We start from the raw sequence: 53,989 nt of genomic DNA on the forward strand, positions 1-53,989 counted from the left end.
GGCGCGTTCGCGCAGCACGCGCACGCGCTGATGCTCCTCGGCGAGGTTCACCAGGTGGAAGTAGCACGTGAATGCACGGGCGACCTCGTCGGCGCGGGCGATGCTGAAGGACTCGGCGATCGCGGCGGCACGCTCGAAGGCGTCCGAGGTCTCTTCGTCGTAGGCCTGGATGGTGGCGAGACGGAGCCGTTCGACGTCCTCGAAGAGGCCGTCGCTTCCCGACTCCTTGAGGACCTGGCCGAGGAGGGCGCCGAGCATTCGGACGTCGGAGCGCATCGCATCCGGAATGCCGCGGCCGGCCTCGAAGCGGCCGATGATGCGGATGGCTGAGGTGTCGGTGGGCTCGGGGAAGGCGTGTTCGGGGGTCACGGTTCGAGAGTATCCCGGGTCGGGGCCGTGCTCTGAACTCATGACGATGCGAGACGCCGGGGGCGGCCACAACTACCATGGGGGCGATGCGCATCTCCGCGAACCCCCTCCGAGGGCAGCAGTTCCCCGCTGTCCTGTTGCTCGTCGCGGCAGGACTCGGGCTGCTCCTGGCGAACCTGCCCTCGCACGATGCGATCGCCGGCGTCCTCGACTTCCACATCGCGGTCCCCGGCACGAACCTCGACCTCTCGATCGAGCACTGGGTGTCAGACGGACTCCTCGCGGTGTTCTTCCTCGTCGTCGCGATCGAGCTGCGGCACGAGCTCACCCATGGCGAACTCGATTCCCCGAGCAAGGCCGTGCAGCCGGCGATCGCCGCCACGGGCGGCGTGCTGGTGCCGATCGCCGTCTACCTGCTCATCGCCGGCGACTCGGCGACCGCCACCGGCTGGCCCATCCCGACGGCGACCGACATCGCCTTCGCGCTGGGTGTGCTCGCGATGTTCGGACGTGGGCTCCCGTCGAACGTTCGCGTCTTCCTCCTCGCTCTGGCGATCCTCGACGACATCATCGGCATCATCTTCATCGCCGTGCTGTTCGCCCACGACGTGCAGTGGCTCTTCCTCGCGCTCGCCGTCGTCGGCGTGGTCGCCTTCTGGCTGCTCAGCCGACTGCTCCATGCCACGGGGCATGCTGCGATCGCCGTCGCGATGATCGTGGTCGGCATCGTGACCTGGGGTCTCGTGGCCTCGTCCGGCATCCACGCCACGATCGCCGGCGTGATGCTCGGGTTGGTGATGTCGCCGGTTCCCGCCGCGCGCACGCGGCACGCGCTCGAGCCGACGGTGAACGGCGCGATCCTGCCGATCTTCGCGTTCGTCGCCGCTTTCGTGGTGATCCCCGCTCTCGCGCCGTCACAGCTCTCGCCCGCGTTCTGGGGGATCGTCGTCGCACTGCCCGTCGGCAAGATCATCGGCATCTCGCTGTTCGGCTGGCTGGCGATGCGCATCCGTCCGCGAGGCTCTGCACCGGCCCTGCCGTTCGCAGACATCTTCGCGGCCGGCGCGCTCGGCGGCATCGGATTCACCGTCTCGCTGCTGCTTGCGAACCTCGCGTTCGCTGACGACGCGGGCACGCGCGATCAGGCGATCCTCGGCGTGCTGGTCGGATCGCTGTCGGCGCTCGTGCTCTCGGGGATCATCGTGTCGCTCCGCGCCCGCACCTATCGACGACTGAATGCCGTGGCGCTATGAGCACGCACGATCGCGATCCGCTGCGCGCGGCCGCCGACACGATGCGCGACGTGCGGGATCGCTGCGTCTGGTCGCAGCGGATCACCCACCGGGACCTCGTGCCCTACCTGATCGAGGAGTCGCACGAGGTGATCGACGCGGTCGAGAGCGGCACGCGGGCGGATCTGCGGGAAGAGCTCGGTGATCTGCTCTGGCAGGTGCTGTTCCACGCGGCGATCGCCGCGCAGGATCCCGACGACCCCTTCGACATCGACGATGTCGCCGAGACCCTCACCGAGAAGATGGTGCGGCGGCATCCGCACGTCTTCGCCGGCGAGACCGCGACGACACCCGAACAGGTGCTGATGCACTGGAACGCCGCGAAAGCCGCGGAGAAGCGCACGAGACGCAGCGTTCTCGAGGGCATTCCGCGCGGAATGCCGGCGCTCGCGCTCGCGCAGAAGATCGTCGGGCGAGCCGAGGGAGCGGGCGTCCGCATCGCCCAGTCGGAGGAGGGTGCGGCCGGCGCAGAGCCCGCTTCGAGACCGACCTCGGAGGCTGAACTCGGCGATGCTCTGCTCCGCCTCGTGTCTGTCGCGCGCGCCGAGGGGTGGGATGCCGAACGCGCGCTGCGGGAACGGCTCCGAGCGGCCGAGGCCGAGGTCCGTGAGGCGGAATCGGGGGCCTGAGGCCACGGCGTGCCTCGCCGACCTGGAAAGATGGAGGCGTGGCTACTGTGAACCCGCCGCGCGGAATGCGCGACATCCTCCCCGCCGACAAGGCCCGCCGCGAGCGCGTCCTCTCCGTGATCCGCGATCGCTACCGGTCGCACGGCTTCGACGAGATCGAGACGCCTGCGCTCGAGGAGTACTCGCGCTTGCACGCCGGCATCGGCGGCGACAACGAGAAGCTCGCCTACAACGTGCTCCGGCGCGGACTCGACGCCGAGGCGATCCGCGACGCGGCGGCCGATCAGAGTGCTCTCGCCGACCTGGGCCTGCGATACGACCTCACGGTGCCGCTCGCACGTTTCTACGCGAGCAATCGCGCTCAGCTGCCCGGCGTCTTCCGTTCGATCCAGATCGGCCCGGTCTGGCGTGCCGAGCGTCCGCAGAAGGGTCGCTACCGCCAGTTCGTGCAGTGCGACATCGACATCATCGGCGACGACTCGTCGCGCGCCGAGGCCGAGCTCATGGTCGCCTCGCTCGACGCGGTCGACGCGCTGGGTCTCGAGGGCGCGACCGTGCGCATCAATGACCGTCGAGCGCTGGACTGGATGCTCGACAGCTTCGGATTCACCGGCGACGAGCGCCCCGGCGTGTTGATCACGATCGACAAGCTCGACAAGATCGGCCCCGACGGCGTCGCCGCCGAGCTGCGCGAGCGCGGTTCGGCGCCATCGGCCGTCGATGCGTTCGAGGCGTTCCTCGTGCGCCCGCAGACCATGGAGTACAACCCCTTCGGCGAGCGTCAGATCCGCAAGGCGCTCCCCGAGAACGCCCCCGACGAGATCGTCGGACACCTCGTCGCGATCGGCGAGGCCGTCGCCGCCGGGCGAGACGCTTCCGACATCCCGCTCGTCTTCGATCCGTTCCTCGTGCGCGGCATGGGCTATTACACGGGCACGATCTTCGAGCTCGCGCACCCGTCGGTGTCGTACTCGCTCGGCGGTGGCGGCCGCTACGACGGGATGATCGGCCGCTTCCTCGGTCAGCAGGTCCCTGCCGTCGGGTTCTCGCTGGGCTTCGAGCGCCTCGTCGACCTCGTGACAGAGGATGCGGATGCCGGCGAGCGCGCGGTGGTGCTCATCCACGACGCCGATGTCCCGGTCGCCGAGCTCGTGCGACACAAGGCCGGTCTCGTGGCGTCCGGGGCGCGGGTGCGGCTGGAACGGCGCACGAAGAATGTGAAGGCCCTGCTGGAGCGTTCGGCTGCCGACGGGTACACGGAGTTCGCGACCGTCTCGGCGGGTGCCGCCGAACTGGAGCTCAAGCCCCTGTCCTGACGTCCCCGGACGCCGTTCACTCGGCGTTCACGCGATTCGGGTCGAATCGGAGCATGAGCCGACCGCCGTACGTCGCCGTCGCGGCGGTGGGCGTCGCCACCGCGGTGGCCGTCGTCGGAGTCCGGGCCGTCCTCACCCGACAGGCTGCGATCGCGCGTCGACGCATCGGCAAGCCGCTCGGCGAGCAGTCGATCGACGCCGACCGGGTCTGGCGTCGCTCGCTCGACGGCCGGCCGGTCGATCTGCTCGTGCTCGGAGACTCGCTGGCGGCCGGTCTCGGCGCCGAGCGGCGCAAGGAGACATTGGGCGGACGACTGGCCAAGGGTCTGGCGCGACGGATGCGGCGACCGGTGCATCTGCGCACCGCCGCCGTCGTCGGATCCGAGTCGCCCGACCTCGCCGCTCAGCTCGCCGGTCTGCCCGAGGACTACGTGCCGCACGTCGCTGTGATCGTGGTCGGGGGCAACGACGTGACGCACCGCATCCCCGTCGCTGTCTCGACTCAGCACCTTCGAGAGGCGATCCGGTGGCTGCGCGCGCGGAATGCGGAGGTCGTGGTCGGCACCTGCCCCGACCTCGGCGCGCTCCGCCCGGTGCCACAGCCTCTGCGGCGGCTGATGTCCGGCATGTCGCGTCGACTCGCCAGGGTTCAGACCGAGACCGCCCATGCCGAGGGCGCGCACGCCGTCGACCTCCGCCGCGCCGTCGGTCCGATGTTCTTCGACGATCCGGAAGCGATGTTCAGCCTCGACCGCTTTCACCCCAGCCCGCTCGGTTATCGGCGCACGGCCGAGGCACTGCTCCCCGCCGTGTGTCGCGCTGCCGAGACCGCTCTCAGCTCGCGTCGTCGGACGGCGCAGCGCTGAACGAGGCCGCCCACTCGGCGACCCGTCGCGCGCTCTCCTCGTCCGAGAGGTCCTCGACCCGTGTCATCACCGACCAGCGCACGCCGAACGGATCCCGGATGCTGGCGAATCGGTCTCCCGACACGAACGCGGACGGCGCCTCCCGTACGGTCGCTCCCGCGGCGACGGCGCGCTCGACGACGGCGTCGACATCCGAGACATAGAGCCCCATCGAGTAGCAGTCATCATCTCCCGACGGGGCGGGCACAAGGTGATAGTCCGGGCTCGGCTCGCCCAGCTGCAGGTGTCCGAGCCCGAAGTCGAGGTCCGCGTGGGCGACGACACCGCCGAACTCGGTGACGTCGATGACGCGCGCGCGGAAGACGCCCCGGTAGAAGTCGATCGCCTCTCGCGCCCGGGGAACGGCGAGGAAGGGAGTGAGGGCGGTCGCGCTGTTCGGTCGGCCCTCGGTCGTGTGCGCGCCGGTCACGCCGGTCCTGTTCTCTGTGGTCATGCAGCCACGGTAGGCAGCCGGCACCGGCGCGCGCTTGAACGTCCGCGACACGATCGCGCACGGGGTCGTAGGGTCGAGGCATGGACGTCGACTACCTCGGACCCACCGTGTCCGCCCTGTGGGTCACCGTGGCGATTCTCGCCGGCGGCTTCGCGCGCACCCGGAACAGATCTGCGCTGGCATGGTTCGTGCTGACGGTGTTCCTGGGGCCGATCGCCGCGTTCCTTCTCGTGGTCTGGCCGCCGGTCGGTTCCGCTCCGCACCGCGAGTCGCACGCCGTTCCTCCGCACGCCGCTCGCACCACCGACGACTAGCGCCGACGACCAGCGATGCGTCCGACCCGCGGTGTGCTGTACCCCGCCCGGCTGCCCGAGTTCCATCGCCTTCCACCGGCGCCGGCCGCGCAGGATCTCGCGGTGTGGTTCTGGATCCCCGAGTGGAGCATCGAACCGGGGCGATCGTCTCGCCAGGAGATCGTCGGCTACCCGGCGCTGAACCTCGTGGTCGAGAACGGTCACGTGAGTCTGTCGGGCGCGACGACCCGGGCGTCGCACCGCGAACTGACCGGCAGGGGCTGGGCGGTGGGCGCGCTCCTGCGACCCGCGGCTGTCGCCGCGCTGATCGACGAGCCTGCTGCCCTGGTCGATTCCGAACAGCCTTTCGACGCGCCAGAGCTCGCTGAGGGGGTGAGCGCCGCGATGGCCTCGGGGGAGGGACACCGCGAACGCGCGGTCGACGTGTTCTCGGAGTGGCTCGCGCGTCGGGTCGGACCCCTCGACGACGGCGCGAGGCACGCGAACGCGCTCGTCGATGTGCTGATGGAGGAGGGCGCGGCCGATTCGGGCGAGGAAGCCGCGACCCGACTCGCGGTCTCCCTGCGCACTCTGCAGCGCCTCACCCATCGCCACGTCGGCGTCTCGCCGGCAGCCATGATCCGGCGCCGCAGACTGCAGGAGGCGGCAGAGAAGCTGCGCACCGACTCGTCGGCCGACCTCGCTGCGCTCGCCGCCGACGTGGGATACGCGGATCATGCCCATCTCACGCGTGACTTCCGGAACGTGCTCGCACTCACGCCCCGAACGTATCGCGCGGCCTCCGCGAAGGACGGTCGAGCCACCGCCGACCCGTCGTGATCAGCGCGCGAGCCGTCGCGGACCGCGCGCGAGCCGCAGCCGCAGCATCCGGTACAGGACCCCGACGAGCACGACCACGGTCCCGACAACCGAGGCCAGCACGGGCAGTGTGTTCAGCAGCAGAAGGCAGCCGAACGCACCGACGACCTGCAGCGCCCGCGGATAGCGGCGGGCGGTGGCGCGCTGGCGGAATGCGGCCGCATTCGCGATCAGGTAGTACAGCAGCACGCCGAACGACGAGAAGCCGATCGCATCGCGCAGATCGGCGACGAGCACGATCGCCACGACGATCATCGCGACCGTGATCTCGGCGCGACGGGGCACCTGCCGACGGTCATCGACCTTCGCCAGGAAGCGGGGCAGATCCGCCCCACGAGCCATCGCCAGCGTCGTGCGACCGATGCCGGTGAGAAGCGCGAGCAGAGCTCCGAGCGCGGCGGCGGCCGCGGCGACGCGGACGACCGGCGTGAGAGCCGTCCACCCCGAGGCCGCGACGACATCGGCGAGGGGAGTGCTGCTCGTGACCGCGTCGCCGCCGAGCACGGTGACGACCGTGATCGCGACGAGCGTGTAGACGACGACCGCGCCGCCGAGTGCCAGGACGATCGCGCGCGGGATCGTCCGGGCGGGGTCGACGACCTCTTCGCCCATCGTCGCGACGCGCGCATATCCTGCGAACGCGAAGAACAGCAGGCCTGCGCCCTGCAGAACGCCGTACGCGGAGGCATCCGGAAGGGGAGCCGGTTCGGCAGGCGGGCCGCCCCCGAGACCGACCGCGACCACCACGGCGAGTCCGAGCAGAGAGCATATGACGAACACTCGAGTGACGAGGGCGGTGCGCGTGATACCGAAGCAGTTGACGACGGCGAGAGCGACGACCGCCGCGATGGCGACGGGCACCCCCCAGCCCTCCGGCGCGGCGTAGGCGGCGAAGGTCATCGCCATCGCCGCGCAGCTCGCGATCTTGCCGATCACGAAGCTCCACCCGGCGACGAAACCCCACCACGGGCCGATCTCGGCGCGCGCGTAGGCATAGGTGCCCCCGGCGACGGGGTGCGCCGCGGCGAGCTGCGCCGAGGCGGTCGCGTTGCAGTAGGCGACGATCGCGGCGATCCCCAGGGCGATCAGGATGCCGCTGCCGGCGACGCCCAGGGCCGGCGCCCACACCGAGAACACGCCGGCACCGATCATCGAGCCGAGGCCGATCGCTGTGGCGTCGACGAGAGTCAGGCGGCGGGCGAGGGGCATCCCGTCATCGTGTCACGACCGGGTGAACAGTCGGTATCGAGGGCTCCGTCAGCCCCGCGCAGCCGTGATGCGCTGCTTCTCACGGACGTAGACCTGTCGACGCACTCGCGCGACGACATCTCCGTCGCCGTCGGTGATCACGGTCTCGAACCACTCGAGCACCTTCGCACCGCCGTGCGCCCGCTCGCGGATCTCCTCGGCTCGTTCACGGCTGACCTCGAACTCTGCCGTCAGCACCCCGCGGCCGGGCTTGACGAACTCGATCTCACCCCGGGTGTCCCAGACGACATAGTCCCGGCCGAGCTGGTGCATCACGAGCATGAAGAAGTACGGGTCCGTCATGGCCGACATCGAGCCGCCGAACGCGGTCTTCACATAGTTGCGGGTGAAGACGTTGACATGCAGCTCGACGGTCGCGTGGGTCCAGTCCTCGCTGAAACGCCGGATGCGGATTCCGCTGAACAGGTTCGGGATCCACAGGCTCATGCCGGCGGCGAGGCGACGAGGAGTGATGCGCATGAGGTCAGTGTGGACGACGCCGGATCCCGGACAAAGCTTGCTGGAGGGTGTCGACAGTTGTTATAGTTTGTGTAGAACTACTAGAAGATTGGGGACGGGATGCTGATCCGCATCGACCCCGACAGCGCTCGTCCGCTCTTCGACCAGGTGGCCGCATCCGTCCGGTCCGACGTGCTCGCCGGCCGCCTCGTGCCCGGCGATCGTCTCCCCGCCGCGCGTGAACTCGCCGAGGCGCTCGAGATCAATCTGCACACCGTGCTGCGTGCGTACCAGCAGCTGCGGGACGAGGGCCTGATCGATCTGCGCCGCGGCAGGGGAGCGGTCGTGGCCGCCGCCGCCGCGCCTCTCGCCGAACTCTCACAGGACATCGCCGCGCTCGTCGCGCGTGCGGCGTCCCTCGGACTCTCTGCCTCGACCCTGGCCGCCCTCATCAAGGAGATCGACGCATGACCCCCGAGATCCGTCGCGCCCGCACCGCCTTCTGGTGGGTCGGGGTGATCGTCCCCGCATCGCTCATCGTGCTCGCCGCCATCCTCATCCTGGCCTGGCTGCCGGAACTTCCCGACCCTGCCGCGATCCACTGGGGCCTCGACGGGGCCGACGGCTTCGGCCCGCGATGGATGCCGCTGGTCATGCTGGTCGGCCTGGGCGGAGGCGTCGTGGCTCTCCTGTCGATGATCGCACTCCTCTCGCATCGTGCACCCCGGCGGGGAGCGGGGGCTCCGACCGGCCGGCCGCAGTGGTCGACGACCGCCCGCGTGCTCGGAGCCGCCAACCTCGCGATGGCCGGTCTGTTGTCCCTGCTCGCCATCGTGACGACTGCCTCCCAGCGGGGGCTCTCCGATGCGACCGAGGCCGCCGACATCACCCCGTGGATCCCCGTCATCGTCGCCATCGCGGCGGGCCTGGGGGCGGCCGGATGGTTCCTGCAGCCGAAGGTGCTGCTCGACTCGCCCGCATCAGCGACCCCGGCGGCACCGCTGCCTCTCGCCGATCACGAGCGCGCCGTATGGATGAAGACCGTCACGGTGGCGCGCAGCGGTCAGGTCGTCCTCGGAATCGGTGTCTTCGTCACGGTCGCCATGAGCGTGCTGCTGCTCGCTCGTGGCATCGCGGCCGGGTGGATCGTGGCGGGCGTCACGGTGATCCTCGTCATCCTCGTGGCGACCGGGCTCTCGTTCCGTGTCCGGGCGAGCGCCGCCGGCCTCCGGGTGCGCTCGGTCGCCGGATGGCCCCGTCTCGAGATCGCCGCTCACGACATCGCCAGCGCTCGAGCGGTGCACGTCGATCCGTTCGCCGAGTTCGGCGGCTGGGGCTATCGCATCGGCACCGACGGGCGGCGCGGATTCGTCCTGCGCGCCGGCGAGGCGCTCGAGGTCACCCGCACCGACGGTCGCGTGTTCGTCGTCACGGTCGACGATGCGGCCACGGCGGCATCCGTCCTGGCTGCCGCAGCATCCCGATGATCGAACAGCACGTCGACACCGAACAGGGAGTCACACCATGACCCGCACGAGAACTGCATCCGTCGTCGTCTTCGTCGCGCTCGCATGCGGCCTCGCATGGCTGGTCGCGCTGCCGCTGTGGCTGGGCGACGGTCTGGCCGAGCCGAGCAGTTGGTTCCTGCTGCCCGTGATGATGCTGACCCCCGCGCTCGCGGCGCTCGTGGTCACCTTCACGATGCGTGTGCCGGCGCCGGGGGAGCGCCTGCGCTTTCTGGGCCTGTGGCCGCTGCGCCCTGCCAGACGCGTCGTCTGGCTGATGGTGGTGGGCTGGCTCGCCCCGCCGCTTCTCGTCGCGCTCGGCATCGCGGTCGCGGGAGCTCTCGGCTGGGTGCGGCTCGACACGACCTTCGAGGCGTTCGCCGCCGAGATCGCGAAGGCGCTGCCCGCCGGTGCGCCGATGCCCCCGATCGAGATCGTCGTGATCTCGCAGATCGCGATGATCCCTCTCGGCGCGCTCGTCAACAGCGTGCTGGCGTTCGGCGAGGAGCTCGGCTGGCGCGGGTGGCTCGTCCCTGCTCTGCGCCCTCTGGGCACGTGGCCCGCGCTTCTCCTCAGCGGTGCGATCTGGGGCGTCTGGCACAGCCCGGTGATCCTGCTGGGCTACAACTTCGGGCGCACCGACATCACCGGCGTGCTGTTCATGATCGGCGGGTGCATGGCCTGGGGAGTGCTCCTGGGCTGGCTGCGTCTGCGGTCGGCATCGGTGTGGCCGGCGGTCCTCGCCCACGGCTCCCTCAACGCCGCCGCCGGACTCATCCTCATCTTCGCGGCGTCCCAGCCCGATCTCGCACTCGCCGGCCCACTCGGCGTCGCCGGGTGGATCGTCGCGGCAGTGGTGATCGCCGTGCTGGCCGTCACCGGTCAGTTCCGTCGTCAGCCCGAGCTCGCCGGCGCACCCGGGCGTCTGCTCTCCGCTCCACGATCCGGGCGGGGTCCGCAAGCCTCTTGACGCTCCTGAGGCCCAGCGGTTGGCTGAGGTCATGGAATCCACTCCCGCCGCCTGGTCCGATGCCGACGTCTACCTCGCCGACCTCCTCGTCGGTCACGACCCGCAGCTGGAGGCGGCGCTGTCGGCACAGCGTGACGCGGGTCTTCCCGAGATCGAGGTCGCACCGGTCGGCGGCAAGTTCCTCCACCTGCTCGCGCGCATCAGCGGCGCGCGCCGGGTGCTGGAGATCGGCACGCTCGGCGGTTACTCGACGATCTGGCTCGCACGGGCGGTGGGGCCTGAGGGGCGGGTCGTCACGGTCGAGGCCGAAGCGGACAACGCCGCCGTGGCTCGCGCGAGCATCGACGCGGCGGGCGTCGGGGATCGTGTGGACATCCGGATCGGCCGGGGCGCCGACGTGCTCCCCACACTGGTGGGCGGCTTCGATCTCGTCTTCATCGACGCCGACAAGGAGTCGAACACGGTCTATCTCGACTGGGCAGCGAGGCTGGGTCATCCGGGAACCGTGATCGTGCTCGACAACATCGGGCGAGAGGGCGAGATCGTGCGCGATGACGCGTCCGACCCCAAGGTGATCGGCACGAGGGAGGCGCTGCGGATGCTGAGCGAAGATCCGCGCTTCGACGCCACCGCGCTGCAGACGGTGGGAGTCAAGGGCTGGGACGGCGTGGCGCTCGCGGTGGTCGTCTGAGCCTGCGGACTCCGACCCGGGAGCCGACGGCCGAGCGGGCTAGACTGGGGCGCGGATCGACGACGCTCCACACACCTTTTCTCTGAGCAAGGAGCACATCAGTGGCACTGATCGAGGCTGTAGGCGCACGCGAGATTCTCGACTCGCGCGGAAACCCGACCGTCGAGGTGGAGGTGCTCCTCGACGACGGTGTAGTCCAGCGGGCAGCGGTCCCGTCCGGCGCATCCACCGGCGCATTCGAGGCGTACGAGCTCCGCGACGGCGACAAGAGCCGCTACGGCGGCAAGGGCGTGCTCAAGGCCGTCGACGCCATCATCGACGAGCTCGGACCGGCGCTCGAGGGCATCGAGGCGAGCGAGCAGCGCATCGTCGACGAGATCCTGATCGAGACCGACGGCACCGAGAACAAGCAGCGCACGGGCGCCAACGCGATCCTCGGCGTCAGCCTCGCCGTCGCGAAGGCCGCGGCCGACTCGGCCGACCTGCCGCTGTTCCGCTACCTGGGCGGCCCCAACGCGCACGTGCTTCCCGTGCCGCTCTTCAACGTCATCAACGGTGGCGAGCACGCCGACAACGGCATCGACATGCAGGAGTTCTTCCTCGCTCCGATCGGCGCCGAGACCTACTCCGAGGCGCTCCGCTGGGGTGTCGAGACCTACCACGTGCTGCGCGGCGAGCTGAAGGCCGCCGGCTACGCGACGGGCCTCGGCGACGAGGGTGGATTCGCCCCCGACCTGCCCAGCAACCGCGAGGGCCTCGACTTCCTGGTCAAGGCGATCGAGAAGGCCGGCTTCAAGCCGGGCACCGAGATCGCGCTCGGCCTCGATGTCGCCGCGACCGAGTTCTTCAGCGACGGCGTCTACCGCCTCGACAACAAGGACTGGAGCGGCCCCGAGCTGATCGAGTACTACCAGGGCCTCGTCGACGACTTCCCGATCGTCACGATCGAGGACGCCCTCGCCGAGGACGACTGGGACAACTGGAAGCTCCTCACCGACGCCCTGGGGTCGAAGGTCCAGCTCGTCGGAGACGACCTGTTCGTCACCAACCCGACTCGTCTCGCCGACGGCATCAAGCGCGGCGTGGCGAACTCGCTGCTCGTCAAGGTGAACCAGATCGGAACGCTCACCGAGACGTTCGACGCGGTCAGCCTCGCTCAGCGCTCGGGCTACACCGCGATGCTGTCGCACCGCTCGGGTGAGACCGAGGACACCACGATCGCCGACCTCGTCGTCGCGACGAACGCGGGTCAGATCAAGGCGGGTGCGCCTGCTCGCAGCGAGCGCGTCGCGAAGTACAATCAGCTTCTGCGCATCGAGGAAGAGCTGGGCGACGCGGCGGTCTTCGCCGGCCGTTCGGCGTTCCCGCGCTACCAGGGCTGAACGCAGCTGAGACAGACACAAGCCGCCTGAGCGGTACTGACGGAGGAGGAGCCGTGGCACGACGACCGGCTCCTCCTTCGGCGTCTCCGGGAGCGACGACAGCGGGCCGTGCCGCGTCAGCGGGGTCTGCGCGAACCGCTCGACGAGGCGCCGCAGCCGACCAGCGCGTCGACGTGCGCGAATGGGCGTCCGGCATCCGCCTGTCGGCGTTCTCCGTCATCATGCTGTCGCTCGTGGTGCTGGGGGCGTGGGTGCTGGTGCCGACACTCGGCACCTTCATCGATCAGCGGCAGAAGATCGCGGCGCTCGAGCACTCCATCCAAGTCTCGGAAGACGAGATCACAGCGCTCGAGAAGGAACGCGATCGCTGGAGCGACCCGGCCTACATCACGACACAGGCCAGGGAGCGGCTCTACTACGTCAAGCCCGGTGAGGTGGTCTATCTCATCGACAACGACCTCGATCCCGCTGCTCTGCCTCAGGAGCAGGGCCCCGTCAGCGACACGCTCGAAGAGACGCCCTCGGACTGGATGCCTCAGCTGCTGCGCAGCCTGACCTCCGCCGGGCTCAGCGACACCGCCGCCATCCCCCAGTGACAGGGCGCCGCGCGCGGATCGCGTCGAGCATCCTCTCGGGCGTCTCCCGTACGCTGGACGTGTGACCACCCCGCCTTTCGCTACCCCCACGACCGCCGAACTCGCCGTGGTGTCGGCCCAGCTGGGGCGGCCCGCCCGCGGTGTCGTGGGAATCGCGGCGCGGTGCGTGTGCGGAAACCCGACTGTCGTCGCCACCACACCTCGCCTGCCCGACGGCACGCCTTTCCCGACGTTCTACTATCTGACGCATCCGGCTGCGACCGCTGCGATGTCGACCCTCGAGGCGACTCAGGTGATGCCCGAGCTGGCGGCCCTGCTGGCTGAGGACCCCGAGGTCGCCGCCGCATATCTCGCGGCGCACGAGGCCTACCTCGCTGATCGCGCTCAGTTCGGCGAGGTCACGGAGATCGACGGGATCTCCGCCGGCGGCATGCCCACGCGCGTCAAGTGCCTGCACGCCCTGGCCGGACACGCTCTCGCTGCGGGTGCCGGGGTCAACCCGATCGGCGATCAGGCTCTCGCGCGTTCGTCGTGGACGCCCGAGCTCTGCCGGTGCGAGAACCCGGGTGCCGCAGTGCGCCAGGCCGAGGACTCCTCGGCATGAGGCGTGGCCGGATGCTCCGCGGGGCCGTCGCGATCGCGACGGTCGTGGCATCCGTGCTGCTGCTCGGATCGACCGCGGCTCCCACCCCCACGCCGCAGCCGGTGCCCGACGATCCGGCTGATCCTGTGCGCGCCTCCGAGTACTGGCTCGACGGTGCGCGCGTGCGCGACGCGTGGCAGACGACACGGGGCAAAGGTGTGACGATCGCGGTGATCGACACCGGGATCGCGAGTGTCCCGGGCGTCTTCGACCAGGCGGTGATCGGCGGAACCGACGTGTCAGGCACGGGAACTCCCGATGGGCGCACACCGCTCGGAGCGATCGACGGCAACCACGGTTCGTGGGTCGCCTCTCTGGCAGCCGGCCGTGGCGCGGCCGACGGCACGGGCATGATCGGCGTGGCTCCCGAGGCGAACCTCCTGTCGATCTCGGTGGGCTTCGGTGCCGCGGCGCGGGTGCCGTTCACGGAGCAGGTCGCGAAGGGCATGCGCTGGGCCGTCGACAACGGTGCCGACATCATCAACCTCTCCTTCACGACGAACACGCTCGACTGGGACAAGAGCTGGGACGACGCGTTCCTCTACGCCTTCGAGCACGACGTCGTGGTCGTCGTGGCTGCGGGGAACCGGGGGAGCGGGACCAACATCATCGGGGCGCCGGCGACGATTCCCGGGGTGCTCACGGTGGGCGGAGTCGACCAGACCGGAACAGCGAGTCTTGAGGCGTCGACCCAGGGCATCACGATCGGCATCGCGGCGCCCAGCGAGGGCCTGCGCGGGGTCTCGGCAGACGGCGAGGTGGCGCGCTGGAGCGGCACGAGCGGTGCGGCGCCGATCGTGGCCGGGATCGCGGCCCTGATCAGGTCGGCGCACCCCGATCTCGATGCCGCCAACGTGATCAACCGCATCATCCGCACGGCGATCCCGGTCGAGGGCGTGTCACGCACGCCCGACCCCCTCTACGGCTATGGGCTCATCGACGCCGAGGCGGCGGTCACCGCGAACGTGCCCACCGTCGACTCGAACCCCATGGGCGATCTCGCCGAGTGGGTGCGCCTCTTCCGTCGCGCGGAGTCGGAGCCGCAGCCGGTGCCGACCGTCACGCCGGTCGCGGTGCCGCCGCTTCCTGCCGCCGACGCACCCACCGAGCCCGGCTCACCGCTGCTTCCCAGCGCTGATTCACTGCGCTACGGTACCCTGCCGCTCATCGCGCTCACAGTCCCTGGTATCCTGATAGCGCTTGGCGTCACCGCAGCTGCCCGGCGCATCCGATCGGCGCGCGCTCGCACGCCACATTCCTGACTCTAGGAGTTGTCCCCCTGTGCCTCAGAACAGCACTGTGCCCAAGATTCTGATCGTCGGTGGAGGCTATGCAGGCTTCTACACGGCGTGGAAGCTGGAGAAGCACCTTCGCAAGGGTGAAGCCGACGTCACCATGGTCGACCCGCTTCCCTACATGACGTACCAGCCCTTCCTTCCGGAGGTGGCCGCGGGATCGATCGAGGCTCGCCACTCGGTGGTCGCCCACCGTCGTCATCTCAAGCGGACGAACGTGCTGACGGCCAAGGTCACCGGCATCAACCACGCCGAGAAGGTCGCGACGATCACTCCGCCCGTGGGTGACCCGTACGAGTTCGCGTACGACCAGATCGTCGTGACGGCCGGCGCCGTCTCTCGCACGTTCCCGATCCCGGGCATCGCCGACAACGCGATCGGTCTCAAGACCATCGAAGAGGCTGTCGCGATCCGTGACCGCCTGATGTCGAACTTCGACAAGGCCGCGTCGCTGCCGGCCGGCCCGGAGCGCGACAGGCTGCTGTCGGTCGTCGTCGTCGGTGGCGGTTTCGCCGGTATCGAGGTGTTCGCCGAGCTGCGCTCGCTCGCCTCGTCGCTCGTGGCGAAGTACCCGCAGATCACCTTCGAAGACACGCACTTCCACCTCATCGAGGCGATGGGGCGCATCATGCCCGAGGTCTCGCTGCAGACGAGCGAGTGGGTGCTGAAGGATCTGGCGAAGCGCGGTGCCAACGTGCACCTCGACACCCAGCTCACCAGCGCGGTCGACGGCAACGTCGAGCTGTCGACGGGCGAGGTCATCCCCACCGATCTGATCGTCTGGACCGCCGGCGTCATGGCGAACCCGACAGTGGTGCGCGGTGGCGACCTTCCGGTCGAAGAGCGTGGCCGCATCCAGACCCGTGCCGACCTGCGCGTCGGCACCCCCGAGGCCTTCGTTCCCGGCGCGTGGGCTGCCGGCGATGTCTCGGCAGTGCCCGACCTCTCCGGTGGTGGCGTCGGCGGCTTCTGCGTGCCGAACGCCCAGCACGCCGTCCGTCAGGCGAAGCTGCTCGCGAAGAACCTCGTCGCTGTGCTGCGAGGCGAGGACCCGAAGGAGTACTTCCACAAGAACCTCGGCGCCGTCGCGGGCCTCGGTCTGTACAACGGTGTCTTCCAGTCCGGCAAGATCGCGCTCAAGGGCTTCATCGCCTGGGTCGCGCACCGTGGCTACCACGGCCTCGCGATGCCGACGTGGGAGCGCAAGCTCCGGGTGGTCGGGGGCTGGTGGAACAACCTGTGGCTCGGTCGTGACCTGGTGAACCTCCAGACGGTGCAGAACCCGCGCTACGTCTTCGAGGAGTTCGCGGCACGTCCGCGTCCGGCCGCTCCCGCGACCACCGCGCCGGCTGCTCAGGCTGCCGCCGCCGACAAGGCCGCAGACGAGAAGCCCGCCGGTCAGAAGACCGGGGCCAAGAAGCCGGCGGCGAAGAAGCCCGCTGCCGAGCAGGCCGCCGAGACGGCTGCTGCCAAGTAACGTCTCTCGACGAACGCCCCGATCTCTCGCAGGTCGGGGCGTTCGTCGTCCCCTGCGCCGGACGTATCCTCGCACCCGGCTCATAGGTGTGGTCGATACGCTCGGTCCAGCAAGGGGAGTACTCCCGACTGCGGTGGCGTCGTCATTACGGACATGAAGTCGTGTCCCGGCCCACCGGCCCACTTCGGGCGGAGGAGACCTGGCGTCCGTATCCACGGACAGCCGTCGACCCCTGCACTCTGCTGATCCCGTGCTCCGGTGGCTGTCCATACGTCACACGAAAGAGACCACGACATGGGAATGCTGGATCGTCTGCTGGGAATGGCCACACAGGCCCTCGACCTCGACGGCAAGAAGGGCGACGCTCGCACGGGCGAACCGGCCCGATACGCACCGAGCGCACCGTCGGGCACTCGAGACCCCTACAGCCCACCGCCCGCCATGAGCCGGAACACGTCGCCTGCCGCCTCGTCGACCGGGACGGATGCCGACCGCGCGGCGATCGCGCGCTACGACTACCTGCTGCAGACCGCTGACCCGCATCGAGTGGAGGAGATCCACCGCGACGCCTTCGAGCGGCTGACCCCCGCTCAGCGCGCGCAGGTGCAGGAACGGATGAATGCGGAGCTGCCGCCGCACGATCGGCCCCGATCGTCGTCGGCGTTCGACCTCGCACGATCCGCCGGTCGCACCGAGGCCGCCGGACCCGGACGCATGCGGGGTCTGCTGTCGCGCGCCCGGGGTGCGGGCGCGGCCGGGGTCGTGGGCGGCGCTGCCGTCGGCGTGCTCGGGGTCGTGGCGATGGGTGCTGTCACCAGTGCCGTCGCCGCACCGCTGCTCGAGCAGGCGGCCGGTCTCGGCGTCGACTTCGATGCTCTCGCCCAGGGCGTGGACCTCGAGGCGATCGCCGACGGACTTGGTGCCGAGGAGCTCGTCTCGGGCGCCGCCGAGGGCGTCTCGGGAGCGGCGGAAGGCGTGATCGGATCGGCAGGGGAAGCGGTGACCGGGTTCGGCGAGACCGCCGGGGAATGGGGCCAGAAGCTCGGCGACCTCGGCATCCCGGGGCTCGGCGACCTCTTCGGTCGTTGAGCTCAGCGGCTCCGGTGCCCCCGCTGGGACTCGAACCCAGACTGAAGCGATTTTAAGTCTGTTCAACCCCGTTACGCCTGGTTTCGGTTGGTACCCCGGATGTCTCGCCTGACCTGGAAGAAGGAGGCTCCCCGTACCTCATAGGTACCCCCTCGGTCGTCACCGGTTAGTGACATCGCCGTGACACCGGCGACAGCGCGCTGTGAGGGCACACCCCCGGGGTCGCGATTCCGACAAGGAGGGGGCGCAGTCTGCCCCTCCCGTTCGTCTCTGCGACCACTCAATGTCTGAGCCGTCGCGTAGCGTCGCGGGCATGCCCAGGCCAGCAGACATCGACCCCCACGAGTTCGACTCCTTGAATCGTTCGTTTTATCGTGCCGACCCCGCCGAAGTCGTCGATCAGCGGTTATGGATGCTCACGCGGTTCCTCGGCGACGAGCAGCTGACGGCCTCAGAATCCGCTGATGGTGTTTCGATGAAGCGTGCGGGCGTGCCCTCCGCCGAGGAGCGGGTGCAGTTCGTGGCGCTTGAGAGCACGCTCGTCGTTCATCAAGCGGCGGAGACGCTGCTGAGATTATGTCTGGCACACTGGGACAACGCTCCGTGTCCTTGGTGGGAGCTCACCAGACTGCGCGATCGCGGGGCTTTCCCGGCGGGCGTGAAGCGGATCAAGAACTCTGTGCAGTCCGATGAGACGCTAACGGAGCTGTTGCACATTGTGAGTTGGAGCGGCGACAAGTCAGTGATGGACTCCAACGGCACGTGGAAATATCCGGACGGATGGGAGCGGCATCGCGACGGCTTGCGTGATCTGATCGAGTACTGCTGCGATCTGATTCTGGACGGAGCTGAGCTGTATAACGCCGGAAAGCACGGGCTTGCGATCCTCCCAGAAGAGGTCGGTTTCAAGATCGACGACGGCGAGATTCTCTCTGTGTCTGGCCCGGCACTCACCGTGATTCAGCAGGTCGACACTGGCAATGAGCGACGCTGGGCGCGCGTTACGCACTGGGTCAAGTATCAACGGTCCATCGTGATGTGCGGGCTGATCGCAAGCGCGATTCGCTCTCTGTGGGAGTGTGGGAAGCATCGCCGCATTGGGGGCGGTGACGAGAGCAAGATCACCGTGTTCGACCGGGAGCTTGTTGGAGAAGCCAGACTCGTCCAGTCGAAGATGGGGATCAATACCGAGTCGATGAGCGTGCATCTGTTCGATACTGCGCATCCGATGTTCGCGTCCAAGTCGCCGAACTGAGAGCTATTCGGCGTCGATCCTGCTTCAGCAAGGCATCCCCGTGGTCACCGTTGCCAAGCTCGCTGGCCACGATCCGGCCATGACGATGAGTGTCTACGGCCACGCGACGGACGACACCACGAGGCTCGCGCCCGACCTACTCGGACGCCTCTACGGATCCTGATGAATGGGGTGGCGATCATGCCCGATCCGGAAGCGTTTGTGACAGGACTGCCAAGTCTCGTGACACTGCCGCGAACAGGTCACCGGGGGAGGGCGACATCCGCGTAACCACGCGGATCAAGGCGGGTGCCCCCGCTGGGACTCGAACCCAGACTGAAGCGATTTTAAGTCGCCTGCCTCTGCCATTGGGCTACGGGGGCGCGCGGCCGGGGCCCTGGCTCAGCGTACACGCAGACATCCCACCGACGCCGTAGGGTGGGGGAGTGCTCGACCTCACCGCTGATCTGAGCCCTGACCGGGGACCCTCGTCCGTCGCTCCGGAGTGGGAGGATCCCGCGCGATATTGGCCCCGTCTGTCCGCAGCCACCGGTCATCTGCCCGCGCCCGTGGCCATCATCGATCGTGAAGCCCTGCAGCACAACGCGATGGACCTCCTCGTGCGGGCGGGTGGGCTTCCCATCCGCGTGGCGTCGAAGTCGGTCCGCGTCCGCGCGGTGCTGGACGCCGTTCTCGCTCTGCCCGGCTACCGCGGCATCCTGGCTTTCACTCTCGCGGAGGCGCTGTGGCTGGCCGAGACCCACGATGACATCGTGATCGGATACCCGACGGTCGACCGCGCTGGACTGGCGCAGCTGTTCGCCTCGGCGGAGGCGGCGAGTCGCATCACACTGATGGTCGATGATCCGGTGCACCTCGACATCATCGACAGCGTCGCTCCTGCCGGTTCGCGGCCGGACATCAGGGTCGCGATCGATGCCGACGCCTCCTGGCGTTCTGCAGCCCTCGGGCACATCGGGGTTCGACGTTCGGCGCTGTTCACCGCGGGGGAGATCGCGGCCTTCGCCCATCGGATCGTCCGGCGCCCCGGTTTCACACTGGTCGGATTGCAGATGTACGAAGCGCAGATCGCCGGGCAGGGAGACGCCGGCCCCGATGCCCCGCTGATCCGCTTCGTGCAGTCGCGGTCCCGCGCCGAACTCCGCGATCGTCGGGCGGCGATCGTGGCGGCGCTCGCCGAGGTCGCGCCCCTGGAGTTCCTCAACGGCGGAGGCACGGGGTCGCTCGAGTTCACAGGCAGCGACGAGTCCCTCACCGAAGCGAGCGCGGGGAGCGGGCTGCTCGGAGGACACCTCTTCGACGGCTACCGCTCGTTCCGCCCCGCGCCGGCATCGGCCTTCGCCTTCGATGTCGTCCGACGCCCGACCGCCGACATCGCGACGGTGCTCGGCGGTGGGTGGATCGCCTCGGGCCCCGCCTTGGCCTCTCGGCAGCCGCTCCCCGTATGGCCGCAGGGGCTGCAGACGCTCCCTCGTGAGGCCGCGGGTGAGGTGCAGACCCCCCTGCAGGGGAAGGCAGCATCCGATCTGGGAGTCGGCGATCGCGTCTGGTTCCGGCACGCGAAGAGCGGCGAGCCTGCAGAGCGCATCGACGCGTATCACCTCGTCTCCGCAGGCGAGGTCATCGACGAGTTGCCCACCTATCGTGGCGAGGGGAAGGCGTTCCTGTGACGAGGATCGGTGGCACGTGGCAGAACTGGGCGCGGTCCGCGCAGGTCACACCGCTTCGCGTCGAGCGCCCGCGCAGCCCCGAAGGAGTGCAGCGGGCTGTCACGGCGGCCCTGGCCCACGGGCTCAGCATCAAGGCCGTGGGGGCGGGGCACAGCTTCACCGGAATCGCCATCGCGCCGGGGGTGCTGCTCGAGCTCGATGACATGCAGGGACTCGTCTCGGTCGACCCCGAGCGGCGTCGCGTGACTCTGCTGGCGGGAACCCGGCTGCACCGGATCCCCGCGCTCCTCGCGCGGCACGGCCTCGCCATGGAGAATCTCGGCGACATCGACCGGCAGTCGATCGCCGGCGCGATCTCGACCGGGACCCATGGCACCGGATCAGGGTTCGGCGGTCTCGCTGCTCAGGTGGTGGGTGTGACGATGGTCACCGCATCCGGCGACTTCCTCCGCGTCGATGAGCAGAGCAGCCCCGAACTGCTTCCCGCCGTGGCCCTGGGGCTCGGCGCGCTCGGGATCATGGTCGAGGTGACGCTGCAGTGCGTTCCCGCTTTCGTGCTCAGCGCCGTCGACGAGCCGGCGCCGCTCGCCGAGGTTCTGGCGACCCTGGACGACCGGGTCGCCGCATCCGACCACTTCGAGTTCTACTGGTTCCCTCACACCGAGGTGGCCCTGACGAAACGCCAGAGCCGCATGCCAGAGTCGACCCGCAGGCAGCCGCTGCCGGTCGTCGGACGGTGGATCGATGAGACGCTGCTGTCGAACGGCGTCTACCGGGTGGTGTGCGCGGGATCGCAGCTCGTGCCCGCGGTCACCCCGCCGTTCAACAGGATGGCGGTGAAGCTCACCGGTGACAGGACTTACGTCGATCGGTCGCATCGGGTGCTGACGCAGAGTCGGAACGTGCGATTCCGTGAGATGGAGTACGCGCTTCCCGCCGCGAACGTCGTGCCGGCGTTCCATGCGCTCCAGGCGCTGATCGTGCAGCGCGGTTGGCGTATCGAGTTCCCCGTCGAGGTGCGCTTCGCGGCGGAGGACGATCGCTGGCTCTCGACCGCGTATGGCGGGGCGACGGGCTACATCGCCGTGCATCGCTATTGGCGCGTGGACCCGACGGTCTATTTCGAGGCCGTCGAGCAGATCATGCTCGAGCACGGAGGGCGACCGCACTGGGGCAAGCTGCACACACTCGGTGCGGCGCAGCTGCGTGAGCTGTATCCGCGTTTCGATGACTTCATCGCCCTCCGTGATCGGCTCGATCCCGATCGGCGACTCAGCAACCGGTACCTCGATCGCGTGCTGGGCGAGTGAGACGCCGCTCCTTCCGCGGGGACGCATCCAGTCGGCGTGCAGACTGCGCGGATAGGATGAGACAAACACGAGGAAGGGTGGGCCTCTGATGGAATGGCTCGTGCCAGTACTGATCGTCGTCGGCGTGATTCTGCTCATCGGAATCTATCTGTGGGCGACGTACAACTCGCTGGTGCAGCTGAACGTCCGCGTCGACGAGGCGTGGAGCGGCATCACCGTACAGCTCAAACGCAGAGCGGATCTGATCCCCAATCTGATCGAGACGGTCAAGGGGTACGCATCGCACGAGAAGGCGGTGTTCGAGAACGTCACGCGCGCCCGGGCCGAGACCCTCTCCGCCGGTGGCCCCGGTGAGGCGGGAATCGCAGAGGGGCACCTTCAGCAGGCGCTTCGCAGTCTCTTCGCCGTCGCCGAGGCGTATCCGCAGTTGCAGGCGAGCCAGAACTTCCTCCAGCTCCAGCAGTCCATCGTCGACACCGAGGACAAGATCCAGGCCGCCCGCCGGTTCTACAACGGCGGCGTGCGGGAGCTCAACACCAAGATCAAGGTCTTCCCGAACAACCTGTTCGCGAAGGGGCTGGGATTCACCGAACGCGAGTTCTTCGAGGTCGCCGACAGCGGCGCGATCTCAGAACCGCCCCGCGTGCAGTTCTGACGAGAAGGCCCGCTGCGCACAGTCGCATCGGGCCCTTCTCTCTGTCCGGGCGGCGGCCCGCACATCACCAGATCTCGATCACGACCCGATCGTCGGTCACCGACAGGTCGCCGCGCACAGTCCACGACTCGGTGCGGTAGGTCTCAGTCCTCGGCGCACCGTCCTGGCCCGTCCCCGCGACCGTCGCCACGAGAACGCCGCCCTCGGCGACGAACCCTTCGTCCAGCACCTCGAGCACAGGCATCCGGTCGATCCGGAATCGCACAGTGTCGACGGCCGCGAATTCGGTTCCCCAGGGGATCCGGATGCCGCATCCCTCCGGCATCGCACCGCCGCGCGCCTCGTCGACGGTGCATTCCTCGAGCATCGTCTCGAGCTGCTGCTGTGCGGCCTCGTGCGGTTCGAGCGAGGGGGTCGCGAAAGCGGTCGCGGGAGGGGAGGCGTCGGAGGGTGGCCGCACGTTCGACGCCTGGGAGATCCACACGACCGCAACGATGATCAGGAGCGCGGCAGTGATGCCTGCAGTCGCCCACGCGGCGCGGCGGGTCATACCATGGCCTCACGCGCGTGCACGTGGCGCCGAGTCGTCGCAGCGGAGGCGTCGGGACGGGCCGCCAGGGCGGCATACAGGCTCTCGGAGGCGGTGCCCCATCCCGAGACCGAGATCTCTGCGAGACCCTGCCAGGACGCGGCGAGAGCGAGCTCGGCCGCGACCCGCTCGGCATCCTCTGCGGGCTTCGCCTGGGGCTCCCACCACGCCGACTGGATCTGGAGGGTCGAGGTCGCACGCTCCGCCTTCAGGTCGACCCGGGCGACGATCCGGTCGCCGACCAGCACCGGCAGCGAGTAATAGCCGTACCGCCTCTTCTCTGCGGGCACGTAGATCTCGATGCGGTAGTCGAGCTCGAAGGCGCGCAGGGCACGGTCGCGGAACCAGACGACCGGGTCGAACGGCGTGAGGAGGGCAGCCGCGTCGACTCGGCGTGGCAGAACGGCGTCGCGGTGGCGCCACGCCGGCAGCGGCTGACCTGCGCGCTCCCATCCCCGCACCGCGGTCGGTATGAGGTCGCCCGCGTCGACGAGGTCGGCGATGGAGCGGGACATCGTCGCCCGGTCGCGGATGCGGTGGTAGTCGGCCAGGTCGGACTGCGTCGCCACTCCCGAAGAGAGCGCGGCCCGTCGCGTGAGCTCTCGGATGGCGTCTTCGCGTGCGACGTCACGCGAGAGGATCGCGTCGGGTATCACCCGCTCGGCAAGGGCGTAGCTCCGTTCGAATCCCTTGCGGCCGCTGATGGCCACATCTCCCGTGCGCCACAGATGCTCGAGCGCGAGCTTCACATCGTCCCAGTCCCACCACGAGCCCCGTTCGCGCGGAGCGTCTGCTCGGAGATCAGCAGGACGCAGTGGTCCTCGGTCTCGGAGCTCGGCCTTGACCCACTGCAGGGTGCGCGCGTTTGCGCTCATCCACGAATCCGGTCCTGACCAGCGTGCGCGGAAGTCGTCCATCCGAAAGCGCCAGAGCGGCCAGTCCTCGATCGGGATGAACGTCGCCTCGTGCGCCAGATATTCGACGTAGTGGCTGGTGCGCGAGTGGAACACCCTGTCCAGCAGCGCCGGATCGTACGACCCCAGCCGGGAGAACATCGGCAGGTAGTGCGAGCGCGCGAACACGTTCACCGAATCGATCTGCAGAACCCCGAGTCGATCCATGACGCGGTGCAGGTGCCGTGCCGACACGTCGCGCGGCCTCGCCCGCGTGAAGCCCTGCGCCCCTAGCGCGAGTCTGCGCGCCTGAGCGGCGCTGAGAGTGTCGGTCACGAGGTCAGCGTATCGCCGGGCGCCGACATCGGAGCCACGTCCTGGCGCTCGACGACTGCGCCGTAGACTTGGGCGATGAGCGAAGAGCAGCGTCCACGGCTGAGGGATCTCTTCCGTCTGCGCCCGGCATCGTCCGAGCGCCGCGCACCTTCCGAGCGCCCGGCGCCCGCCAAGCGCCCCGCGCCCTCCGAGACCGATGCCGCCGTGCCGGTCGGCCTGCGCATCACGGCCGCCTACGCATGGCGTCTGCTGCTGATCGCCGCGGCCGTCGCCGGCATCATCTGGCTCGTGATCGAGCTCAAGCTCCTGGTCATCCCGCTCATGGTCGGCATCCTCATCACGGCGCTTCTGTGGCCGGCGATGCAGTGGATGCTGCGTCATCGATTCCCGCGATGGCTGGCGGTCACCCTCTCGATCATCGGGACTCTCGCGATCGTGTCGCTGCTGCTGTGGCTCGTGATCTGGCAGGTCCGGGCGCAGCTGCCCGACGTGCAGGAGCGCAGCTCAGGAGCCATCGAGCAGTTCCGTCAGTTCCTGCTCACCGGGCCCCTGCACCTCAGCGAGACGCAGATCCAGAACTACATCGATCAGGGTCTGCAGATCATCAACGAGCAGACGCAGGCACTCCTCAACGGCGCTCTCGCGGTCGGGACGACAGCCGCGCACGTCGCGACCGGGGCGGTGCTCTCGCTGTTCATCCTCATCTGCCTGCTCGCAGACGGGCGCAACATCTGGCGGTGGACGCTGCGCCTCTTCCCGCGCGCGGCACGTCCGGCCGCTGACGCTGCGGCGAGCAACGGCTTCGCCACGATCGTGAACTACGCGCGCACGCAGCTGCTCGTCGCCGCGATCGACGCGGTCGGCATCGGCGTCGGCGCCGCTCTTCTGGGAGTGCCGCTGGCCATCCCGGTCGCCGTACTCGTCTTCCTCGGTTCGTTCGTACCCATCGTGGGTGCCGTCGTGACCGGCGCGATCGCCGTGCTGCTCGCCCTCGTCTACAACGGGCCATGGATCGCGCTCGCGATGCTCGCCGTGGTGCTCGGGGTGCAGCAGCTCGAGGGGCACATCCTGCAGCCGATCCTCATGGGCTCGGCGGTCAAAGTGCACCCGCTCGCCGTCGTCCTGGTCGTCGCGGGCGGGTCGATGGTCGGCGGCATCCCGGGCGCACTCTTCGCGGTGCCGCTCGCGGCGTTCGTCAACGTCGCGGCGGTCACCGTCAGCACCGGCTCCTGGCGCACCGGCGACCAACCGGACGCAGACCTGATCTGGAGCACAGTCCCGCGCGAACCTAGACGGAGGAATCGATGAGCGCAGTCCCCAGCCTGACCGAGTTCGAGAGCGCTGCTCAGAGTCTTGCTGAGGTGATCACTCACACACCCACCCTTCCGTCTCGCGCGCTCTCCGACATCCTCGGCGCACCGGTCCTGCTCAAGATGGAGAACCTCCAGCGCACGGGCTCGTTCAAGATCCGCGGCGCGGCCTATCGTCTGTCCCGCCTGAGTGCCGACGAGCGATCGCGTGGTGTGGTGGCGGCGTCCGCGGGCAACCACGCCCAGGGGGTCGCGCTCGCGGCTCAGGCTCTGGGCATCCCCGCAACGATCTTCATGCCGATCGGCGTCCCGGTGCCGAAACTGCTCGCGACCCGCGGGTACGGCGCGGAGGTCGTGCTCGAAGGCGAGACCGTCGCGACGTCGCTCCGTCTCGCATCGGAGTTCTCCGAGCGCACCGGTGCGATGCTGATCCACCCGTTCGACCATCGCGACGTCGTCGTCGGCCAGGGCACCCTCGGCCTCGAACTGCTCGAGGATGCCCCCGAGGTCGACACCATCGTCCTGGGCATCGGGGGAGGCGGCCTCATCGCCGGCGTGGCTGCGGCGGTCAAGGCCCGTGCCGCTGAGCAGGGCCGAAAGGTGCGGATCATCGGCGTGCAGGCCGAGAACGCCGCGGCGGTGCCGCCGTCGCTCGACGCCGGGCATCCCGTCGACATCGAGACGAGGCCCACGATCGCCGACGGCATCCTGGTCGCGCGCCCCGGTGCGATCCCGTTCGACATCATCAAGGACCTCGTCGATGAGGTCGTGACGGTCTCCGACGACGATCTCGCGCGTGCCATCCTGATCCTGCTCGAGCAGGCCAAGGTCGTGGTCGAGCCCGCGGGCGCCGCAGGAGTCGCCGCGATCCTCGCCGGCAAGGTCTCGGCGACGGGAACCACGATGGCGGTGCTGTCGGGCGGCAACATCGATCCGCTCCTGCTGCAGCGCGTGGTCTCGCACGGACTCGCGGCATCCGGCCGATACCTGACGATCCGGGTCCCGCTGCCCGACCGTCCCGGCCAGCTCGCGCGGGTCTCGGAGCTCATCGCCGAAGCCGGCGCCAACGTGATCGAGGCCATGCACACGCGGCACGGGCACGGTCTGCAGATCAGCGAGGTGATCCTCGAGCTGAGCGTCGAGACACGGGGCGCCGAGCACTCCGAGCACACTCTCGACACCCTGCGTCGCGCGGGCTTCGAGCCGATGATCGTCCCGGACTGACCCGGCAGCCCCGCTTCTGCATGAGAAGAGGCCCCGTCCTGCAGGACGGGGCCTCTTCTCGTGCGTGAGGACGATCAGCCGGTGTACGTCTCGACGTTCACGATCTCGACCGCGATCGACCGGCCGTTCGGCGCCTCGTACGACGACTTGTCGCCGACCTTGAGCCCGAGGATGGCCTGGCCGAGCGGGCTCGCCTCGCTGTACACGTCGAGGTCGCTGCCCGCGGCGATCTCGCGGCTGCCCAGAAGGAAGACCTCTTCGCCGCCCGCGACGAGTGCGGTCACGACCGTGCCCGGTTCGACGATGCCGCGGCTCGCGGGGGCCTCGCCGACCTTCGCGGTCTTCAGCAGACCCTCGAGGGTGCGGATACGGGCCTCCTGCTTGCCCTGCTCATCCTTCGCGGCGTGGTAGCCGCCGTTCTCCTTAAGGTCGCCCTCTTCGCGGGCCGCCTCGATGCGCTTGGCGATCTCGTCGCGCCCGGTGGTGGAGAGATGCTCCAGCTCGGCGACGAGCCGGTCGTAGGCTTCCTGCGTGAGGAAGGGAACCTGAGCGTCAGTAGACATGACGAAGCTCCTTCGTTAGTCGCCCGCCGACGTTCCGCGGGGGATATGCCAAGACGCCCCGGCACGGTGCCAGGGCGTCATCTGTCTGCGTAGAGTCTAAGCGACCCAGCAGGCCTTCACCAAACCTGTCGTGGCTTCGGCGACGGTCGGCACGGTCGTCGAGAAGGTCTGCGAGTGGCTGTCGCCGGCGGGAAGCTCGACGACCTTCCATCCCACCACCCCGAACTCCTCGTCCAGCGCCTCGACGACGCAACCCACGTCCTTGCCCCGGACCCCGGTCACCTGGAAGCGCACTTCGACGGTGTGCTCGTCGATCAGCTCGAAGCCCAGGTCGTCGGAATCGACCGAGTTCATCTGGTTCGACACCACGCTCCAGCCGAGGGCTGCGACCACCGCCACGGCCGCGACGATCCCGACGACCCAGGGCCATCGCCGTCGCCGGGTGCGGCCATAGCGTTCGTCGAGTTGCTGTGCGGTCGTCACAAGGGGGGTCTTCCGGTCGTTAGGCTGGTGATTACAGGTTATGCGACCTGTGCGTGAAAGGCAGATTCCATGCTCGCTCTGACCGAGACCCCGATGCCGACCCCCTCGATGACGGTGGCTCCAGAGCTCGTCACCCCCGGCTTCGTCGGGTTCGCTGCCGTCGTCGTGGTGCTGATCGCGGTGATCCTGCTGATCCTCGACATGAACCGCCGCATCCGTCGGGTGCGCTACCGCGAAGAGGTCCGGGAGGAGCTCGATGCCGAAGAGGCCGCGCTCAAGGCCGACGAGGCGACGGAGACCGATGCCGATCTCCCGATCGTCCGCGAAGGCGATGACGATCCCGAGAAGCGCTGATCACGCGCTGACGGCGATCAGGCTCCGAGCGAGGGCGACAGCGGCTCGAGTGCGATGAGCAGGCACGCGGTCCAGTGGCACAGGAACGCGAGCACCGTGCACAGGTGGAAGATCTCGTGGAAGCCGAAGTGGCCGGGCCACGGGTTGGGCCTCTTGAGCGCGTAGACGATGGCGCCGCCCGTGTAGAGCAGACCGCCGATGATGACGAGCGCCATCATCGTCGCGTTCGCGACGAACAGGTCAGCGAGGTACATCACCGCCGCCCACCCCAGCAGCAGGTACAGCGCGACATAGAGCCACCGCGGTGCGTTGATCCAGAACACCCGGAAAAGGATGCCGAGCAGCGCCCCGCTCCACACGAAGACGAGGAGCAGCGCGCCCTTGTCCGGCGGGAGGGCGAGCACGGCCAGGGGGGTGTATGTGCCGGCGATCAGCAGCAGGATGTTCGCGTGGTCGATCCGCTTGAGGATCACCTTGACCTTCGGACTCCAGTCGATCCGGTGGTAGAGCGCCGAGTTGCCGAACAGCAGCAGGGATGTCGCCATGAAGACCGCGGCCGCCCATTTGGCGGCGCCTCCCTGGGCCACCGCGATGAGCACGATGCCGGCGACGATCGCGACAGGGAACGTCGCCGCGTGCAACCATCCGCGCCATGTGGGCTTGATGTCGACGGCGGCGTCGTGCGCCGCCTCCGCCATGAGGGGCAGCTGGGGGACGTCGGGTGCAGTGGAGTCGGGTGTGCTCACGCCAACACTCTATGCGGGAGCCCATCCCCGCCGGCGTACATATCCTGAGCGTCAGCGCTCTGTCGCTCGAGCCCCGGCACGATAGCGTAGGCAGGTGATGACACGCGATGGCCAGGGGCGAGGGCCGCTGTACCGGCTCTACACGAACAGGCTGCGTCGTCACCTCGATCCGACGACCGTTCCCCATCACGTCGCCATGATGATCGACGGCAACCGGCGGTGGGCGCGTCAGCTGGGCTACGCGACGCCCGCCGAGGGACACCGCGCGGGCGCGGCGAAGATGCAGGAGTTCCTCGGATGGTGCGATGAGCTGGGCATCCGCGTCGTCTCCCTCTACCTGCTGTCGAGCGACAATCTGCGGAAGCGGGACTCCGCCGAGCTCGCCGACCTCATCGAGATCATCGCCGAGCTGGCGGAGGCGCTGTCACGCGAGGCGAACTGGCGGGTGAAGCACGTCGGGCGCGCCGACATCCTCCCGCCTGAGCTCGCTCGAGTCCTCGAGGACGCGCAGGAGCGCACGCGTGATCACACCGGTCTGCACGTGAACCTCGCGGTCGGATACGGAGGGCGGAACGAGATCGTGGATGCGGTTCGCAGCATCGTCACGGCGCATCAGGCGTCGGGCGGCACGATCGAGGATCTGGCCGCGCATCTCACGCCGGAGATGATCGGCGAGCACCTCTACACGGGCGGCCAGCCCGACCCCGACCTCGTGATCCGCACGAGTGGCGAGCAGCGGTTGAGCGACTTCCTGCTCTGGCAGAGTGCGCACAGCGAGTTCTACTTCGTCGAGGCGCTCGGCCCGGATCTGCGTCAGGTCGACTTCCTGCGCGCGATCCGTGACTTCGCGGATCGGGACCGCCGCTACGGGCGCTGAGCGCGGCGGTTCAGCCGCCCCGTGCGAGAGCTGCTCGCGCAGGCAGTCGGTGCGCATCGCAACGACCCGTTCACGAACTCGTAACGAACCGCTGGCGTGTCGAGGCGATGATATGCCGGTCGCTGGTCGTAGCTTCTAGGCATCGGGCAAGGCGCCCGTCGGGTCGGCCTCAGGTTCGCGACTCGTGACCCCCTGGTCGACTTGATCGAAACACCGGGAGCCCCCGGGTCGGGAGTGGGTCGTGACCTCACGTACGCAGCAGTCCAGCACCACCCAGCAGTCCAGCCGCAGCACCGTTCGCGCAGCATCCGCAGATCAGGATCAGGAGCTCCGCACCTACGTGCTCGACACCTCGGTCCTGTTGAGCGATCCGCAGGCGTTCTTCCGTTTCGCCGAGCACTCGGTGGTCATCCCGGTGGTCGTCATCACCGAGCTCGAGGGCAAACGTCACGATCCCGAGATCGGCTACTTCGCGCGGCAGGCGCTCCGTCATCTCGACGACCTGCGTGTCGAGCACGGGCGCCTGGACTTCCCGGTCGAGGTCGGCGAGGGCGGCACGCTCCGCGTCGAACTCGCGAACACCGACGCGTCGGTGCTCCCGGCGGGGATCCGGCTGAGCGACAACGACACGCGCATCCTCTCGGTCGCGATGCACCTCGCCCAGGACGGGCAGGATGTCACCATCGTCTCGAAGGACCTCCCGATGCGTGTGAAGGCCGCCTCTTTGGGTCTGCGTGCTGAGGAGTACCTCGCAGAGCAGGCGGTCGACTCGGGATGGACCGGCATCGCTTCTCTCGACCTGTCGGGCGACGAGATCAGCGACCTCTACGAGAGCGAGGTGGGCATCAGCGAGGATGCGCGCGGGATCCCGGTGAACACGGGCCTCATCATCCACTCGGAGCGCGGCTCGGCGCTCGGCCGCGTGACGGGCGAGGGGGAGTACCGCCTGGTGCGGGGAGACCGAGACATCTTCGGGATGCACGGGCGCTCTGCCGAACAGCGCATCGCCATCGATCTGCTGACCGACCCCGACGTGGGGATCGTCTCGCTCGGCGGGCGAGCGGGCACAGGAAAGTCGGCTCTCGCGCTCTGCGCGGGACTCGAGGCGGTGCTCGAGAGGCAGCAGCAGAAGAAGATCATCGTCTTCCGCCCCCTGTTCGCGGTCGGCGGCCAGGAGCTCGGCTACCTGCCCGGCGACCAGGGCGAGAAGATGGGGCCGTGGGGCCAGGCGGTCTTCGACACGCTCGGATCGGTCGTCTCGGGCAACGTCATGGAGGAGATCGTCGAACGGGGCATCCTCGAGGTGCTTCCGCTCACGCACATCCGTGGACGCTCGCTGCACGACGCCTTCGTGATCGTCGACGAGGCGCAGTCGCTCGAGCGCAACGTGCTGCTCACGGTGCTCAGCCGGATGGGTCAGAACTCCCGGGTCGTGCTCACCCACGATGTCGGTCAACGCGACAACCTGCGCGTCGGCCGCCACGACGGCATCGCCAGCGTGATCGAGACGCTCAAGGGCCACGACCTGTTCGCGCACGTGACACTCATGCGGTCCGAGCGCTCGGCGATCGCTGCGCTCGTCACCGAGCTCCTCGAGGGAGGCGAGCTGAGCTGAGACGATGGCGAGAGCGGATGCCGTGGCGTCACGGCATCCGCTTTCGCATGTCCGCGAGACACCCCGGCGATCCGCGTTCCGGATCGTCGAGCGCCGGTTTAGGCTCGTGGCATCAACCGCAGACGATGGAGTGATGCGCGATGAGCGAATCGACGACGACCGCCCGAGATGACCGGCTGCCACCCGTGGCGGTCGACGAGAGACCGCGCTGGACGCCGCTGAAGATCGTGCTCTGGGCGGCGATCGCCCTGCTGGGCGGCGTCGCCTGGACGATGCTCGCGATCGTCAGGGGAGAGACGGTGAACGCGATCTGGTTCGTGTTCGCGGCGGTCTGCACCTATCTCGTCTTCTACCGCTTCTACTCGAAGTTCATCGAGCGGAACCTGGTCAAGCCGAACGACCGGCGCGCGACACCCGCCGAGTACAAGGCCGACGGCAAGGACTACGTCGCGACAGATCGTCGAGTGCTGTTCGGTCATCACTTCGCCGCGATCGCCGGCGCCGGCCCTCTCGTGGGGCCCGTGCTGGCAGCGCAGATGGGATACCTCCCCGGCACCATCTGGATCATCGTCGGCGTCGTGCTGGCCGGAGCCGTGCAGGACTACCTCGTGATGTTCTTCTCGATGCGTCGCGGAGGGCGCTCGCTCGGCCAGATGGCCCGCGACGAGCTGGGTCGGTTCGGAGGCACCGCAGCCATCATCGCGACGCTGCTCATCATGATCATCATCACGGCGATCCTCGCGCTCGTGGTCGTGAACGCTCTGGGGGAGAGCCCCTGGGGAGTGTTCTCGGTCGCGATGACGATTCCGATCGCCCTGTTCATGGGCGCGTACCTGCGGTGGATCCGCCCCGGCAAGATCACCGAGGTCTCGCTCATCGGCTTCGTGCTGCTGATGGCGGCGATCATCGGTGGCGGGATGGTCGCCGAGACGGACTGGGGTCAGGCGATCTTCACGCTCGATCGCACGACGATCGCCTGGGGCATCATCGTCTACGGCTTCATCGCCGCCGTGCTGCCGGTCTGGATGCTGCTCGCTCCCCGCGACTACCTGTCGACCTTCATGAAGATCGGGGTGATCGTCGCGCTCGCCGTCGCCATCCTGTTCGTCCGGCCCGAGATCACCGTCCCCGCGTTCAGCGAGTTCGCCGCGGGCGAGACCGGGCCGGTGTGGGCCGGAGCGCTGTTCCCGTTCCTGTTCGTCACGATCGCATGCGGTGCATTGAGCGGATTCCACGCGCTCATCGCCTCGGGCACGACGCCGAAGATGGTCGAGAAAGAGAAGCAGACGCGCTTCATCGGCTATGGGGGCATGCTGATGGAGTCGTTCGTGGCGATCATGGCGCTCGTCGCTGCGATCTCGATCGACCGAGGGCTGTACTTCGCGATGAACTCTTCGCCCGCGGCGACGCTCGGCACGGTCGAGGGCGCGGTGGCGTTCGTGAACGGCCTCGGTCTCACCGGGGTTAACCTCACTCCCGAGATGCTCACGAGCACCGCAGAGGCGGTGGGGGAGGAATCGATCGTCTCCCGTACCGGCGGAGCTCCGACTCTTGCCCTGGGCCTTGCGCACATCATGCAGCAGTGGATCGGCGGCACCGGCATGATGGCGTTCTGGTACCACTTCGCGATCATGTTCGAGGCGCTGTTCATCCTGACGGCGGTGGATGCCGGCACCCGCGTCGCACGGTTCATGCTGCAGGACTCGGTGGGCAATGTGATCCCCCGGTTCAAGGACACGTCGTGGCGGATGGGCGCCTGGATCTGCACGGCCGTGATGGTCGCAGGGTGGGGCGCCGTGCTCATCATGGGGGTGACGGACCCTCTCGGAGGGATCAACACCCTGTTCCCGTTGTTCGGCATCGCCAATCAGCTGCTCGCCGCGATCGCGCTCGCCGTGGTGCTCACGATCGTGGCCCGTCGGCGCACGTTCAGGGTGCTCTGGGTGGTCGCGCTTCCACTGGCGTTCGTGACGGTCGTCACGGTCACCGCCTCGCTGCAGAAGATCTTCTCGACCGTGCCGCAGGTCGGCTACTTCGCGAATCATGTCGCCTTCCGGGATGCCCTCGCGTCGGGGGAGACCTCCTTCGGCACGGCGACGAGCGTCGCCGCGATGGAGGCGGTCGTGCGCAACACGATGATCCAGGGCATCCTGTCGGTGACGTTCCTCGTGCTGTCGGTGATCGTCATCACGATCTCGATCATCAAGGTCGTGCAGGCTCTGCGGCCGGGTCCTGTCGTCGATCACGAGGATCCCGAGGTGCCGTCACGACGGTTCGCGCCCGCGGGCCTCATCGCCTCGGCGGAGGAGCGGGCCGTCGAGAAGGAATGGAACGCCCTGCCTGCAGCCGCTCAACCGACGAGAGGACACTGATGGCCACCGTCGTGGCAGAGGCCGCGCGTCGCGTCTGGAAGGCCGTCGCCTGGTACGTCAACGGTGTGACGGGGCAGTCCAAGTACGCGGACTACGTGGCGCACGAGCGTGAGCGGCATCCCGATCGCATGCCGCTCACGGAGCGCGAGTTCTGGCGCCGCCACTACGCCCAGCAGGACGCCGACCCGGGCGCGCGCTGCTGCTGAGCCGTTCGGTGCGCCCGAACTGCACGCGATCCCCCGGAATGCACACCGATCTCATCCCACGCTGCGCGATCCGGGGCGTCATGTGCGATGGGAACCGAGATGCCTGAGACAGCGACGTCGAGGAGGGCCTACCGCTCCGAGGAACGGCGGATCGCGGCGAGGACCGACTTCTGGAGCTCCGACCAGTCATGCACGATCTGCGCATAGTCGAAGCGCAGGGTCTCGTATCCGCGAGCCGAGGCTGCCGCATCCCTGACGAGATCCTTGTGCCGGTGTGACATGTCATCGTGATTCGAGCGGCCGTCGGCTTCGAGGATCAGTCGTCCGCCGATGACGAAGTCGACGCGCCCGACTCCGTCGATCGTCACTTGGCAGTCGAGTCGGATGCCGAGAAGATGCAACCTCAACCGAAGCAACGACTCGAGCCCGCTGTCCGCATCAGGCCGTGCGAGATCGACAAGCCACCGCGCGTTCTCGGGGAGCGCCGCCCGAATGCGTGCGCGCGTGGCTTTAGAGAGTTTGCCGAGCCGCCACGCCGACTCGTAGGCGGCGAAGAACGCTTCATCGCCGGAGCACCGTCGCACGTGGATGAGCGCAACCGCGAGCGACGCCGCCGCAAGAGGGCGGTGGCCGCGGTAGTAGTGGGCCACGCACCGACAGTCCGGGTGCGGGTGGCCATGTCGGCCGGGACCGAGCCACACATGCACAGCGAGGACAGCCGGCAACGTCCAGACTGCGTGCGCACGAAGCACAGTCACACATGTGGCGGCGCCTCCGTGCGCGACGGCAGTACGGATGTCGTCGGGCACTCGCCCCGAAGCGAAGACGCCGGGGCGCAGCCGCTCGATCTCCCCGGCATCGACCTTGCGCGCGAGCGTGCGACGGTCGAAGCCGAGGCCCTGAAGCTGCGCGCCGCGCGCCACGCCGCCCAATCGCTGGATGGTGTCCGATGCGGAGAGCATGTCGACGACCCTGCCGTCTCTGCGGCACGCTGCGTGGACTCGAACCCGCGATGAGTGCAGAAGGTATCCGAGAAGGATGGAGGTGCAGTGCGAGTGGGCATGTCCCGGTCTGCACACGCTGCCCCGTATCGCGGCCAACCACACCGGAGAACATGTGCACGACGTGGCCTCGTGTGCAGACCGGGCGAACGGCGAAGCATCTGCCGCAGACGACGGATGCCGCAGGGAACGAGTCCCTGCGGCATCCATGTGCCGGCCCCCGAAGCGGGGGCGTCAGCAGTCGGGGATCAGCCCGGGTGGGTCATCGACAGCAGGTCGAGCTTCTCGTCGAGCTGCTCGAGGGTGAGGTCTCCACGCTCGACGTAGCCGAGGTCGATCACCGCGTCGCGCACTGTGATGCCCTTCGCGACGGAGTGCTTGGCGATCTTCGCGGCCGCCTCGTAGCCGATGAGCTTGTTGAGCGGGGTGACGATCGACGGGCTCATACCGGCGAACGCTGCGGCACGGTCGAGGTTCGCCTGCAGTCCGTCGACGGTCTTGTCGGCGAGCACGCGCGAGGCGTTAGCCAGCAGGCGGATCGACTCGAGCACGGCGGTGCCCATGACCGGGATGGCGACGTTGAGCTCGAACGAGCCGGATGCGCCCGCCCATGCGACGGTCGCGTCGTTGCCGATCACGCGGGCACAGACCATGAGCACGGCCTCGGGCACGACCGGGTTCACCTTGCCGGGCATGATCGAAGAGCCGGGCTGGAGGTCGGGGATGTGCAGCTCGCCGAGACCCGTGTTGGGGCCCGAGCCCATCCACCGCAGGTCGTTGTTGATCTTGGTCAGCGACACCGCGATCGTGCGCAGCGCGCCGGATGCCTCGACGAGTCCGTCGCGGTTGGCCTGCGCCTCGAAGTGGTCCTTGGCCTCGGTGATCGGCAGCTCGGTCTCGGCCGCGAGCAGCTCGATGACCTTCTGCGGGAAGCCGAGAGGCGTGTTGATGCCGGTGCCGGTGGCGGTGCCCCCGAGAGGCACCTCGGCGACGCGGGGGAGGGCCGACTGCACGCGCTCGATGCCGAGGCGCATCTGACGGGCGTAGCCGCCGAACTCCTGGCCGAGGGTGACGGGCGTCGCATCCATGAGGTGCGTGCGACCCGACTTCACGGCATCCTTCCACAGCTCCGCCTTCGCCTCGAAGGCGACGGCGAGGTGGTCGAGCGCGGGAATGAGAGTGTCGATGAGCGCCTGCGTGACGGCGATGTGCACCGAGGTCGGGAAGACGTCGTTCGACGACTGCGAGGCGTTGACATGGTCGTTCGGGTGCACGTTCGCCCCGAGGATGCGCGTGGCGAGTGTCGCGAGCACCTCGTTCATGTTCATGTTCGACGACGTGCCGGAACCGGTCTGATAGGTGTCGACGGGGAACTCGCCGTCGTGGGCGCCCGATGCGACCTGGTCGGCAGCCTCGGCGATCGCGTCGGCGATTGCTCCGTCAAGCGTTCCCAGCTCCTTGTTGGCCAGCGCTGCCGCCTTCTTGATGCGCGCCAGCGCGGCGATCTGCGTGGACTCCAGGCCCTTGCCCGAGATCGGGAAGTTCTCGACGGCGCGCTGCGTCTGTGCGCCGTAGAGCGCATTCACGGGGACTCGCACCTCGCCCATGGTGTCGTGCTCGATGCGGTAGCCCTGCGAGTTCTCGCCGCTGAGCTGGTCGGTGTCGGTCATTCCGAACCCTCCTTGGTTGCGGGGCCGAGCCCCTCGGTGTCGATTCTGGCTGAGTCGATGTAGTCTGGGTCTCTTCCGACCCGGACGAGTTGTTAGTCGTCGATCCCGACCGTGATGACGGGCACCGCTGTGCCCTCGGCCAGGCGGTAGTTGGCGCCCACGATGCCCAGACGTCCCTCTGCCACGGCGTTCGAGATGACCTCGGACGACTGCAGCAGGTCTCTGACCGTGTTGCGCAGGTGCTCCTGCCCGACGAGCTCGGCGTCGATCTCGTCGACGGTGGTGCCGCCGCTCTCGACGAGCACCTTGCGGGCAGCGGGCACGATCGGCGCGATGAGCTTCCAGATGTGCGGCGGAAGGGGCGCGGCGTCGATCGCGGTGCCGTCGATCGCCGCGCGCACCGCACCGCACGAGTCGTGGGCCAGCACGACGATCAGCGGCACGTTCAGAACGGCGACGGCGTACTCGAGGCTGGCCACGATCGACTCGCCGATCACCTGACCGGCATTGCGCACGACGAACAGGTCGCCGAGACCGAGGTCGAAGATGATCTCGGCGGCGAGGCGGGAGTCCGAGCAACCGAAGAGGGTGGCGACAGGATGCTGCGCCTCAGCCAGGTGCTTGCGTCGCGCGACGTCTTGGTTCGGGTGCCGGGGGGCGTCGTCGACGAAGCGCTGATTGCCCTCCTGCATCTGTTTCCAGGCGGCGGCGGGCGTGAGCGTATCGGTCATCTGTGTCACTCCGAGAGTTCGCGGATCTGGGGAACGAGGGTTTCGGCCAGCTCGCCGGTGGAGTCGGCGGAGCGTGAACCGTAGAGGAGCAGGTAATCGTCACCCGCCTGGGTGCCGATCGCATACGTGATGTTCTGCTTCGCGCCGGCGGCACCGAGCTCGTAGACGTCCCACTGCAGGCCGCCGATCGACGTGGTGTCGGTGGGCGCGACGCCGTTCAGGCGCTGCGGCGCCCAGGACGAGTCCGTGTCGAATGCCTGTGCGAGCCTGATGAATCCGCGCTCGTCCTCGGCGGAGGGCGCCAGCGTCACGTCCCAGACGGCTGTCGCACCGCTGGTGAGCTCTGCGGCGTTCACGCGCCAGAAATCCCCGAGCTCCGGCACGATCACCGGGCTGTCCATGGTGGATTCCACATCGCCGGCGATCGAGACCATGTCGATCTGCGGCGCGGTCGCGGGCTCGCCGCGGGGCACGATGAGCACGATCACCACGACGATCGCGAGGGTGGCGATGAGGGCCGCGACCAGGCTTCGCACGGTCTGGCTCGACCGGTAGGCCTTGCTGGATGCCGCCTTGCGCGCGGCGGTCTCGTCGGGCGTCTCCGGGCGACCGAGCTCGGCGACGATGGGAGCGGGCTTGTTCACGATTCGTCCTCGTCCGAGTCGCCGGAGGCTGAGGCGCGCGCCGCCTCGAGGCGGCGCTTGGCACCGAGCAGCCATTCTTCGCACCGGGCCGCGAGAGCCTCGCCGCGTTCCCAGAGGGCGAGCGACTGCTCGAGGGTCGGAGACCCCTGTTCGAGTTCTGACACGACCCTCACGAGTTCGTCCCGAGCGGCCTCGAACGACAGCGTGTCCACGGGGGTGTCGTTCAGCGCACTCACGCCTCCATCCTACGCGGTGCGCGGGGTTGCTCACGCGGTGCGAGCGGCTGCTCCCTCGGCGATCTCCCCTTCGGAGCGAGCCGCGATCGATCCGCGGTCGACGGTGATCGTCAGCGCGCTGCCGGCCGGTGCGTCAGCGGCATCGCGCAGGATGACACCGCCGTCGAGGTGAGCGATCGCGTAGCCGCGAGCCAGGGTCGCGGCCGGCGAGAGTGCCCGAAGGGATGCCCGCAGTTCGCTGGTGGCGCGGCCCGCAGCCTCGTGCTGGCGTGCGATCGTGTCGCGCCCTCGGGCCAGCAGCAGCCAGACCTCCTGCGCACGCGATTCGGTGATCGGGTCGGGCGAGCGCAGGGCCGGACGGGAACGCAGCTGCTCGAGCTGCGCGATGTCGTGCGACAGCCGCTGGGTGAGTCTCGAGGTCGCTCGTGAGCGCAGCTGCGCGATGAGTGCGCGTTGCTCGCTGACGTCGGGTACGACGCGCTTGGCGGCATCTGTCGGCGTCGATGCGCGCAGGTCTGCGACATCGTCGAGCAGCGGATGATCGTTCTCGTGCCCGATCGCGCTGACGATCGGGGTGGTCGCCGCTGCCACCGCCCGCACGAGACGCTCGTCGCTGAACCCGAGGAGCGTCTGCGGATCGCCCCCGCCGCGCGCGATGATGATCACGTCGACCTCGGGATCGGCGTCGAGTCGCGCGAGAGCGGCGAGCGTGTCGGGAACGCACCGGTCGCCCTGGACAGCCGCATACTCGGTGCGGAAGCGCACCTGCGGCCAGCGGAGCTCCGCGTTGCGGTGCACGTCCTTCTCTGCATCGGAGCGCTCGCCCGTGATGAGTCCGATCACATGGGGGAGGAACGGCAGCCGCTTCTTGCGGGAGGCGTCGAACAGACCCTCCTGGCGCAGCTGCAGGCGCAGCTTCTCGAGGCGCTCGAGCTGATCACCGAGACCGACGTGCTTCATCGCCGAGACGGTGAAGCTGAAGTCGCCGGCCTTGACGAAGTAGTCGGCCTTCACGGCCGCCACGACATGGTCGCCCACGGCGAGGTCACCGGGGATCCGGGGCCGAACGCTCGACCAGATGCGGATGGAGATCTGCGCGTCCGAGTGCGTGTCCTTGAGGCGGGCGAAGATGTTGCCGCCGCGGACATTCCATGATGTGATCTCGCCTTCGACCCACACGATGTTCCACCGAGCGATGAAGTCGCGGATCGTCCCGTTCAGTCTGGCGACAGAGGTCGGAGCGTCCGCCGAGGAGTCGCGCGGGGCGACCGCATCCGCCGGTGGGGTCTCGCCGGGCCGGGTCGACGCTTCGAAGACCGTCATCCGTTCAGTGCCCCTTCCGCTCCTGCTCAGGTTGTCGGCAGTAGAATCGAGGAGTGACTTCGACTGCCGTTCATCTCCCCGTGCCGCGTATCCCTCGAGTGCGTGCGGCCGCCGGACGGCTTCAGGATAACCCGGTCGTCGGACACAAGCGTGTTCTCCTCGCCGCTCCGCGCGGGTACTGCGCCGGCGTCGACCGTGCGGTCGTCGCGGTCGAGAAGGCGCTCGAACGCTACGGTGCGCCCGTCTACGTGCGCAAGCAGATCGTGCACAACATCCATGTCGTGACCGAGCTCGAAGACAAGGGGGCGATCTTCGTCGAAGAGGTCGACGAGGTTCCCGAGGGAGCGCATGTCGTCTTCAGCGCACACGGAGTGTCTCCCGCAGTCGTCGACGCCGCATCCGAGCGGGGTCTCCACGCGATCGACGCGACCTGCCCGCTCGTGACCAAGGTGCACCGCGAGGCGGTGCGATTCGCCCGTGACGATTTCGAGATCCTGCTCATCGGTCACGAGGGCCACGAGGAGGTCGAGGGAACGGCCGGCGAGGCTCCGGACCATGTGACCGTCGTGAATTCTCCCGACGAGGCCGACACCGTCCAGGTCAAGGATCCGTCGAAGGTCGTGTGGCTCTCGCAGACCACGCTGTCGGTCGACGAGACCATGGAGACCGTCGACCGCCTCCGCACCCGCTTCCCGGACCTCCACAACCCGCCGTCCGATGACATCTGCTACGCGACGCAGAACCGCCAGGTGGCGATCAAGAAGGTCGCCGCGAACGCGGACCTCGTGATCGTCGTCGGATCGTCGAACTCGTCGAACAGCGTCCGACTCGTCGAGGTCGCCCTGGAATACGGTGCGAAGGCCGCCTACCGCGTCGACTACGCGGAGGAGGTCAAGCAGGAGTGGCTCGACGGGGTCGCCACTGTCGGTGTCACCAGCGGAGCGTCGGTGCCCGAGGTGCTCGTCCGCGAGGTGCTCGATGCGCTGGCCGGTGCCGGCTACCAGGATGTCGAAGAGGTGAAGACGGCGGAGGAGGACCTGATGTTCTCCCTGCCGAAGGAGCTGCGTCAGGATTCTTCGGGCCAGCGCGATGCGCGTGCTCTGGGAGGCCGCGCTACAGGCGGAGGCGCCTGACGGTGACCGCCACCGAGGCGGAACCCACGCTGATCGGTTCCGTGCAGCGTGCGCTGCGACTCGTCGACATCGTCGCCAACTCCGCGCGGCCGCTGCCGGTCAAGACGCTCGCTGCGACCACGGGCCTCACGCCCGGCACCACGTACAACCTCGTTCGCACGCTCATCCACGAGGGATACCTGGCCAACGAACCGGATGGGCTGGTGCTCGGCACTCGGTTCCCGACCTTCAGAACCGGCATCGACACCCGCGGCGTGTTCCTCGCGAGAGTGCGCTCTGCCCTGCGAGAGGTGACCGACGAGGTCGGGGCGACCGCGTACCTCTCGAGGTACACCGACGGGGAGATGCACCTCGTCGACATCGTGGATGCCGTTCGCAGCCCTCGCATCGAGCTGTGGGTGGGGATGGACTCCAGCGCTCATGCGACCGCTCTCGGCAAGCAGATCCTCGCCGACCTGGGGGCTGAGGAGCGTCTCGACTATCTCTCGCGGCACCGGCTCGAAGAGCTGACCCCGCGGACCATCAGCGACAGGCGCACGCTCTTGACCCAGCTCGAGCATTCTCGGGGCTTCGCCGTGGAGCGGGAGGAGTACTCCGTCGGGAACTCCTGCGTGGCGGTACCGGTGAATGCGCCCGGCGTCACGGCATCCCTCGCGATCTCTCTTGCCACCGACCGAGCTCTGGTCGACGGTCGACTCATCGCGAAGCTTCAGCACGCTGCTCGGCGATTGTCCCTGCAACTCGGAGCAGACAGTCTCGGTGGCGGCGTCGACGGCGACGCCGATATCTGACCGCGGTTCATTATCTGAAAATTCAGGTCTGGCGCAGCCGGCCGCACCTTCCTATCGTGAAGACGTAGTCGTCTGTGCAAACGGCGCTACCGGTGAGGAGACGTCCCCAGCGTCCCTCGCCCGCTTGGATGGCGAGTGTCCCCAGCACTGTCATCCGCGGCCCCGCGGAGTCCCCACTTCGCCGGGGCCGCCTTCATCTCCGGGCTTTCCTGGCAGGCATGCAGGGCCAGTCCGACTAGCATGCTGGAATGACGGACCAACGGCCGCAGTACGGCGAGATCGCGACACTCGAGGAGCAGCGCAGGGCGGCGGGCCTGCCCCCGATCGCTGAGGCGGTGCCTGAGAGCGGCATCCCGGCCCAGCGCCCCGCGACTCTCGAAACTTTGGTGACTTCGCGACCGGGCCGGCCCGTCGATCGATTCGTCACGATCGCCCTGCTCGCCTACGGCCTGGTGAACGTGGTCGTGACGGCGCTGTCGTACCTCGACTTCTCCACCGCGATGAACGAGGTCATGAACCTCCTGGGCATCGATGGCGAGTTCACGAACTATGCGCAGGGACGGCTCTGGGGCACGATCGCCGCAGTCGTCCTCGCGGCGGGATGGTCGGTGACCGCCTATCTCTCCATCCGTCGGCTGCGGCGCGGCAAGGCCACCTGGTGGCTCCCCATCGTGGGTGCGCTCGTCACGACCATCGTCGCCTCGATCTGCGTCTCGATCCCGATGATGGGGGACCCCGCGTTCGTGAGCTTCCTCACCTCATCGGCGCTTCCGTAGCGCGCTGCAATGCAGAGGAGCCCCCGACCTCGCGGTCGGGGGCTCCTCTGCATTCGAGCGTCGGTCAGCTCTTCGACTGACCGTACGACCCGAGCTGCCGGGTCGACTCGACCACGCGCGCGGCCATGGCGGTCTCGGCCACCTTGCCCCAGGCGCGCGGGTCGTACAGCTTCTTGTTGCCGACCTCGCCGTCGACCTTCAGAACGCCGTCGTAGTTCTTGAACATGTAGTCCGCGATCGCGCGGGTGTAGGCGTACTGCGTGTCGGTGTCGATGTTCATCTTGATCACGCCGTTCGCCACCGCGAGGGCGATCTCTTCGTCGGTCGAGCCGGAGCCGCCGTGGAAGACGAGGTCGAGCGGCTTCGCGCCGGTGTTGTACTTCGCGGCCACCTGCTGCTGGATCTCGCCCAGCAGCTCGGGGCGCAGCTTCACGCCGCCCGGCTTGTAGACGCCGTGGACGTTGCCGAAGGTCAGCGCCGCGATGTAGCGACCCTGCTCGCCGAGCCCGAGGGCCTGCACCGCCTGGTCGACATCCGCGAAGGTCGTGTAGAGGGCGTCGTTCGATCCCTCGTGGGCGACGCCGTCTTCCTCGCCGCCGACGACGCCGATCTCGACCTCGAGGATGGCGTTGATGTTCTTCATGCGCGGGAGGAGATCCTTGGCGATCTCGATGTTCTCGGCGAGCGGCACAGCCGAGCCGTCCCACATGTGCGACTGGAAGATCGGATTACGCCCGGCCCTGACCTCTTCTTCCGATGCGGCGATCAGCGGCTCGACGAATCCGGCGAGTGCGTCCTTCGGGCAGTGGTCGGTGTGCAGCGCGACGGTGACCGGGTAGTTCTTGGCGACCTCGGTCGCGTAACGCGCGAACGCGAGGGCGCCGGTCGCGCGGGCCTTCACCGTGTGGCCGGCGAAGTAGTCGGCTCCACCGGTGGTGACCTGGATGATGCCGTCGGAGCCGGCTTCGGTGAGGCCCTGCAGGACGGAATTGATCGTCTGCGAGCTGGAGACGTTGAATGCGGGATACGCGAAGCCGCCTGCCTTCGCGCGGTCGAGCATTTCGGCGTACTGATCCGGGGTGGCGACGGGCATGAGAACTCCTGCGATTGGTGAAGCCGGGACAGCAGTCACTCTATCGGGGAGCGTGGACGGATGCTGGCTGCCCCGGTGCGGTGGCGAGGCCCGCATATCGTGACGTTAAGAAACGTGATTCCTTCGTTCTGCAGGGGCCGAAAACCGGAGGTTCAGCGCCGTGTTCTGGCTAGGCTGACCGCATGGTGAGTCTTACGGCCGATCTGAGCCCCCTGCGTCCCGACCGAAATCTCGCAATGGAGCTGGTGCGTGCGACCGAAGCGGCTGCGATCCGTGCCGTGCCCTTCATCGGGCGCGGAGCGAAAGAGGCCGCCGACGGTGCCGCTGTCGACGCCATGCGTGCATTCCTCGGCACGGTCGCCTTCCAGGGCCGGGTCGTCATCGGCGAGGGCGAGAAGGACAATGCGCCGATGCTCTTCAACGGCGAGGTGGTCGGTACCGGCACCGGTCCCCAGTGCGATATCGCCGTCGATCCGATCGACGGCACGTCGCTGACGGCTGCGGGGCGGCAGAACGCGCTTTCGGTGATCGCGGTGTCCGATCGCGGATCCATGCTCGACGCGTCGAGCGTCTTCTACATGGACAAGCTCGTGACCGGGCCTGCGGGCGTCGGCGTCGTCGACATCCGTCTGCCCATCGGTGAGAACATCCGAAAGCTGGCAGGGGCGCTCGGTAAGCCCGTCGACGAGATCGTGGTCTCGGTGCTCAACCGGCCGCGGCACGAGAAGCTGATCCAGGAGATCAGGGATGCCGGTGCCGGCACGCGCCTCATGAGCGATGGTGACGTCGCCGGTGGCATCAATGCGGCCCGCCACGGCGCCCGGACCGACATGTGCGTCGGAGTCGGCGGCAGCCCGGAGGGGATCGTGACGGCGTGTGCGATCAAGGCACTCGGCGGTCACATCCAGGGACGGCTGTGGCCCCGCGACGACGACGAGCGTCAGCGGGGCATCGACGCCGGACTCGACATGGACAGAGTCTACGAGGCAGACGATCTCGTGCGCGGTGACAACACGATCTTCGTCGCCACGGGCGTCACCGACGGACAGCTCGTCGATGGTGTCCGCCGCGAAGGCGGCTACATCTACACCGAGAGCGTCGTGCTGCGTGGCGCATCGGGAACCCTCCGCAGGATCGCGTCGGAGCACCTCGTCTCGAAGTGGCTCTGACGCACTGCGGGTAGGGCCCGGGTCGGTCATCGTTACCGACCCGGTACCGCCGCTCAGGTCGCGGAAACGAGCTTTCGCAGCCGCACGTGTCACAATTGTCACTGGATTTGTCGCCGTCGACGGAGCCGCCAGGCACCGCAGGCACAGGAGGGCAGACCGATGACAACGCAGCACACGAGTGGCTCCCGAGCCGCCGAGACCAAGATCGTGACGACGGCCACCGGCCGCATCCTTCGGGTGAATGTGGACGAATCGGGAGTGCCCCTCGCGACCGGCGCCCCCGTGACTCCCGCTGCCAAGCTCCCGGCGATCCCGGACCCTGCGCGCCGAGCCGACGTCCTGTTCCGTGTGCGTCGTGCCGAAGGTCACGAGCTGAGCGCGTGGTGGATGATCGGGGCTTTCGTCGTGACGAGCGGCTTGGTCATCCTGCTGCTCAGCGGTGTCCCCGGTATCGCCTGATCAGTCGCCGGGCTGCAATCGGGAGCGCACCTCGCCGACGTCCGCGTGCAGCGGCGAAGTGACGACCGACGCAATCCCCGAGTCCGAGTCTCCCTCCTCCGACTCCGCACCGACCAGCTCGGGGGCGGTGAAGCGGCGCGTCTGAGCCGAGACCGCCGACGGAGCGGAATCGAGCGCAGAGGGATCGATGCCGGGGAACTGCCTGGCCGTGACGAGCACGCGGCTCTCGAGCGAACCGGCGAACCTGTTGTAGCTGTCGACCGTGCGCTCGAGCGCTCGACGGAGATCGTCGGCGTGCCCGGCGAGGACGCCGAGGCGGTCGTACAGCTGTGTGCCCAGGTTGAGCAGCGCTCTCGCCTCGGTCGAGACCTCCTGCTGGGTCCAGGTGTACGCGACGGTCTTGAGGACCGCCCACAGGTTGACCGGCGACGCGAGCGCGACGCGCTTGCCGAACGCGTAGTCGAGAAGCGTCGGGTCTTCGTCGATCGCGGCGGCGAGCAGCGACTCGCTCGGCAGGAAGCAGATCACGAACTCCGGGCTCGCGTCGAGCCCCATCCAGTACGCCTTCTTGGCGAGGGCATCGACATGCGCCCGCACCGCCTTCACGTGCTTCTGCATGTGTGCCCGACGTTGCGCCTCATAGGCATCGCCGATCGGCAGCGCGGATGCTTCGAGGTAGGCGTCGAGCGGGACCTTCGCGTCCACGGCGATCGAGGTGCCCCCCGCCAGTCGCACCACCATGTCGGGACGCCCCTGGCCACGGTCCGAGGAGATGGTCGACTGCAGGTCGAAGTCGACGTGGCGGATCAGGCCCGCCGCTTCGACCACCCGACGCAGCTGGGTCTCACCCCACACTCCGCGACTGGCCGTGGAGCGCAGTGCCCCGGCCAGCGACTCGGTCGTCGCGCGCAGCGCCTCATCGCTCTGCTGCGCGCGTCGGAGCTGCTCGGCGAGCGAACCGAACTGGGCATGGCGCTCCTGTTCGATCGCGGCCACCTTCTGCTGCATCAGCTGCAGGCTCTCCCGCACCGGAGCGAGAGCGGTGAGCACGGCGTTCTGCTGCTGGACGCGCTGCGCCTCGGCGTGCTGCTCGTGCCGTGCGTGCTCGACGGCGTCGCGATACAGGTCGTACTGCCGGTCGCGATCATCACGTGCGGCCTCGAGCTCGGCCTGCGCGCGAGCCAGGTCGGCTGCGCCGCGGCCCGCATGCAGAAACCAACCCACGGCGGCACCGCACAGCAGCGCCGCGAGAACGAGAACGATCGTCAGGGCATCCATGCGTCAATGATGCCCGGGGCCTCGGACATCCGGAGGAGGCGGCTTCAGGCGACCGCTCGCTCGGGCGTCGCGACCGCGGGTTCGGTGACCCGAACGCTCAGTGCGCCCGCGAGCTCGAACACGTCGGCTGCGCCGACCCGTCTCGCGGCGTCGATGACGATGTGCGCGCACGCGAGAGCATCCGCGAGCGCGTCGTGGTGTGAGAAGCCCGTGAAGCCCGCGGCCTCGGCTGCCTTGGGAAGCCGATAGGAGTCGAGATCGTAGACCTTGCGTGCCACCTGCAGGCTGCACAGCGAGCGATACGGCGGGCAGTCGCCTCCCGTGGCCTCGGACGCCCGGCGAAGCACGTTGAGGTCGAAGCCGGCGTTGTGAGCCACGAGAACGTCCGCTCCGGCGAAGGCGCACAGGCGGTCGAACTGGTCCTCCCACGACGAGGCCGTGCGGACGTCCTGCGCGCGGATGCCGTGGATCCGTACGTTCCATTCCTGGAACTCGTCGTGCCCTGAGGGCGGGCGGATCAGCCAGCCGGCGGAGGCGACGACGTGGCCGTCTCGCACTCGGACGAGTCCTACGGAGCAGGCCGAGGCGGGGCTGGAGTTCGCCGTCTCGAAGTCGATCGCGGTGAAGTCCAATGGCACGGTCCCACTCTCTCCCGGCCACCCGAGCGCGTGCGGATGACGCGCCGTAGGCTGGCGACATGAGTGTGGACAGGGCGACATCCTTCGGCGCTGAGGCAGCGAATTACGAAGCAGGCAGGCCGGAGTATCCTTTCGAGGCCGTCGCGTGGATGCTCGCTTCGATGCCCTCGGGTTCGCGCAGGGTCGTCGACATCGGCGCGGGAACCGGAAAGCTCACGCGGGTTCTCGCGCAAGCTCCCGGCGCAGAGGTGATCGCCGTCGACCCCGATCCCGCGATGCTCGACGCGCTGCGACGATCGGTCCCGGGAATCCCGACCTTCGAGGGATCTGCCGAGAGCCTGCCGCTGCCGGACGCGAGCATCGACGCGGCCGTGCTCGGCCAGGCCTGGCACTGGGTGGAGCCGACCGCCGCGTCGGCGGAGATCGGTCGGATCGTCAGGCCCGGAGGGGTGCTCGGACTGATCTGGAACCTGCGAGACGAGCGGACGGAGTGGGTGCGCCGATTGACGGAGATCATGCACAGCAGTCCTGCGGAGCAGATGGTCAACGGCCCGGACTCCGATGGTCCCCGCATCGATGCGCCGTTCGCACGTGTCGAGGTGAAGCGATGGGAGTGGACCCGGCCGATGACCCGGCTTCAGCTGCACCAGATGGCGCTGTCTCGCAGCTACCTCATCGCGGCGGAGCCGCACGAGAAGGCGGAGATCATCCGCGGGCTCGACGCGCTCTTCGATGAGCTCGGCATCGGCGACGGGACGATCGACCTCCCGTACGTCACCCACGCCTTCCGCGCCGTGCGCGATGAGTGAGCGCCTGGAGGTGGTCTTCTTCGACCTCGACGGCACGCTCGTGCGCGACGGAGCGGGTGAGGCCGTGCGCCGCACTGCGGTCGCGCTCGCGAGACGGCACGGGTTCTCTGCGCCCCGGATCCTTGCCGCGAACGCCTCGGCGTGGCCGGAGTGTTGGGCAGACCACGGCGACCTGTGGATGCGCGGGAAGCTCGAGGGCGATGCGCTGCCGAGGGACATCTGGAAGCGCACGCTCGAGCGTTTCGGGCATGCCGACCCGGCGCTCGTCGACGAAGCCGTCGAGACGCACCTCCGCGAAGAGGCGCTCACCTTCACCCTCTTCGAGGAGTCCCTCGAGGTGCTCGACGTGCTGCGCGCGCGTCAGGTGCCGGTGGGGCTGATCACGAACGGTCCCTTCGAGTCTCAGCGCGCGAAGCTCGTGACAGCGGGAATCGACGCGCGCTTCGACGTCGTGATCGCATCGGGCGACCTGGGCGTCGTCAAACCCGACGTCGAGATCTTCCACCACGCCGCCGAACGACTCGGCATCCGCCCGGCTCATGCGGTGCACGTGGGCGACAGCTTCGCAGCCGACGTCGTCGGAGCGGCGGAGGCCGGGATGAGCGCGGTCTGGATCAACCGGGACGCGAGCGTCGCACCCAGAACAGATGTGGCGCATCACGACAGCCGCTCGTTGCGCGATCTCCTCGCACTGGTACCGCAGGGGAGTGGCAGCCACGCCCGGTAGACTCGACCCCCGTGGCTCTCACTATCGGAATCGTCGGCCTGCCGAATGTCGGCAAGTCCACCCTCTTCAACGCTCTGACCAAGAACGACGTGCTCGCGGCGAACTACCCGTTCGCGACGATCGAGCCGAACGTCGGGGTGGTGAACCTGCCCGATCCGCGTCTCGACAAGCTCGCCGAGATCTTCGGCAGTGAGCGCATCCTCCCTGCCGCCGTGTCGTTCGTCGACATCGCGGGCATCGTGCGTGGCGCGAGCGAGGGCGAGGGGCTCGGCAACAAGTTCCTCGCGAACATCCGTGAGGCGGATGCCATCGCACAGGTCGTCCGCGGATTCGCCGACGACGACGTCGTGCACGTCGACGGTGCCGTGAACCCCGCATCCGACATGGAGACGATCAACGCCGAGCTCATGCTCGCCGACCTCGAGACCGTCGACAGGGCGATCACGCGGTACGAGAAGGAAGTGCGCGGCAAGAAGATCGAGCCCGTCGTGCTCGAGACGGCTCTCGCCGCGAAGGATGCTCTCGAACGCGGTGTGCTGCTGTCGGTCGCGGGCATCGATCTGATGCCGATCCGCGAGCTCGGGCTCCTCACCGCCAAGCCCGTCATCTTCGTCTTCAACGTCGACGAGGGTGTTCTCACGGACGACGCTCGCAAGGCCGAACTCGCGGCGCTCGTGGCGCCCGCCAAGGCCATCTTCCTCGACGCGAAGATCGAATCCGAGCTGATCGACCTCGACCCCGAAGACGCCGCGGAGCTGCTCGCCTCGACGGGCCAGGACGAGTCGGGTCTCGACCAGCTCGCACGCATCGGCTTCGACACTCTGGGTCTGCAGACCTACCTCACGGCGGGGCCGAAAGAGGCTCGCGCGTGGACGATCCCCAAGGGATCCAAGGCTCCCCAGGCCGCAGGCGTCATCCACACCGACTTCGAGAAGGGCTTCATCAAGGCCGAGATCGTGTCGTTCGACGACCTCGTCGAGACCGGCTCGGTCGTCGAAGCCCGCTCCAAGGGCAAGGCCCGCCTCGAGGGCAAGGACTACGTCATGCAGGACGGCGACGTGGTGGAGTTCCGCTTCAACAACTAGCGCGGGTGGCGGGAACACTGTCGTGTCTCGGCGATAGGGTACTGCCCATGCGACTGACCAACGTCACGCACCTCCGCCTCCCGTTCGGTCGGCTCTGGGGTTATGAAGTCCGCGCGTCTGCGCTCGGACGACGCCTGCCCGTGTCATTCGACCAGCGACTCCATGTGGGGGCCGGCGACAGACCAGGCTCCTGGATGGCGCTGTACTTCCGGCTGCCCGCCGAGACACGTCGTGAGTCGATCGCGCAGGCGTGGCTGGCCGTCGTCGCTCGACACGGCACGCTGCGATCGGCATTCGCGCCCGGTGCCGATGGTGAGCCCGTGCTCCACGAGATCGAGATCGACGGCGGAGGCTGGGTCGAACACCAGGTGGCACCAGGGCAGGCCGTCAACGACGCGCTGCGGGAGATCCTCGATGCGGCGTGTTCGCCGTACCGGCATCCTTCACACCGGCTGTGCGTGCTGGAGACAGCTGCAGGGCTCACGGTGGTGATCGCCGCGGACCACGCGCACGTCGACATGTGGTCGATGCTGGTGATCGCGCGCGACCTGCTGGTGGCGCTGGAGGCGGAGAGTGCGGCTGTGAAACCGATGCCGGGGCCGGCGCCCGTGTTCGTGGAACATACGCAAGCGCTGCTCGATCGGGATGCCGCACCAGAGCACGTGCGTCGGCGATGGGAAGACATCATCGCGGACAGCGGCGGCGTGATGCCGCGGTTCCCGCTGTCGCTCGGTGCGTCCGAGCCGCATCGGGAGCGCGTCGAAGTGCGTGATGTGTTCGATGTCGACGACGCTGCGGCTTTCGCTGCGCAGGCCCGTGATGACGGAGTCTCGACCCTCGCACGTGCGGTGGTCGCGATGACTGCGGTGACCCGCGAGTTGGCGGGTGTCCCGTTGCGAGCCGTTTTTCCGGTGCACAGCCGCTTCGAGGAGAAATGGCACGACTCGGTCGGCTGGTTCATCACCAACTCGGTTCTCGAGTCGGAGCTCGCCGAACCGCACGCCGCGGCTGCCGCGGTCAAGGAGGCGGTGCAACTCGGCGCGTGGCCGCTCGCCGATGTGCTCGCTCCGTGGGGTGGCATGCCCGTGGCGCCCGGCATGTTCGCGATCTCGTGGCTGGATCTGCGGAGACTGCCGGTGCGAATCGATTCCGTGGGTCTCGACGCCCAGTACGTCAGCGCGGCGACCGATACAGACGGCGTCATGTTGTGGTTCATCCTGGACGAGTCGGGTCTGCACCTGCGATGCCGCTATCCCGACACCGCCGAGGCTCGCGCCAACGTCGGCGGATGGCTCGACCTGCTCGTCGCCAGACTGCAGGCCGACGCGAGATCATCTGTCCGTGGACGGCTGCAGGTCGCAGACCGCATCTTCCGGCTCGAGCGTGCGGGTCGTGACGACATCGAGGCCATCGCGGCGCTGCTCGTCGACGATCGATCCGGATCGGACCGTGAGAGCGTCGAGCTCGAGCGGCAGGAGGCGGCATTCAGCGCGGTCGCTCGCGACAGTTCCCACTACCTGGGAATCGTCCGGAATGATGCCGATCACATCGTGGCCACGATGCACGTGGCCGTCATCCCGGGCCTTTCCCGCGGTGGTTCGCCCCGACTCCAGATCGAGGGACTGCGAATCGCACCAGGGGAACGGTCACAGGGCCTGGGTGCGGCCATGCTCGAGTGGGCTCACGATTTCGGTCGTGTGCGCGGGGCGCGCGTTGCGCAGGTGACCACGGGCGAGACACGGGATCGCACTCGCGCCCTCTATGCCCGACTCGGATACGAGCCTGCCCACGTGGGGCTGAAACGGCAGCTGTAGACGCATACGCTGTGTGTGTCGCCGATCGAAGGATTCGTCATGTCTGACCCCAACGAGCACATTCCCGCCCCGGACGAGCCGTCTGTCCCGGAACTCGAAATCGACGAGACCGTCGCGCCGCGCCCGGAGGAGGAGATCGCCGATGCCCTGCGGGCGGAACCCGACCTCGGGGACCACAGCAGGCATTCCGGATGACGGCCCGAGAGCCGGGGTGGACGATGACGGGCAGGCTCCGGCGCGCCGTCGCCGCGATCGCCGTCGCGGCGGCGTCCGCAGCGCTCGCCGGGTGCTCGGTGCTCGGCATCCCGCAGAACCTGACAGCAGACGACCTCTCCGAGATGTCGGCCGCGGTGACGGCGGCACAATCACAGCTGGATGCGACGCTCACCGCGGATTCGAAGACATGCGAGGGGCTGTGCCAGCACGTGGCGCTGGACCTGGTGCCGAAAGACGACGAGTACGGTCCCGTCGACATCGCTCTGGCGATCCGCGAGGCCGACTCGCTTCTCGACTCCCGTGACATCACGTCCTTCGACGTGTGCTTCCACTCGACGTCGTGGGACGAGGCCGCTGCCGAAGAGCTGGGCATGAAGCTCGCCGAGATCGACGGTCTCACATACCTCGCTTCACCCAGCAAGCCTGGGAGCTTCGCGCCCATGTACGACTGCGGATCGTTCGCGGTGATCGACGCGCGGAAGCTCCTCGACGCGTACCTCGCCGAACAGGGCATCGGCGCCTGACCTGCCGAGCGCCGTCGTGGGCGTCGAACTCCTGCTCGCGGTGCATCGGCCGGGAGCGGGATACGCTGGATGCCGAGGCGACCGCTGCACGCGGATGCTGCACGTACTGCGCCTCTCCACCCCCGCGACGGCACGAGGAGAACCACGCCCATGACCGACACCCAGATCTTCGAGCCCGAAGGCCGCGCCATCCCGTTCGTGGATGAGGGAGACGGGCCGGTCAAGCTGGTGCTCATCCAGGAGCAGGGACTCGCTGCTGATGTTCTGGGCGTCGCCGCGCACTACCTCGCCGAAGAGGCCGGGTTCCATGTGCTGCGGATCGGCCACCGGGCGGCGGCCGATGCGACACTCGCCGAGCGCGTCGACGACGTCATCGCGGTGATCGACCACGTCGGCATCGAGGACACCTGGGTGGGTGGCCACGGTTTCGGCGGCACGATCGCACGCGCGCTGGTCGCCGCGCATGCCGACCGTGCGAACGGTCTGCTGCTGCTCGGCGTCGAAGACGTCGACATCGAGGTCGCCCCCGCGATCCCGGTGCTGATCGTCCAGGGAACCGAAGACCTCGACACCCCGTCGCAGAACGCCGAGGCGCTCCACGCGACGATCCCTGATCGCTCGAGCATCAAGACGATCGCCGGTGACCACCTCTTCCCGATGCACCACCCGATCGAGACCGGCGTGATCATCGAGGAATACCTGGACTGGGACTGACGCGGATGCCATCGTCTGGCCGCACCGTCGTCCTCGCGATCGACCTGCAGGCCGGCGTGATGCCCGGGTGCTTCGACGAGCGGGGCGTGCTCGCCCGCGCCGCGACGCTGATCGACCGCGCTCGCGCGCACGACGTTCCCGTGGTGTGGGTGCATCACGACCCCGTGGGCGTCGGCTCACCCGAGTGGGAACTCGCCGCGCCGCTGCATCGCATCGAGGGAGAGTCGCTGGTCCGCAAGAGCTACCGTGATTCGTTCGCAGACACGCGCCTGCGGGAGACTCTCGACGAGTTCGGGGCGACACACCTCGTGATCACCGGCGCGCAGTCCGACTTCTGTGTGCGCACGACGATGCAGCGCGCGGCCGCCGAGGGCTACGACGTCACCCTCGTGAGCGACGCGCACACGACCGTCGATACACAGTGGGATGGTGTGCCGATCTCCGGCGAGCAGATCGTGGCGCACACGAACATGTACTTCTCAGGACTGCGATACCCCGGGCAGCAGTTCGCGATCGCGACGCATGATCAGGTTCCTCTCTGACGCTCGACATCCGAGATCCTGACTCCGGCCCGGGGCCGACGGCGCAAGGGTCAGGTGGGTCAGAGGTCGCTGTAGTCGTTCGCCGGCGAATTGATGTGCGTGACGAGGTCGGCGGCGATGGAGACCATCACATAGCGGATGCCGGTCTCGCCCGGACGGCTCAGCGATGTCGTGCCCGGAACCTCTTCGTCGCCCACCCCGAGATAATCGGCGACTCCGTCGCCGTCCTCGTCCCAGAGGTCGTGACCGCCCGCCTCGACCACATCGGTGCGGGAAGCGCCCACCGCCAGCCCCTGCTCGGTCTCGACGGGAACGCCGTCGACCTCGGGGGCGCTCACTCTCACTCCTGCATCGCCCGCGCCGCCCGCAGTGACGGAGATGCGCAGTCCCTCCCAGTCGTAGCTCACCAGGTCGACCTCGTACCCGGGAGGGTCTTCGAGCGCGATCGGCTCGGGCAGCACTCCCGTCGCCTCCTCCATGAGCGCGAGTACGGCGGCGGCGTCATCGAATGTCGCCGTCGAGGTCTCGTCACCCCGCACGAAAGAGATGCCGTCGTCCAAGACGATGAGGCGCCCGAGATCCGATGGTGTCGGACTGGGACTCGACGATCCGATCGGAGGGGGAGTGGCGGTCGGAGTCGAGGACACAGGTGCGGGCTCGGGCGCG

At 68.4% G+C, this 53,989-nt stretch carries 60 protein-coding genes and 1 tRNA gene (2 of these 61 only partly in view); 41 read left to right on the forward strand and 20 right to left on the reverse strand.

Annotated elements, in window-relative coordinates; translation table 11 throughout:
- On the reverse strand, positions 1 to 369 hold the 5' portion of the coding sequence (locus AC3WS6_RS07510; RefSeq protein WP_492500419.1) for a phosphoenolpyruvate carboxylase. 2,319 nt of this gene lie to the left of the window's left edge; the window shows 369 of its 2,688 coding nt (coding positions 1-369); its start codon is at positions 367 to 369; its stop codon lies beyond the left edge, outside the window.
- Positions 370 to 455: 86 nt separating this feature from the next.
- Here AC3WS6_RS07510 and AC3WS6_RS07515 point away from each other — a divergent pair, with 86 nt between their 5' ends.
- The 4 genes from AC3WS6_RS07515 (at position 456) to AC3WS6_RS07530 (ending at position 4,472) form a co-directional block, all read left to right on the forward strand.
- Complete coding sequence (locus AC3WS6_RS07515; RefSeq protein ID WP_492500420.1) at positions 456 to 1,622, forward strand: Na+/H+ antiporter NhaA; 1,167 nt, start codon at positions 456 to 458, stop codon at positions 1,620 to 1,622.
- Positions 1,619 to 2,290 (forward strand): nucleoside triphosphate pyrophosphohydrolase, encoded by a 672-nt coding sequence (locus AC3WS6_RS07520; RefSeq protein ID WP_492500421.1) that lies wholly within the window; start codon positions 1,619 to 1,621, stop codon positions 2,288 to 2,290. Before AC3WS6_RS07515 ends, AC3WS6_RS07520 begins: the two co-directional genes overlap by 4 nt.
- A 65-nt stretch (positions 2,291 to 2,355) precedes the next feature.
- Positions 2,356 to 3,606, forward strand: a complete 1,251-nt coding sequence (locus AC3WS6_RS07525; RefSeq protein WP_492501465.1) for a histidine--tRNA ligase — start codon at positions 2,356 to 2,358, stop codon at positions 3,604 to 3,606.
- A 53-nt stretch (positions 3,607 to 3,659) separates the two neighbouring features.
- The gene (locus tag AC3WS6_RS07530) at positions 3,660 to 4,472 is read left to right on the forward strand and encodes an SGNH/GDSL hydrolase family protein (RefSeq protein ID WP_492500422.1); all 813 of its coding nucleotides are present in this window, start codon (positions 3,660 to 3,662) and stop codon (positions 4,470 to 4,472) included.
- On the opposite strand, the gene AC3WS6_RS07535 is transcribed toward AC3WS6_RS07530, so the two are convergent.
- Complete coding sequence (locus AC3WS6_RS07535; protein ID WP_492500423.1) at positions 4,441 to 4,965, reverse strand: VOC family protein; 525 nt, start codon at positions 4,963 to 4,965, stop codon at positions 4,441 to 4,443. The genes AC3WS6_RS07530 and AC3WS6_RS07535 overlap by 32 nt on opposite strands.
- Before the next feature lie 80 nt (positions 4,966 to 5,045).
- Between AC3WS6_RS07535 and AC3WS6_RS07540 the strand changes: the two genes are divergently transcribed.
- Positions 5,046 to 5,279: a hypothetical protein gene (locus tag AC3WS6_RS07540; RefSeq protein WP_492500424.1), complete on the forward strand. Its 234-nt coding sequence runs from the start codon at positions 5,046 to 5,048 to the stop codon at positions 5,277 to 5,279.
- A gap of 15 nt (positions 5,280 to 5,294) precedes the next feature.
- Positions 5,295 to 6,098 (forward strand): AraC family transcriptional regulator, encoded by an 804-nt coding sequence (locus AC3WS6_RS07545; protein WP_492500425.1) that lies wholly within the window; start codon positions 5,295 to 5,297, stop codon positions 6,096 to 6,098.
- Here AC3WS6_RS07545 and AC3WS6_RS07550 read toward each other — a convergent pair whose 3' ends face one another.
- Both AC3WS6_RS07550 and AC3WS6_RS07555 read right to left on the reverse strand, forming a co-directional pair.
- Complete coding sequence (locus AC3WS6_RS07550; RefSeq protein ID WP_492500426.1) at positions 6,099 to 7,346, reverse strand: APC family permease; 1,248 nt, start codon at positions 7,344 to 7,346, stop codon at positions 6,099 to 6,101. It lies immediately after the preceding gene.
- A 48-nt stretch (positions 7,347 to 7,394) separates the two neighbouring features.
- Entirely contained in the window at positions 7,395 to 7,865 is a 471-nt protein-coding gene (locus tag AC3WS6_RS07555) for a PaaI family thioesterase (RefSeq protein ID WP_492500427.1), read from the reverse strand.
- A gap of 99 nt (positions 7,866 to 7,964) precedes the next feature.
- Here AC3WS6_RS07555 and AC3WS6_RS07560 point away from each other — a divergent pair, with 99 nt between their 5' ends.
- The 12 genes from AC3WS6_RS07560 (at position 7,965) to AC3WS6_RS07615 (ending at position 18,910) form a co-directional block, all read left to right on the forward strand.
- Positions 7,965 to 8,315: a GntR family transcriptional regulator gene (locus tag AC3WS6_RS07560; RefSeq protein WP_492500428.1), complete on the forward strand. Its 351-nt coding sequence runs from the start codon at positions 7,965 to 7,967 to the stop codon at positions 8,313 to 8,315.
- Positions 8,312 to 9,331 carry a DUF1648 domain-containing protein gene (locus AC3WS6_RS07565; protein ID WP_492500429.1) on the forward strand — a complete coding sequence of 340 codons (1,020 nt, stop codon included), beginning with the start codon at positions 8,312 to 8,314 and terminating at the stop codon, positions 9,329 to 9,331. Before AC3WS6_RS07560 ends, AC3WS6_RS07565 begins: the two co-directional genes overlap by 4 nt.
- A 37-nt stretch (positions 9,332 to 9,368) precedes the next feature.
- Complete coding sequence (locus tag AC3WS6_RS07570; RefSeq protein WP_492500430.1) at positions 9,369 to 10,319, forward strand: CPBP family intramembrane glutamic endopeptidase; 951 nt, start codon at positions 9,369 to 9,371, stop codon at positions 10,317 to 10,319.
- A 31-nt stretch (positions 10,320 to 10,350) separates the two neighbouring features.
- Positions 10,351 to 11,010, forward strand: coding sequence for an O-methyltransferase (locus AC3WS6_RS07575; RefSeq protein ID WP_492500431.1), 660 nt, complete (start codon positions 10,351 to 10,353; stop codon positions 11,008 to 11,010).
- A gap of 101 nt (positions 11,011 to 11,111) precedes the next feature.
- Complete coding sequence (gene eno, locus AC3WS6_RS07580) at positions 11,112 to 12,392, forward strand: phosphopyruvate hydratase (protein WP_492500432.1); 1,281 nt, start codon at positions 11,112 to 11,114, stop codon at positions 12,390 to 12,392.
- A gap of 53 nt (positions 12,393 to 12,445) precedes the next feature.
- Positions 12,446 to 12,988: an FtsB family cell division protein gene (locus AC3WS6_RS07585; protein ID WP_492500433.1), complete on the forward strand. Its 543-nt coding sequence runs from the start codon at positions 12,446 to 12,448 to the stop codon at positions 12,986 to 12,988.
- A 61-nt stretch (positions 12,989 to 13,049) separates the two neighbouring features.
- On the forward strand, positions 13,050 to 13,592 hold the full coding sequence (locus AC3WS6_RS07590; protein WP_492500434.1) for a DUF501 domain-containing protein: 543 nt from the start codon (positions 13,050 to 13,052) through the stop codon (positions 13,590 to 13,592).
- 11 nt (positions 13,593 to 13,603) lie between these two features.
- Positions 13,604 to 14,893 (forward strand): S8 family serine peptidase, encoded by a 1,290-nt coding sequence (locus AC3WS6_RS07595; protein ID WP_492500435.1) that lies wholly within the window; start codon positions 13,604 to 13,606, stop codon positions 14,891 to 14,893.
- 37 nt (positions 14,894 to 14,930) lie between these two features.
- Positions 14,931 to 16,403: an NAD(P)/FAD-dependent oxidoreductase gene (locus tag AC3WS6_RS07600; RefSeq protein ID WP_492500436.1), complete on the forward strand. Its 1,473-nt coding sequence runs from the start codon at positions 14,931 to 14,933 to the stop codon at positions 16,401 to 16,403.
- Positions 16,404 to 16,697: 294 nt separating this feature from the next.
- Positions 16,698 to 17,492 carry a cation-transporting ATPase gene (locus tag AC3WS6_RS07605; RefSeq protein ID WP_492500437.1) on the forward strand — a complete coding sequence of 265 codons (795 nt, stop codon included), beginning with the start codon at positions 16,698 to 16,700 and terminating at the stop codon, positions 17,490 to 17,492.
- Positions 17,493 to 17,805: 313 nt separating this feature from the next.
- Positions 17,806 to 18,747, forward strand: a complete 942-nt coding sequence (locus AC3WS6_RS07610; RefSeq protein ID WP_492500438.1) for a hypothetical protein — start codon at positions 17,806 to 17,808, stop codon at positions 18,745 to 18,747.
- Positions 18,748 to 18,787: 40 nt separating this feature from the next.
- The gene (locus tag AC3WS6_RS07615; RefSeq protein WP_492500439.1) at positions 18,788 to 18,910 is read left to right on the forward strand and encodes a hypothetical protein; all 123 of its coding nucleotides are present in this window, start codon (positions 18,788 to 18,790) and stop codon (positions 18,908 to 18,910) included.
- Positions 18,911 to 19,036: 126 nt separating this feature from the next.
- Here the strand turns inward: AC3WS6_RS07615 and AC3WS6_RS07620 are convergent.
- Positions 19,037 to 19,109, reverse strand: a tRNA-Leu gene (locus AC3WS6_RS07620).
- 63 nt (positions 19,110 to 19,172) lie between these two features.
- On the opposite strand from AC3WS6_RS07620, the gene AC3WS6_RS07625 reads away from it, so the two are divergent.
- From AC3WS6_RS07625 to AC3WS6_RS07635, 3 genes are all read left to right on the forward strand, one after another.
- Positions 19,173 to 20,417, forward strand: coding sequence for a type III PLP-dependent enzyme domain-containing protein (locus AC3WS6_RS07625; RefSeq protein ID WP_492500440.1), 1,245 nt, complete (start codon positions 19,173 to 19,175; stop codon positions 20,415 to 20,417).
- The gene (locus AC3WS6_RS07630) at positions 20,414 to 21,727 is read left to right on the forward strand and encodes a D-arabinono-1,4-lactone oxidase (protein ID WP_492500441.1); all 1,314 of its coding nucleotides are present in this window, start codon (positions 20,414 to 20,416) and stop codon (positions 21,725 to 21,727) included. Before AC3WS6_RS07625 ends, AC3WS6_RS07630 begins: the two co-directional genes overlap by 4 nt.
- 88 nt (positions 21,728 to 21,815) lie before the next feature.
- Positions 21,816 to 22,382: a LemA family protein gene (locus tag AC3WS6_RS07635; protein WP_201469241.1), complete on the forward strand. Its 567-nt coding sequence runs from the start codon at positions 21,816 to 21,818 to the stop codon at positions 22,380 to 22,382.
- 64 nt (positions 22,383 to 22,446) lie between these two features.
- On the opposite strand, the gene AC3WS6_RS07640 is transcribed toward AC3WS6_RS07635, so the two are convergent.
- Together AC3WS6_RS07640 and AC3WS6_RS07645 are read right to left on the reverse strand one after the other, a co-directional pair.
- Complete coding sequence (locus AC3WS6_RS07640; RefSeq protein WP_492500442.1) at positions 22,447 to 22,932, reverse strand: hypothetical protein; 486 nt, start codon at positions 22,930 to 22,932, stop codon at positions 22,447 to 22,449.
- Positions 22,929 to 24,200, reverse strand: a complete 1,272-nt coding sequence (locus tag AC3WS6_RS07645; RefSeq protein ID WP_492500443.1) for a winged helix-turn-helix domain-containing protein — start codon at positions 24,198 to 24,200, stop codon at positions 22,929 to 22,931. The genes AC3WS6_RS07640 and AC3WS6_RS07645 overlap by 4 nt, the downstream gene beginning before the upstream one ends.
- 75 nt (positions 24,201 to 24,275) lie before the next feature.
- On the opposite strand from AC3WS6_RS07645, the gene AC3WS6_RS07650 reads away from it, so the two are divergent.
- Complete coding sequence (locus tag AC3WS6_RS07650) at positions 24,276 to 25,508, forward strand: AI-2E family transporter (RefSeq protein WP_492500444.1); 1,233 nt, start codon at positions 24,276 to 24,278, stop codon at positions 25,506 to 25,508.
- The gene (gene ilvA / locus AC3WS6_RS07655; protein WP_492500445.1) at positions 25,505 to 26,734 is read left to right on the forward strand and encodes a threonine ammonia-lyase; all 1,230 of its coding nucleotides are present in this window, start codon (positions 25,505 to 25,507) and stop codon (positions 26,732 to 26,734) included. The genes AC3WS6_RS07650 and ilvA overlap by 4 nt, the downstream gene beginning before the upstream one ends.
- A 74-nt stretch (positions 26,735 to 26,808) precedes the next feature.
- Here the strand turns inward: ilvA and greA are convergent, their stop codons facing one another.
- Positions 26,809 to 27,297: a transcription elongation factor GreA gene (gene greA, locus AC3WS6_RS07660; protein ID WP_492500446.1), complete on the reverse strand. Its 489-nt coding sequence runs from the start codon at positions 27,295 to 27,297 to the stop codon at positions 26,809 to 26,811.
- A 96-nt stretch (positions 27,298 to 27,393) separates the two neighbouring features.
- Complete coding sequence (locus AC3WS6_RS07665) at positions 27,394 to 27,780, reverse strand: DUF4307 domain-containing protein (RefSeq protein ID WP_492500447.1); 387 nt, start codon at positions 27,778 to 27,780, stop codon at positions 27,394 to 27,396.
- Positions 27,781 to 27,849: 69 nt separating this feature from the next.
- On the opposite strand from AC3WS6_RS07665, the gene AC3WS6_RS07670 reads away from it, so the two are divergent.
- The gene (locus AC3WS6_RS07670; RefSeq protein WP_492500448.1) at positions 27,850 to 28,134 is read left to right on the forward strand and encodes a hypothetical protein; all 285 of its coding nucleotides are present in this window, start codon (positions 27,850 to 27,852) and stop codon (positions 28,132 to 28,134) included.
- A gap of 17 nt (positions 28,135 to 28,151) precedes the next feature.
- On the opposite strand, the gene trhA is transcribed toward AC3WS6_RS07670, so the two are convergent.
- Complete coding sequence (gene trhA / locus AC3WS6_RS07675) at positions 28,152 to 28,832, reverse strand: PAQR family membrane homeostasis protein TrhA (RefSeq protein ID WP_492501466.1); 681 nt, start codon at positions 28,830 to 28,832, stop codon at positions 28,152 to 28,154.
- A 145-nt stretch (positions 28,833 to 28,977) separates the two neighbouring features.
- On the opposite strand from trhA, the gene AC3WS6_RS07680 reads away from it, so the two are divergent.
- The 4 genes from AC3WS6_RS07680 to AC3WS6_RS07695 all read left to right on the forward strand — a co-directional run bounded on the left by AC3WS6_RS07680 (position 28,978) and on the right by AC3WS6_RS07695 (position 33,950).
- Positions 28,978 to 29,757 carry an isoprenyl transferase gene (locus AC3WS6_RS07680; RefSeq protein ID WP_492501467.1) on the forward strand — a complete coding sequence of 260 codons (780 nt, stop codon included), beginning with the start codon at positions 28,978 to 28,980 and terminating at the stop codon, positions 29,755 to 29,757.
- A gap of 241 nt (positions 29,758 to 29,998) precedes the next feature.
- Positions 29,999 to 31,372, forward strand: a complete 1,374-nt coding sequence (gene phoH2 / locus AC3WS6_RS07685) for an RNA 5'-3' helicase PhoH2 (protein WP_492500449.1) — start codon at positions 29,999 to 30,001, stop codon at positions 31,370 to 31,372.
- A gap of 140 nt (positions 31,373 to 31,512) precedes the next feature.
- The gene (locus AC3WS6_RS07690) at positions 31,513 to 33,744 is read left to right on the forward strand and encodes a carbon starvation CstA family protein (protein ID WP_492500450.1); all 2,232 of its coding nucleotides are present in this window, start codon (positions 31,513 to 31,515) and stop codon (positions 33,742 to 33,744) included.
- Positions 33,744 to 33,950: a YbdD/YjiX family protein gene (locus AC3WS6_RS07695; protein ID WP_492500451.1), complete on the forward strand. Its 207-nt coding sequence runs from the start codon at positions 33,744 to 33,746 to the stop codon at positions 33,948 to 33,950. The genes AC3WS6_RS07690 and AC3WS6_RS07695 overlap by 1 nt, the downstream gene beginning before the upstream one ends.
- A gap of 128 nt (positions 33,951 to 34,078) precedes the next feature.
- Here AC3WS6_RS07695 and AC3WS6_RS07700 read toward each other — a convergent pair whose 3' ends face one another.
- The 6 genes from AC3WS6_RS07700 to xseA all read right to left on the reverse strand — a co-directional run bounded on the left by AC3WS6_RS07700 (position 34,079) and on the right by xseA (position 39,555).
- Entirely contained in the window at positions 34,079 to 34,912 is an 834-nt protein-coding gene (locus tag AC3WS6_RS07700) for a DUF559 domain-containing protein (RefSeq protein ID WP_492500452.1), read from the reverse strand.
- A gap of 287 nt (positions 34,913 to 35,199) precedes the next feature.
- Entirely contained in the window at positions 35,200 to 36,621 is a 1,422-nt protein-coding gene (locus tag AC3WS6_RS07705) for a class II fumarate hydratase (protein WP_492500453.1), read from the reverse strand.
- Positions 36,622 to 36,713: 92 nt separating this feature from the next.
- A complete protein-coding gene (locus tag AC3WS6_RS07710; RefSeq protein ID WP_492500454.1) occupies positions 36,714 to 37,352 on the reverse strand; it encodes a carbonic anhydrase in 639 nt (212 codons plus the stop codon).
- A 5-nt stretch (positions 37,353 to 37,357) separates the two neighbouring features.
- Positions 37,358 to 37,996, reverse strand: coding sequence for a DUF4245 family protein (locus AC3WS6_RS07715; RefSeq protein WP_492500455.1), 639 nt, complete (start codon positions 37,994 to 37,996; stop codon positions 37,358 to 37,360).
- On the reverse strand, positions 37,993 to 38,232 hold the full coding sequence (locus tag AC3WS6_RS07720) for an exodeoxyribonuclease VII small subunit (RefSeq protein ID WP_492500456.1): 240 nt from the start codon (positions 38,230 to 38,232) through the stop codon (positions 37,993 to 37,995). Before AC3WS6_RS07720 ends, AC3WS6_RS07715 begins: the two co-directional genes overlap by 4 nt.
- A gap of 30 nt (positions 38,233 to 38,262) precedes the next feature.
- Positions 38,263 to 39,555, reverse strand: coding sequence for an exodeoxyribonuclease VII large subunit (gene xseA / locus AC3WS6_RS07725; RefSeq protein ID WP_492500457.1), 1,293 nt, complete (start codon positions 39,553 to 39,555; stop codon positions 38,263 to 38,265).
- 53 nt (positions 39,556 to 39,608) lie between these two features.
- On the opposite strand from xseA, the gene AC3WS6_RS07730 reads away from it, so the two are divergent.
- The 3 genes from AC3WS6_RS07730 to AC3WS6_RS07740 all read left to right on the forward strand — a co-directional run bounded on the left by AC3WS6_RS07730 (position 39,609) and on the right by AC3WS6_RS07740 (position 42,255).
- On the forward strand, positions 39,609 to 40,688 hold the full coding sequence (locus AC3WS6_RS07730; protein WP_492500458.1) for a 4-hydroxy-3-methylbut-2-enyl diphosphate reductase: 1,080 nt from the start codon (positions 39,609 to 39,611) through the stop codon (positions 40,686 to 40,688).
- Between the two features lie 2 nt (positions 40,689 to 40,690).
- Entirely contained in the window at positions 40,691 to 41,479 is a 789-nt protein-coding gene (locus AC3WS6_RS07735; RefSeq protein ID WP_492500459.1) for an IclR family transcriptional regulator, read from the forward strand.
- A 248-nt stretch (positions 41,480 to 41,727) separates the two neighbouring features.
- Complete coding sequence (locus AC3WS6_RS07740; protein ID WP_492500460.1) at positions 41,728 to 42,255, forward strand: DUF6264 family protein; 528 nt, start codon at positions 41,728 to 41,730, stop codon at positions 42,253 to 42,255.
- A 64-nt stretch (positions 42,256 to 42,319) separates the two neighbouring features.
- Here the strand turns inward: AC3WS6_RS07740 and fbaA are convergent, their stop codons facing one another.
- Entirely contained in the window at positions 42,320 to 43,348 is a 1,029-nt protein-coding gene (fbaA, locus tag AC3WS6_RS07745; protein ID WP_492500461.1) for a class II fructose-bisphosphate aldolase, read from the reverse strand.
- 182 nt (positions 43,349 to 43,530) lie between these two features.
- On the opposite strand from fbaA, the gene glpX reads away from it, so the two are divergent.
- Entirely contained in the window at positions 43,531 to 44,517 is a 987-nt protein-coding gene (gene glpX, locus AC3WS6_RS07750) for a class II fructose-bisphosphatase (RefSeq protein WP_201469262.1), read from the forward strand.
- Positions 44,518 to 44,676: 159 nt separating this feature from the next.
- Positions 44,677 to 44,976 (forward strand): hypothetical protein, encoded by a 300-nt coding sequence (locus AC3WS6_RS07755; RefSeq protein WP_492500462.1) that lies wholly within the window; start codon positions 44,677 to 44,679, stop codon positions 44,974 to 44,976.
- On the opposite strand, the gene AC3WS6_RS07760 is transcribed toward AC3WS6_RS07755, so the two are convergent.
- Complete coding sequence (locus AC3WS6_RS07760; RefSeq protein WP_492500463.1) at positions 44,977 to 46,254, reverse strand: DNA recombination protein RmuC; 1,278 nt, start codon at positions 46,252 to 46,254, stop codon at positions 44,977 to 44,979.
- 44 nt (positions 46,255 to 46,298) lie between these two features.
- Entirely contained in the window at positions 46,299 to 46,892 is a 594-nt protein-coding gene (locus AC3WS6_RS07765; protein WP_492500464.1) for an exonuclease domain-containing protein, read from the reverse strand.
- Between the two features lie 59 nt (positions 46,893 to 46,951).
- Between AC3WS6_RS07765 and AC3WS6_RS07770 the strand changes: the two genes are divergently transcribed.
- From AC3WS6_RS07770 to AC3WS6_RS07805, 8 genes are all read left to right on the forward strand, one after another.
- On the forward strand, positions 46,952 to 47,701 hold the full coding sequence (locus AC3WS6_RS07770) for a class I SAM-dependent methyltransferase (RefSeq protein ID WP_492500465.1): 750 nt from the start codon (positions 46,952 to 46,954) through the stop codon (positions 47,699 to 47,701).
- Positions 47,694 to 48,428, forward strand: a complete 735-nt coding sequence (locus tag AC3WS6_RS07775; protein ID WP_492500466.1) for an HAD family hydrolase — start codon at positions 47,694 to 47,696, stop codon at positions 48,426 to 48,428. The genes AC3WS6_RS07770 and AC3WS6_RS07775 overlap by 8 nt, the downstream gene beginning before the upstream one ends.
- Before the next feature lie 11 nt (positions 48,429 to 48,439).
- Positions 48,440 to 49,513: a redox-regulated ATPase YchF gene (gene ychF / locus AC3WS6_RS07780; protein WP_492500467.1), complete on the forward strand. Its 1,074-nt coding sequence runs from the start codon at positions 48,440 to 48,442 to the stop codon at positions 49,511 to 49,513.
- 47 nt (positions 49,514 to 49,560) lie between these two features.
- Positions 49,561 to 51,327 (forward strand): GNAT family N-acetyltransferase, encoded by a 1,767-nt coding sequence (locus AC3WS6_RS07785; protein ID WP_492500468.1) that lies wholly within the window; start codon positions 49,561 to 49,563, stop codon positions 51,325 to 51,327.
- 39 nt (positions 51,328 to 51,366) lie between these two features.
- Positions 51,367 to 51,522: a hypothetical protein gene (locus AC3WS6_RS07790; protein ID WP_492500469.1), complete on the forward strand. Its 156-nt coding sequence runs from the start codon at positions 51,367 to 51,369 to the stop codon at positions 51,520 to 51,522.
- Entirely contained in the window at positions 51,519 to 52,067 is a 549-nt protein-coding gene (locus AC3WS6_RS07795) for a hypothetical protein (protein WP_492500470.1), read from the forward strand. Before AC3WS6_RS07790 ends, AC3WS6_RS07795 begins: the two co-directional genes overlap by 4 nt.
- Before the next feature lie 150 nt (positions 52,068 to 52,217).
- Complete coding sequence (locus AC3WS6_RS07800; protein ID WP_492500471.1) at positions 52,218 to 52,781, forward strand: alpha/beta fold hydrolase; 564 nt, start codon at positions 52,218 to 52,220, stop codon at positions 52,779 to 52,781.
- A gap of 5 nt (positions 52,782 to 52,786) precedes the next feature.
- Positions 52,787 to 53,323 carry an isochorismatase family protein gene (locus AC3WS6_RS07805; RefSeq protein ID WP_492500472.1) on the forward strand — a complete coding sequence of 179 codons (537 nt, stop codon included), beginning with the start codon at positions 52,787 to 52,789 and terminating at the stop codon, positions 53,321 to 53,323.
- 59 nt (positions 53,324 to 53,382) lie between these two features.
- Here the strand turns inward: AC3WS6_RS07805 and AC3WS6_RS07810 are convergent, their stop codons facing one another.
- Positions 53,383 to 53,989, reverse strand: partial view of a hypothetical protein gene (locus AC3WS6_RS07810; protein WP_492500473.1) — the 3' portion only. Its footprint extends 62 nt past the window's final position; the window shows 607 of its 669 coding nt (coding positions 63-669); its start codon lies beyond the right edge, outside the window — the gene reads right to left on this strand; the stop codon is at positions 53,383 to 53,385.

This window comes from Microbacterium sp. EB106-03-03-XG65 (assembly GCF_058791955.1).

What these genes read in the sequence shown, in the direction of transcription:
- AC3WS6_RS07515 (WP_492500420.1), top strand. Translation starts at nt 456, where the DNA reads ATGCGCATCTCCGCGAACCCCCTCCGAGGGCAGCAGTTCCCCGCTGTC.
- AC3WS6_RS07800 (WP_492500471.1), top strand. Translation starts at nt 52,218, where the DNA reads ATGACCGACACCCAGATCTTCGAGCCCGAAGGCCGCGCCATCCCGTTC.
- AC3WS6_RS07755 (WP_492500462.1), top strand. Translation starts at nt 44,677, where the DNA reads ATGACAACGCAGCACACGAGTGGCTCCCGAGCCGCCGAGACCAAGATC.
- AC3WS6_RS07785 (WP_492500468.1), top strand. Translation starts at nt 49,561, where the DNA reads ATGCGACTGACCAACGTCACGCACCTCCGCCTCCCGTTCGGTCGGCTC.
- AC3WS6_RS07640 (WP_492500442.1), bottom strand. Translation starts at nt 22,932, where the DNA reads ATGACCCGCCGCGCCGCGTGGGCGACTGCAGGCATCACTGCCGCGCTC.
- AC3WS6_RS07740 (WP_492500460.1), top strand. Translation starts at nt 41,728, where the DNA reads ATGACGGACCAACGGCCGCAGTACGGCGAGATCGCGACACTCGAGGAG.
- AC3WS6_RS07680 (WP_492501467.1), top strand. Translation starts at nt 28,978, where the DNA reads ATGACACGCGATGGCCAGGGGCGAGGGCCGCTGTACCGGCTCTACACG.
- AC3WS6_RS07805 (WP_492500472.1), top strand. Translation starts at nt 52,787, where the DNA reads ATGCCATCGTCTGGCCGCACCGTCGTCCTCGCGATCGACCTGCAGGCC.
- AC3WS6_RS07605 (WP_492500437.1), top strand. Translation starts at nt 16,698, where the DNA reads ATGGGAATGCTGGATCGTCTGCTGGGAATGGCCACACAGGCCCTCGAC.
- AC3WS6_RS07570 (WP_492500430.1), top strand. Translation starts at nt 9,369, where the DNA reads ATGACCCGCACGAGAACTGCATCCGTCGTCGTCTTCGTCGCGCTCGCA.
- AC3WS6_RS07535 (WP_492500423.1), bottom strand. Translation starts at nt 4,965, where the DNA reads ATGACCACAGAGAACAGGACCGGCGTGACCGGCGCGCACACGACCGAG.
- AC3WS6_RS07760 (WP_492500463.1), bottom strand. Translation starts at nt 46,254, where the DNA reads ATGGATGCCCTGACGATCGTTCTCGTTCTCGCGGCGCTGCTGTGCGGT.
- AC3WS6_RS07790 (WP_492500469.1), top strand. Translation starts at nt 51,367, where the DNA reads ATGTCTGACCCCAACGAGCACATTCCCGCCCCGGACGAGCCGTCTGTC.
- AC3WS6_RS07575 (WP_492500431.1), top strand. Translation starts at nt 10,351, where the DNA reads ATGGAATCCACTCCCGCCGCCTGGTCCGATGCCGACGTCTACCTCGCC.
- AC3WS6_RS07670 (WP_492500448.1), top strand. Translation starts at nt 27,850, where the DNA reads ATGCTCGCTCTGACCGAGACCCCGATGCCGACCCCCTCGATGACGGTG.
- greA (WP_492500446.1), bottom strand. Translation starts at nt 27,297, where the DNA reads ATGTCTACTGACGCTCAGGTTCCCTTCCTCACGCAGGAAGCCTACGAC.
- AC3WS6_RS07610 (WP_492500438.1), top strand. Translation starts at nt 17,806, where the DNA reads ATGCCCAGGCCAGCAGACATCGACCCCCACGAGTTCGACTCCTTGAAT.
- AC3WS6_RS07770 (WP_492500465.1), top strand. Translation starts at nt 46,952, where the DNA reads ATGAGTGTGGACAGGGCGACATCCTTCGGCGCTGAGGCAGCGAATTAC.
- AC3WS6_RS07555 (WP_492500427.1), bottom strand. Translation starts at nt 7,865, where the DNA reads ATGCGCATCACTCCTCGTCGCCTCGCCGCCGGCATGAGCCTGTGGATC.
- AC3WS6_RS07565 (WP_492500429.1), top strand. Translation starts at nt 8,312, where the DNA reads ATGACCCCCGAGATCCGTCGCGCCCGCACCGCCTTCTGGTGGGTCGGG.
- AC3WS6_RS07795 (WP_492500470.1), top strand. Translation starts at nt 51,519, where the DNA reads ATGACGGCCCGAGAGCCGGGGTGGACGATGACGGGCAGGCTCCGGCGC.
- glpX (WP_201469262.1), top strand. Translation starts at nt 43,531, where the DNA reads ATGGTGAGTCTTACGGCCGATCTGAGCCCCCTGCGTCCCGACCGAAAT.
- AC3WS6_RS07595 (WP_492500435.1), top strand. Translation starts at nt 13,604, where the DNA reads ATGCTCCGCGGGGCCGTCGCGATCGCGACGGTCGTGGCATCCGTGCTG.
- AC3WS6_RS07560 (WP_492500428.1), top strand. Translation starts at nt 7,965, where the DNA reads ATGCTGATCCGCATCGACCCCGACAGCGCTCGTCCGCTCTTCGACCAG.
- AC3WS6_RS07705 (WP_492500453.1), bottom strand. Translation starts at nt 36,621, where the DNA reads ATGACCGACACCGACCAGCTCAGCGGCGAGAACTCGCAGGGCTACCGC.
- AC3WS6_RS07540 (WP_492500424.1), top strand. Translation starts at nt 5,046, where the DNA reads ATGGACGTCGACTACCTCGGACCCACCGTGTCCGCCCTGTGGGTCACC.
- AC3WS6_RS07550 (WP_492500426.1), bottom strand. Translation starts at nt 7,346, where the DNA reads ATGCCCCTCGCCCGCCGCCTGACTCTCGTCGACGCCACAGCGATCGGC.
- AC3WS6_RS07700 (WP_492500452.1), bottom strand. Translation starts at nt 34,912, where the DNA reads ATGCTCTCCGCATCGGACACCATCCAGCGATTGGGCGGCGTGGCGCGC.
- AC3WS6_RS07530 (WP_492500422.1), top strand. Translation starts at nt 3,660, where the DNA reads ATGAGCCGACCGCCGTACGTCGCCGTCGCGGCGGTGGGCGTCGCCACC.
- AC3WS6_RS07690 (WP_492500450.1), top strand. Translation starts at nt 31,513, where the DNA reads ATGAGCGAATCGACGACGACCGCCCGAGATGACCGGCTGCCACCCGTG.
- AC3WS6_RS07545 (WP_492500425.1), top strand. Translation starts at nt 5,295, where the DNA reads ATGCGTCCGACCCGCGGTGTGCTGTACCCCGCCCGGCTGCCCGAGTTC.
- xseA (WP_492500457.1), bottom strand. Translation starts at nt 39,555, where the DNA reads ATGACGGTCTTCGAAGCGTCGACCCGGCCCGGCGAGACCCCACCGGCG.
- AC3WS6_RS07695 (WP_492500451.1), top strand. Translation starts at nt 33,744, where the DNA reads ATGGCCACCGTCGTGGCAGAGGCCGCGCGTCGCGTCTGGAAGGCCGTC.
- AC3WS6_RS07525 (WP_492501465.1), top strand. Translation starts at nt 2,356, where the DNA reads ATGCGCGACATCCTCCCCGCCGACAAGGCCCGCCGCGAGCGCGTCCTC.
- fbaA (WP_492500461.1), bottom strand. Translation starts at nt 43,348, where the DNA reads ATGCCCGTCGCCACCCCGGATCAGTACGCCGAAATGCTCGACCGCGCG.
- trhA (WP_492501466.1), bottom strand. Translation starts at nt 28,832, where the DNA reads ATGGCGGAGGCGGCGCACGACGCCGCCGTCGACATCAAGCCCACATGG.
- AC3WS6_RS07775 (WP_492500466.1), top strand. Translation starts at nt 47,694, where the DNA reads ATGAGTGAGCGCCTGGAGGTGGTCTTCTTCGACCTCGACGGCACGCTC.
- AC3WS6_RS07710 (WP_492500454.1), bottom strand. Translation starts at nt 37,352, where the DNA reads ATGACCGATACGCTCACGCCCGCCGCCGCCTGGAAACAGATGCAGGAG.
- ilvA (WP_492500445.1), top strand. Translation starts at nt 25,505, where the DNA reads ATGAGCGCAGTCCCCAGCCTGACCGAGTTCGAGAGCGCTGCTCAGAGT.
- AC3WS6_RS07650 (WP_492500444.1), top strand. Translation starts at nt 24,276, where the DNA reads ATGAGCGAAGAGCAGCGTCCACGGCTGAGGGATCTCTTCCGTCTGCGC.
- AC3WS6_RS07635 (WP_201469241.1), top strand. Translation starts at nt 21,816, where the DNA reads ATGGAATGGCTCGTGCCAGTACTGATCGTCGTCGGCGTGATTCTGCTC.
- AC3WS6_RS07520 (WP_492500421.1), top strand. Translation starts at nt 1,619, where the DNA reads ATGAGCACGCACGATCGCGATCCGCTGCGCGCGGCCGCCGACACGATG.